This window comes from uncultured Roseovarius sp. (assembly GCF_947489715.1).
In the GTDB taxonomy this organism is placed as follows: Bacteria; Pseudomonadota; Alphaproteobacteria; order Rhodobacterales; family Rhodobacteraceae; genus Roseovarius.
The window spans coordinates 225,780-280,676 of sequence record NZ_CANLER010000004.1 but is presented as its reverse complement, the minus strand read 5'-3'; the positions used below and the strand labels follow the sequence as shown (position 1 = coordinate 280,676).

The 54,897-nt window shown below is 58.7% G+C and carries 60 protein-coding genes, 1 tRNA gene and 1 pseudogene (2 of these 62 running past the window's edge); 30 read left to right on the top strand and 32 right to left on the bottom strand.

The window, feature by feature from the left end:
* Both Q1B27_RS13125 and Q1B27_RS13120 read right to left on the bottom strand, forming a co-directional pair.
* Positions 1-626 carry the 5' portion of a crotonase/enoyl-CoA hydratase family protein gene (locus Q1B27_RS13125; RefSeq protein WP_299848233.1) on the bottom strand. 169 nt of this gene lie to the left of the window's left edge, so the window shows 626 of its 795 coding nt (coding positions 1-626); its start codon is at positions 624-626; the stop codon falls past the left edge of the window.
* A 131-nt stretch (positions 627-757) separates the two neighbouring features.
* Positions 758-922, bottom strand: a complete 165-nt coding sequence (locus Q1B27_RS13120) for a Tat pathway signal protein (RefSeq protein WP_299848232.1) — start codon at positions 920-922, stop codon at positions 758-760.
* 99 nt (positions 923-1,021) lie between these two features.
* Between Q1B27_RS13120 and Q1B27_RS13115 the strand changes: the two genes are divergently transcribed.
* Positions 1,022-2,128: a pyridoxal phosphate-dependent aminotransferase gene (locus Q1B27_RS13115; protein WP_299848231.1), complete on the top strand. Its 1,107-nt coding sequence runs from the start codon at positions 1,022-1,024 to the stop codon at positions 2,126-2,128.
* Positions 2,129-2,200: 72 nt separating this feature from the next.
* On the top strand, positions 2,201-2,365 hold the full coding sequence (locus Q1B27_RS13110; RefSeq protein ID WP_299848230.1) for a hypothetical protein: 165 nt from the start codon (positions 2,201-2,203) through the stop codon (positions 2,363-2,365).
* Positions 2,366-2,369: 4 nt separating this feature from the next.
* On the opposite strand, the gene Q1B27_RS13105 is transcribed toward Q1B27_RS13110, so the two are convergent.
* On the bottom strand, positions 2,370-3,566 hold the full coding sequence (locus Q1B27_RS13105; protein ID WP_299848229.1) for an aminotransferase class V-fold PLP-dependent enzyme: 1,197 nt from the start codon (positions 3,564-3,566) through the stop codon (positions 2,370-2,372).
* Between the two features lie 144 nt (positions 3,567-3,710).
* On the opposite strand from Q1B27_RS13105, the gene Q1B27_RS13100 reads away from it, so the two are divergent.
* The gene (locus tag Q1B27_RS13100) at positions 3,711-4,394 is read left to right on the top strand and encodes a tyrosine-protein phosphatase (protein ID WP_299848331.1); all 684 of its coding nucleotides are present in this window, start codon (positions 3,711-3,713) and stop codon (positions 4,392-4,394) included.
* A gap of 96 nt (positions 4,395-4,490) precedes the next feature.
* Here Q1B27_RS13100 and Q1B27_RS13095 read toward each other — a convergent pair whose 3' ends face one another.
* Complete coding sequence (locus Q1B27_RS13095; protein WP_299848228.1) at positions 4,491-5,162, bottom strand: TIGR04283 family arsenosugar biosynthesis glycosyltransferase; 672 nt, start codon at positions 5,160-5,162, stop codon at positions 4,491-4,493.
* A 66-nt stretch (positions 5,163-5,228) separates the two neighbouring features.
* Between Q1B27_RS13095 and Q1B27_RS13090 the strand changes: the two genes are divergently transcribed.
* Complete coding sequence (locus Q1B27_RS13090; RefSeq protein WP_299848227.1) at positions 5,229-5,957, top strand: folate-binding protein; 729 nt, start codon at positions 5,229-5,231, stop codon at positions 5,955-5,957.
* 235 nt (positions 5,958-6,192) lie between these two features.
* Here the strand turns inward: Q1B27_RS13090 and Q1B27_RS13085 are convergent, their stop codons facing one another.
* A complete protein-coding gene (locus tag Q1B27_RS13085; protein WP_299848226.1) occupies positions 6,193-6,789 on the bottom strand; it encodes a GNAT family protein in 597 nt (198 codons plus the stop codon).
* Positions 6,790-7,037: 248 nt separating this feature from the next.
* Here Q1B27_RS13085 and Q1B27_RS13080 point away from each other — a divergent pair, with 248 nt between their 5' ends.
* Positions 7,038-7,631 (top strand): hypothetical protein, encoded by a 594-nt coding sequence (locus tag Q1B27_RS13080; RefSeq protein WP_299848225.1) that lies wholly within the window; start codon positions 7,038-7,040, stop codon positions 7,629-7,631.
* Between the two features lie 94 nt (positions 7,632-7,725).
* Here Q1B27_RS13080 and Q1B27_RS13075 read toward each other — a convergent pair whose 3' ends face one another.
* From Q1B27_RS13075 to Q1B27_RS13030, 10 genes are all read right to left on the bottom strand, one after another.
* Positions 7,726-8,052, bottom strand: coding sequence for a DUF3775 domain-containing protein (locus Q1B27_RS13075; RefSeq protein ID WP_299848224.1), 327 nt, complete (start codon positions 8,050-8,052; stop codon positions 7,726-7,728).
* Between the two features lie 91 nt (positions 8,053-8,143).
* Positions 8,144-9,778, bottom strand: a complete 1,635-nt coding sequence (locus Q1B27_RS13070; protein WP_299848223.1) for a DUF4139 domain-containing protein — start codon at positions 9,776-9,778, stop codon at positions 8,144-8,146.
* Between the two features lie 158 nt (positions 9,779-9,936).
* Positions 9,937-10,959 (bottom strand): aspartate-semialdehyde dehydrogenase, encoded by a 1,023-nt coding sequence (locus Q1B27_RS13065; protein WP_299848222.1) that lies wholly within the window; start codon positions 10,957-10,959, stop codon positions 9,937-9,939.
* A gap of 73 nt (positions 10,960-11,032) precedes the next feature.
* On the bottom strand, positions 11,033-12,205 hold the full coding sequence (locus tag Q1B27_RS13060) for an MFS transporter (RefSeq protein WP_299848221.1): 1,173 nt from the start codon (positions 12,203-12,205) through the stop codon (positions 11,033-11,035).
* A 90-nt stretch (positions 12,206-12,295) separates the two neighbouring features.
* Entirely contained in the window at positions 12,296-12,721 is a 426-nt protein-coding gene (locus tag Q1B27_RS13055) for a DUF3291 domain-containing protein (protein WP_299848220.1), read from the bottom strand.
* Positions 12,722-12,754: 33 nt separating this feature from the next.
* The gene (locus tag Q1B27_RS13050) at positions 12,755-15,160 is read right to left on the bottom strand and encodes a DUF1989 domain-containing protein (protein ID WP_299848219.1); all 2,406 of its coding nucleotides are present in this window, start codon (positions 15,158-15,160) and stop codon (positions 12,755-12,757) included.
* A complete protein-coding gene (locus tag Q1B27_RS13045; protein ID WP_299848218.1) occupies positions 15,157-15,540 on the bottom strand; it encodes a cupin domain-containing protein in 384 nt (127 codons plus the stop codon). Before Q1B27_RS13045 ends, Q1B27_RS13050 begins: the two co-directional genes overlap by 4 nt.
* The gene (locus Q1B27_RS13040; protein WP_299848217.1) at positions 15,540-17,513 is read right to left on the bottom strand and encodes a proline/glycine betaine ABC transporter permease; all 1,974 of its coding nucleotides are present in this window, start codon (positions 17,511-17,513) and stop codon (positions 15,540-15,542) included. Before Q1B27_RS13040 ends, Q1B27_RS13045 begins: the two co-directional genes overlap by 1 nt.
* Position 17,514: 1 nt before the next feature.
* A complete protein-coding gene (locus Q1B27_RS13035; protein ID WP_299848215.1) occupies positions 17,515-18,543 on the bottom strand; it encodes a glycine betaine/L-proline ABC transporter ATP-binding protein in 1,029 nt (342 codons plus the stop codon).
* Positions 18,544-18,705: 162 nt separating this feature from the next.
* The gene (locus tag Q1B27_RS13030; protein ID WP_299848213.1) at positions 18,706-19,656 is read right to left on the bottom strand and encodes an ABC transporter substrate-binding protein; all 951 of its coding nucleotides are present in this window, start codon (positions 19,654-19,656) and stop codon (positions 18,706-18,708) included.
* Positions 19,657-19,857: 201 nt separating this feature from the next.
* On the opposite strand from Q1B27_RS13030, the gene Q1B27_RS13025 reads away from it, so the two are divergent.
* Positions 19,858-20,787, top strand: coding sequence for a LysR substrate-binding domain-containing protein (locus tag Q1B27_RS13025; protein ID WP_299848211.1), 930 nt, complete (start codon positions 19,858-19,860; stop codon positions 20,785-20,787).
* A gap of 48 nt (positions 20,788-20,835) precedes the next feature.
* Here Q1B27_RS13025 and Q1B27_RS13020 read toward each other — a convergent pair whose 3' ends face one another.
* A complete protein-coding gene (locus Q1B27_RS13020; protein ID WP_299848209.1) occupies positions 20,836-21,771 on the bottom strand; it encodes a histone deacetylase family protein in 936 nt (311 codons plus the stop codon).
* Between the two features lie 95 nt (positions 21,772-21,866).
* On the opposite strand from Q1B27_RS13020, the gene Q1B27_RS13015 reads away from it, so the two are divergent.
* Entirely contained in the window at positions 21,867-23,315 is a 1,449-nt protein-coding gene (locus Q1B27_RS13015; protein WP_299848207.1) for a mechanosensitive ion channel domain-containing protein, read from the top strand.
* On the opposite strand, the gene Q1B27_RS13010 is transcribed toward Q1B27_RS13015, so the two are convergent.
* Both Q1B27_RS13010 and Q1B27_RS13005 read right to left on the bottom strand, forming a co-directional pair.
* Positions 23,312-23,521 carry a helix-turn-helix transcriptional regulator gene (locus tag Q1B27_RS13010; protein ID WP_299848205.1) on the bottom strand — a complete coding sequence of 70 codons (210 nt, stop codon included), beginning with the start codon at positions 23,519-23,521 and terminating at the stop codon, positions 23,312-23,314. The genes Q1B27_RS13015 and Q1B27_RS13010 overlap by 4 nt on opposite strands.
* On the bottom strand, positions 23,521-24,060 hold the full coding sequence (locus Q1B27_RS13005) for a DUF2975 domain-containing protein (RefSeq protein ID WP_299848203.1): 540 nt from the start codon (positions 24,058-24,060) through the stop codon (positions 23,521-23,523). The genes Q1B27_RS13010 and Q1B27_RS13005 overlap by 1 nt, the downstream gene beginning before the upstream one ends.
* A 361-nt stretch (positions 24,061-24,421) precedes the next feature.
* On the opposite strand from Q1B27_RS13005, the gene rsfS reads away from it, so the two are divergent.
* Both rsfS and rlmH read left to right on the top strand, forming a co-directional pair.
* Positions 24,422-24,787: a ribosome silencing factor gene (gene rsfS, locus Q1B27_RS13000; RefSeq protein ID WP_299848201.1), complete on the top strand. Its 366-nt coding sequence runs from the start codon at positions 24,422-24,424 to the stop codon at positions 24,785-24,787.
* Positions 24,788-25,258 carry a 23S rRNA (pseudouridine(1915)-N(3))-methyltransferase RlmH gene (rlmH, locus tag Q1B27_RS12995; protein ID WP_299848199.1) on the top strand — a complete coding sequence of 157 codons (471 nt, stop codon included), beginning with the start codon at positions 24,788-24,790 and terminating at the stop codon, positions 25,256-25,258. It abuts the gene before it with no gap.
* A gap of 118 nt (positions 25,259-25,376) precedes the next feature.
* Here rlmH and Q1B27_RS12990 read toward each other — a convergent pair whose 3' ends face one another.
* Positions 25,377-26,300: a LysR family transcriptional regulator gene (locus Q1B27_RS12990; RefSeq protein ID WP_299848197.1), complete on the bottom strand. Its 924-nt coding sequence runs from the start codon at positions 26,298-26,300 to the stop codon at positions 25,377-25,379.
* 111 nt (positions 26,301-26,411) lie between these two features.
* Here Q1B27_RS12990 and Q1B27_RS12985 point away from each other — a divergent pair, with 111 nt between their 5' ends.
* From Q1B27_RS12985 to Q1B27_RS12970, 4 genes and pseudogenes are all read left to right on the top strand, one after another.
* A complete protein-coding gene (locus tag Q1B27_RS12985) occupies positions 26,412-27,353 on the top strand; it encodes a DMT family transporter (RefSeq protein ID WP_299848195.1) in 942 nt (313 codons plus the stop codon).
* 61 nt (positions 27,354-27,414) lie between these two features.
* A pseudogene (locus tag Q1B27_RS12980) lies at positions 27,415-27,897 on the top strand (SDR family oxidoreductase); the annotation flags it as partial.
* Between the two features lie 46 nt (positions 27,898-27,943).
* On the top strand, positions 27,944-28,498 hold the full coding sequence (locus Q1B27_RS12975; RefSeq protein ID WP_299848193.1) for a 2,4'-dihydroxyacetophenone dioxygenase family protein: 555 nt from the start codon (positions 27,944-27,946) through the stop codon (positions 28,496-28,498).
* The gene (locus tag Q1B27_RS12970) at positions 28,479-29,213 is read left to right on the top strand and encodes an SDR family NAD(P)-dependent oxidoreductase (protein WP_299848191.1); all 735 of its coding nucleotides are present in this window, start codon (positions 28,479-28,481) and stop codon (positions 29,211-29,213) included. The genes Q1B27_RS12975 and Q1B27_RS12970 overlap by 20 nt, the downstream gene beginning before the upstream one ends.
* Positions 29,214-29,377: 164 nt before the next feature.
* Here Q1B27_RS12970 and Q1B27_RS12965 read toward each other — a convergent pair whose 3' ends face one another.
* The 3 genes from Q1B27_RS12965 to Q1B27_RS12955 form a co-directional block, all read right to left on the bottom strand.
* Positions 29,378-29,716 (bottom strand): Lrp/AsnC ligand binding domain-containing protein, encoded by a 339-nt coding sequence (locus Q1B27_RS12965; RefSeq protein WP_299848189.1) that lies wholly within the window; start codon positions 29,714-29,716, stop codon positions 29,378-29,380.
* Positions 29,668-30,087: an Arm DNA-binding domain-containing protein gene (locus tag Q1B27_RS12960; RefSeq protein ID WP_299848187.1), complete on the bottom strand. Its 420-nt coding sequence runs from the start codon at positions 30,085-30,087 to the stop codon at positions 29,668-29,670. The genes Q1B27_RS12965 and Q1B27_RS12960 overlap by 49 nt, the downstream gene beginning before the upstream one ends.
* A gap of 148 nt (positions 30,088-30,235) precedes the next feature.
* Positions 30,236-30,325, bottom strand: a tRNA-Ser gene (locus Q1B27_RS12955).
* 44 nt (positions 30,326-30,369) lie between these two features.
* Between Q1B27_RS12955 and Q1B27_RS12950 the strand changes: the two genes are divergently transcribed.
* Positions 30,370-32,325, top strand: a complete 1,956-nt coding sequence (locus tag Q1B27_RS12950; RefSeq protein ID WP_299848185.1) for a tetratricopeptide repeat protein — start codon at positions 30,370-30,372, stop codon at positions 32,323-32,325.
* A 299-nt stretch (positions 32,326-32,624) separates the two neighbouring features.
* Here Q1B27_RS12950 and ychF read toward each other — a convergent pair whose 3' ends face one another.
* Entirely contained in the window at positions 32,625-33,722 is a 1,098-nt protein-coding gene (gene ychF, locus Q1B27_RS12945) for a redox-regulated ATPase YchF (protein ID WP_299848184.1), read from the bottom strand.
* A gap of 122 nt (positions 33,723-33,844) precedes the next feature.
* On the opposite strand from ychF, the gene trpA reads away from it, so the two are divergent.
* The 7 genes from trpA (at position 33,845) to Q1B27_RS12910 (ending at position 41,143) form a co-directional block, all read left to right on the top strand.
* Entirely contained in the window at positions 33,845-34,636 is a 792-nt protein-coding gene (gene trpA, locus Q1B27_RS12940; protein ID WP_299848183.1) for a tryptophan synthase subunit alpha, read from the top strand.
* A gap of 119 nt (positions 34,637-34,755) precedes the next feature.
* Positions 34,756-35,919, top strand: coding sequence for an alpha-hydroxy acid oxidase (locus tag Q1B27_RS12935; RefSeq protein WP_299848182.1), 1,164 nt, complete (start codon positions 34,756-34,758; stop codon positions 35,917-35,919).
* Between the two features lie 100 nt (positions 35,920-36,019).
* Positions 36,020-37,759, top strand: a complete 1,740-nt coding sequence (locus Q1B27_RS12930) for a di-heme-cytochrome C peroxidase (RefSeq protein ID WP_299848180.1) — start codon at positions 36,020-36,022, stop codon at positions 37,757-37,759.
* A 173-nt stretch (positions 37,760-37,932) separates the two neighbouring features.
* Positions 37,933-38,613, top strand: a complete 681-nt coding sequence (locus Q1B27_RS12925) for a 50S ribosomal protein L25/general stress protein Ctc (protein ID WP_299848178.1) — start codon at positions 37,933-37,935, stop codon at positions 38,611-38,613.
* A 149-nt stretch (positions 38,614-38,762) separates the two neighbouring features.
* Positions 38,763-39,449 carry an aminoacyl-tRNA hydrolase gene (gene pth, locus Q1B27_RS12920; RefSeq protein ID WP_299848175.1) on the top strand — a complete coding sequence of 229 codons (687 nt, stop codon included), beginning with the start codon at positions 38,763-38,765 and terminating at the stop codon, positions 39,447-39,449.
* A 122-nt stretch (positions 39,450-39,571) separates the two neighbouring features.
* Positions 39,572-40,735, top strand: a complete 1,164-nt coding sequence (locus tag Q1B27_RS12915) for a serine hydrolase (RefSeq protein ID WP_299848173.1) — start codon at positions 39,572-39,574, stop codon at positions 40,733-40,735.
* A 33-nt stretch (positions 40,736-40,768) separates the two neighbouring features.
* A complete protein-coding gene (locus tag Q1B27_RS12910; protein ID WP_299848171.1) occupies positions 40,769-41,143 on the top strand; it encodes a DUF2237 domain-containing protein in 375 nt (124 codons plus the stop codon).
* 38 nt (positions 41,144-41,181) lie between these two features.
* Here the strand turns inward: Q1B27_RS12910 and Q1B27_RS12905 are convergent, their stop codons facing one another.
* Both Q1B27_RS12905 and Q1B27_RS12900 read right to left on the bottom strand, forming a co-directional pair.
* The gene (locus Q1B27_RS12905; RefSeq protein ID WP_299848169.1) at positions 41,182-41,589 is read right to left on the bottom strand and encodes a hypothetical protein; all 408 of its coding nucleotides are present in this window, start codon (positions 41,587-41,589) and stop codon (positions 41,182-41,184) included.
* 201 nt (positions 41,590-41,790) lie between these two features.
* Positions 41,791-42,993, bottom strand: a complete 1,203-nt coding sequence (locus Q1B27_RS12900; protein ID WP_299848167.1) for a pyridoxal phosphate-dependent aminotransferase — start codon at positions 42,991-42,993, stop codon at positions 41,791-41,793.
* A gap of 87 nt (positions 42,994-43,080) precedes the next feature.
* On the opposite strand from Q1B27_RS12900, the gene Q1B27_RS12895 reads away from it, so the two are divergent.
* Both Q1B27_RS12895 and Q1B27_RS12890 read left to right on the top strand, forming a co-directional pair.
* On the top strand, positions 43,081-43,485 hold the full coding sequence (locus Q1B27_RS12895; RefSeq protein ID WP_299848165.1) for a helix-turn-helix transcriptional regulator: 405 nt from the start codon (positions 43,081-43,083) through the stop codon (positions 43,483-43,485).
* Entirely contained in the window at positions 43,478-43,741 is a 264-nt protein-coding gene (locus tag Q1B27_RS12890; protein WP_299848163.1) for a succinate dehydrogenase assembly factor 2, read from the top strand. Before Q1B27_RS12895 ends, Q1B27_RS12890 begins: the two co-directional genes overlap by 8 nt.
* A gap of 82 nt (positions 43,742-43,823) precedes the next feature.
* Here Q1B27_RS12890 and Q1B27_RS12885 read toward each other — a convergent pair whose 3' ends face one another.
* Entirely contained in the window at positions 43,824-44,732 is a 909-nt protein-coding gene (locus Q1B27_RS12885; RefSeq protein WP_299848162.1) for a DMT family transporter, read from the bottom strand.
* Between the two features lie 196 nt (positions 44,733-44,928).
* Positions 44,929-45,501 carry a DNA-3-methyladenine glycosylase I gene (locus Q1B27_RS12880; RefSeq protein ID WP_299848161.1) on the bottom strand — a complete coding sequence of 191 codons (573 nt, stop codon included), beginning with the start codon at positions 45,499-45,501 and terminating at the stop codon, positions 44,929-44,931.
* A 109-nt stretch (positions 45,502-45,610) separates the two neighbouring features.
* On the opposite strand from Q1B27_RS12880, the gene Q1B27_RS12875 reads away from it, so the two are divergent.
* The 6 genes from Q1B27_RS12875 (at position 45,611) to gcvA (ending at position 51,722) form a co-directional block, all read left to right on the top strand.
* Entirely contained in the window at positions 45,611-46,447 is an 837-nt protein-coding gene (locus Q1B27_RS12875; protein ID WP_299848159.1) for an EAL domain-containing protein, read from the top strand.
* 135 nt (positions 46,448-46,582) lie between these two features.
* Positions 46,583-47,758, top strand: a complete 1,176-nt coding sequence (locus tag Q1B27_RS12870; RefSeq protein WP_299848157.1) for an acetyl-CoA C-acetyltransferase — start codon at positions 46,583-46,585, stop codon at positions 47,756-47,758.
* A 187-nt stretch (positions 47,759-47,945) separates the two neighbouring features.
* Positions 47,946-48,668 (top strand): acetoacetyl-CoA reductase, encoded by a 723-nt coding sequence (gene phbB / locus Q1B27_RS12865; RefSeq protein WP_299848154.1) that lies wholly within the window; start codon positions 47,946-47,948, stop codon positions 48,666-48,668.
* Between the two features lie 157 nt (positions 48,669-48,825).
* Positions 48,826-50,232: a heme peroxidase family protein gene (locus Q1B27_RS12860; RefSeq protein ID WP_299848152.1), complete on the top strand. Its 1,407-nt coding sequence runs from the start codon at positions 48,826-48,828 to the stop codon at positions 50,230-50,232.
* Positions 50,233-50,310: 78 nt separating this feature from the next.
* A complete protein-coding gene (locus Q1B27_RS12855) occupies positions 50,311-50,478 on the top strand; it encodes a hypothetical protein (RefSeq protein WP_299848150.1) in 168 nt (55 codons plus the stop codon).
* 293 nt (positions 50,479-50,771) lie between these two features.
* Complete coding sequence (gene gcvA / locus Q1B27_RS12850) at positions 50,772-51,722, top strand: transcriptional regulator GcvA (protein ID WP_299848147.1); 951 nt, start codon at positions 50,772-50,774, stop codon at positions 51,720-51,722.
* On the opposite strand, the gene Q1B27_RS12845 is transcribed toward gcvA, so the two are convergent.
* From Q1B27_RS12845 to Q1B27_RS12835, 3 genes are all read right to left on the bottom strand, one after another.
* Positions 51,719-51,889 carry a DUF465 domain-containing protein gene (locus Q1B27_RS12845; RefSeq protein ID WP_299848145.1) on the bottom strand — a complete coding sequence of 57 codons (171 nt, stop codon included), beginning with the start codon at positions 51,887-51,889 and terminating at the stop codon, positions 51,719-51,721. The two genes, gcvA and Q1B27_RS12845, sit on opposite strands and share 4 nt — an antisense overlap.
* Before the next feature lie 120 nt (positions 51,890-52,009).
* Positions 52,010-52,774, bottom strand: coding sequence for a methyltransferase (locus tag Q1B27_RS12840; protein WP_299848142.1), 765 nt, complete (start codon positions 52,772-52,774; stop codon positions 52,010-52,012).
* Positions 52,767-52,982 carry a DUF2007 domain-containing protein gene (locus Q1B27_RS12835; RefSeq protein WP_299848140.1) on the bottom strand — a complete coding sequence of 72 codons (216 nt, stop codon included), beginning with the start codon at positions 52,980-52,982 and terminating at the stop codon, positions 52,767-52,769. Before Q1B27_RS12835 ends, Q1B27_RS12840 begins: the two co-directional genes overlap by 8 nt.
* 55 nt (positions 52,983-53,037) lie before the next feature.
* On the opposite strand from Q1B27_RS12835, the gene Q1B27_RS12830 reads away from it, so the two are divergent.
* Entirely contained in the window at positions 53,038-54,039 is a 1,002-nt protein-coding gene (locus Q1B27_RS12830; RefSeq protein ID WP_299848137.1) for a polyprenyl synthetase family protein, read from the top strand.
* Here the strand turns inward: Q1B27_RS12830 and Q1B27_RS12825 are convergent.
* Both Q1B27_RS12825 and Q1B27_RS12820 read right to left on the bottom strand, forming a co-directional pair.
* Entirely contained in the window at positions 54,032-54,874 is an 843-nt protein-coding gene (locus Q1B27_RS12825; protein WP_299848136.1) for a 4-(cytidine 5'-diphospho)-2-C-methyl-D-erythritol kinase, read from the bottom strand. The two genes, Q1B27_RS12830 and Q1B27_RS12825, sit on opposite strands and share 8 nt — an antisense overlap.
* Positions 54,861-54,897, bottom strand: the final stretch of a protein-coding gene (locus Q1B27_RS12820) for a tetratricopeptide repeat protein (RefSeq protein ID WP_299848135.1). It continues 1,679 nt past the right edge of the window; the window shows 37 of its 1,716 coding nt (coding positions 1,680-1,716); its start codon lies off the right edge, out of view — the gene reads right to left on this strand; it ends in the stop codon at positions 54,861-54,863. Before Q1B27_RS12820 ends, Q1B27_RS12825 begins: the two co-directional genes overlap by 14 nt.

Genomic DNA, 54,897 nt, shown 5'->3' with positions numbered 1-54,897 from the left:
ATGGCCGAGGGGCTTTTGCCCGCGATCTCCGTGGCCAGCGCCACGGCCACGGCCTGCGGATCATCCGCCAGTTCCGTCACCAACCCCCATTCCAGCGCCTGTGGCGCCTGCACCGGCTCGGCGCTGTAGGTCATCCGCCGGATCACATCGCTGCGGGTCAGCCGGGGCAGCAGCAACATGCCGCCCATATCGGGGATAAGGCCCCATTTCATCTCCATGATCGCCAGCTTGGCGTCCGGTGCAGCAATGCGGATATCCGCACCAAGGGCCAGCTGGAACCCGGCGCCATAGACCGCGCCGTGCAATGCCGCGATCACGGGCACGGGGATACGTTGCCACACCATCGCAACCTCTTGAAAAAGATTGGTATTTCCATGGGTTCGCGGCATCACCAGTGCTTCGGGATCGCCCGCAGCAAATTGTGCAAAGCTCATCACATCAAGCCCCGCGCAGAATGATTTACCCTCACCCGACACCACGACAGCGCGGATGTCGGACTGCATCAATTCCTCTCCGGCGGTCACGATCGCCTGGGCCATTTCCGGATCGACGGCATTCATCTTGTCAGGCCGGCTGAGGGTCACGTAGGCGATGTGATCTTCGATATGGGTGGTGACGCGGCTCATGGGATCCTCCTGGGTTGATCCCATGAAAGCCGAAAAAGCAGGTTGCTGCCAGTGCGACGTCAGGGCATTCTCAAACCATGCGTCTGGAACACGTCGTGCTTCACGCGCCTAGGGGAAATTTAGTGACGTGCCTACGGCACGATACGTTCGACGGCGCGCATCATGCCCAGGGATTTGTCATAGACCAGCGTCAGAATGCGCCGCCCGCCGGTGCGTGAGGCCAGGCCGGGAAGGGTACGCACCGTACCGGCGGCAAGGGTTGCGGCGATGAAGCCACGGCGTGTCAGTTTGGGCATTGCACGCCCTCCTTGGACAAAACGATGCCCCAGACATAACCACATCCGCCTTGTTTTCAAGGGCTTGCACCCCCGCGTGCGATGGCGTTATCTGCGTAAATGACTGGCCCGCGCTATACCGACCTGACCCAAAGCCTGCCCGCCAACGTGCCGTTCGTCGGCCCCGAGGAGCAGGAGCGCAACCGTGGTGCCCCGTTCGATGCGCGCCTTGGCGCCAATGAGAACGTCTTTGGTCCCTCGCCCGAAGCCATCGCCGCGATGCAGGAAGAGGCCGCCCGCATCTGGCAATATGGCGATCCGACCAGCCATGAATTGCGGCAGGCACTGGCCGCACATCTGAATGTAGCCGCGGAAAATATCGTTGTGGGCGAAGGGATTGACGGATTGCTGGGCTATCTGGTGCGTCTGCTGATTGCGCCGGAGGATGCGGTGGTGACGTCGGACGGGGCTTACCCGACCTTCAATTACCACGTCACAGGGTTCGGCGGCGTGTTGCATAAAGTGCCCTATCGTGACGATCACGAAGACCCTGCCGCACTGATGTCGAAGGCGGCAGAGGTTGGCGCGAAACTGATCTACCTGGCCAATCCGGATAATCCGATGGGAACATGGCATGAGGGCGCGCAGATCGACCGCGCCCTCGACCAAATACCCGACGGATGCCTGCTGTTGCTGGACGAAGCCTATGTTGAATTCGCCCCCGACGGCACCGCACCAATGATCGACGTGAACGATGCTCGTGTGATCAGAATGCGTACCTTTTCAAAAGCTTACGGGATGGCGGGCGCGCGTGTCGGCTATGCGCTGGGCGCTGCCAATCTGATCCGGAGCTTTGACAAGATCCGCAATCATTTCGGCATGAACCGGGCGGCACAGGCCGGTGCGCTAGCCGCCTTGCAGGATCACGAATGGCTGGCGGAGACGCAGGCCAACGTGGCCCTGGCACGCGATGAAATCAACCGCATCGCCGAAGAGAACGGGTTAATCACCCTGCCCTCGGCCACCAACTTCGTGGCGGTGGATTGTGGCGCGGATGGCGATTTTGCCCGCAAGGTGTTGGCAGCACTGGTGGCGCGCGGCCTTTTCGTACGCATGCCCTTTGTCGCCCCGCAGGATCGCTGCATCCGCATCAGCTGTGGCCGCGCCGACGATATGGCGCTGCTGGCCAGGGTCTTGCCCGAGGCATTGGCAGAGGCACGCCGCTGACGGATTAATCAGAAGATTTTAACCTGACAGTTGCATTTTCCGCGCTAAACTCAGGGCATGCAACGTGGAAACATGCCCTCTGCCCCGAATTACACCAACGCCGCCCTGGTGATGGGATTGGTGAATTTATTGTGGATTTTCATGGCCCTCTGGGCTGCATTCGGTTTTCACGTGGTCTTGCTTGTGGGTTTTTTGCTGGATCGGATGATCATCCGGTTGGGGCGTAGCGACGCCTGACCTGTCACGCCTCGGCCATCACTGCCGCAGCCGCATCCAGCGCCCCTGATCCATAGGGAATATCAAGCGCGCTCATCCCGGCCTGAACAGTCCCCAGAACCCCCATCACCATATGCGCGTTGACATGGCCCATATGCCCGATACGGAAAAACCCGTCGCTCTTGGGGTCCTCGGGTGTCTCCATGCCCAATCCGATGCCCAAGGTCACATCCGCCTTGCTCTCAAGCCAGGTGCGCAGGGCCGTGCCATGTGGTGCGCCGAGCGACAGTGCCGTCACCTCGTGGCCGCGATGCGCCGGATCAGCCACGTTCAGCCGCAGCGGGCCACCCTGCGCCCACGCCTCGCACGCGGCCCAAACGGCGCGGGCAAGCAATTCGTGACGCTGCCAGATCGCCTCAAGCCCCTCTTGCTTGATCATGTCCAGCGCGGCGCGCAGACCGTAAACGTGATGGGTGGGCGCAGTACCGCAGAAATATTCCGAAAGCCGTTGCGGCGCCACCCGCGGGGACCAGTCCCAGTAGCGGCTGACCCGTTCTTTCCCGGCGCGCACCTCGGCCGCCTTTTCGTTGAACCAGACAAAGGCCAGGCCCGGCGGCACCATCAGACCCTTCTGACTTGCCGCCAACGTGACATCGACCCCCCAGGCGTCCATCTCGTAGCGGTCACAGACCAGCGATGCGATGCAATCCGCCATCAGCAGCGCCGGGTGACCGGCCGCGTTCATCGCCGCCCGAATGGCAGAGATATCGTTTCGGACCGAGGTCGAGGTATCCACATGCGTGGCCAGTACAGCCTTGATTTCATGGGCCTTATCTGCGCGCAGCATGTCTTCGATCTGTTGCGGGTCAACCGGTTGCGACCGCCCGTAATCAATGATCTGCGGCACGATGCCCAACCCCACGGCCATATCCGCCCAGAACAGGCCGAACCGCCCTGTGGCAGGCACCAGCACCTTGTCCCCGGGGGACAGCGTGTTGACCAGTGCCGCCTCCCACGCGGCATGACCATTGCCGATATAGATCGCCGTTTTGCCCTTGGTCCGGGCGATATCGGCCAGATCAGGGATCAGGCTGGCGGTGATTTCGTCCAACTCACCCGCATAGATGTTGGGCGACGCCCGGTGCATCGCCCGCAATACCGCATCCGGCATCACCGACGGGCCGGGAATGGCCAGATAGGGGCGTCCATGCGCAAGGCTCATGTCGATATCTCCGATAGGTGGTCGCGGCGACATTAGCCCGGTTGCGGTCGGGGTCAATTGGCGATCTTGCGCTTGTCTTACCTGCCCCCCTTGCCTACATGGGTGCGATGGGCCGAATATCGCCCGATGGAGCGCGCCGACCGCATGAACCTTATTAAACGCATTACCGACTGGGAACGTCGGCTGCGTGCCTCATACAACACCGATCTGTCGACGCCGGAAAACCGACGCCGGGCGCATATCTATAACCTGTGGTTCGATCATGCGGTGCTGCGCAAAGTCTGGACCAATTTTTTCCCTGTTGCGCCAGGGGTTTACCGGTCAAACCAGCCTACGCACAAACGGTTCATCAAGCTCAAGGCGATGGGGATCAAGACCATCCTCAACCTGCGTGGTGCCGCCGGTGCAGCGCATTACCTGGTGGAAGAGGAAAGCTGCCGCAAACTGGGCCTGAACCTTGTGAACTGTACGCTGCACGCCCGCTATGCCGCCCCGCGTGAGGATATTCTGACCGTCATCCGCGCTTTCCGCGAGATCGAAAAACCTTTCGTGATGCACTGCAAATCAGGGGCGGACCGCGCCGGTTTTGCCAGCGCCCTCTACCTGCACGTCATCGAGGGCCAACCGCTGTCCGAGGCCCGCAAGATGCTCAGCTTCAAATACCTGCATCTGAAATGGTCGCGCACCGGCATCCTTGGCTTTATCTTTGACATGTACGAAGCGCGCAACGCACAGTCCCCTATCGGATTCGAGGATTGGGTCGCGACCGAATATGACAGCACCGAAGCGCAGGCACAGTACGAGGCCACGCATAACCCAAAATTCTAGTGGCGTTCCGGAAGCACGTTCTGAGATGCCAACGTGAACTTTTCGTTGCAGTCGTATGCTGATCCAAAAACCAAAGCCGCAATTTCGGGGTGCCCGCTAATACCGCCCTGCCAACCGCTCGGGGTCGGCCCCAGCAAGATACCGCAGCAACAGCGACAGGTTGCGCAGGCCGCGCCGCAGCCAGCCATCGCGCTGATACCGCAGGGCGCTGGTGCGGGCCCGCATCGGCAACATCGTCAGCCGCCGCCCCAAGGCCCGCGCAAGCGCCACGTCTTCCATCAATGGGATGTCGCGATACCCGCCAACCGATTGATATTCCCGCGAAGAAATCAACAGCCCCTGATCCCCATATGGCAACCCAAAGACCCGCGAGCGCAGGTTGGCCCATCCTGCGACCATCGTCGGCCAGATGCCACGCTTGTCGAATTCCAGCCGGAAATAGGCCGGTCGTCCCGTCGACATATGCTCGGCCACACAGCCCGACCATCCTTCGGGCAGGCATGTATCCGCATGCAAAAACAACAGCCATTCGCCCGCGGCAGGCTCGGCACCCCGGCGCAACTGTCCACCGCGCGAAGCCGCCCCCGTGACCAGCACGGCGCCCACCTCTTCGGCGATGCTCAAGGTCGCATCCGTCGACCCGCCATCGGTGATCACCAACTCCCGGATCAACCCGGCCTCGACCCCTTCCATCAGCGCCGCAAGACAGCCGGGCAACGCCTGCGCCGCGTTCAGCGTCGGGATCACCACTGATAATTTCGCCCGCATCCGATGCCCCTGTTGCGATTGCTGATCTGACCTATATTACAGAGACATCAAACGTGGGAGGGGGCAATGAACCGTGCCGTCTATGAAATCACCGGCAGCGACGCGGAAAGCTTCCTTCAGGGTCTGATCACCAATGACATTGCGCGTCTGGATCAGGGATTGGTCTATGCGGCCATCCTGACACCGCAGGGCAAGTATCTGGCGGATTTCTTTCTGCTTCGGCACGGCGAGGCCATTTTACTGGACGTCGATGCCACCCTCGCGCCTGGGCTGGCCCAGCGGTTGACCATGTACAAGCTGCGCGCGGATGTAACGATTGCCCTCTCGGACCTCAAGGTCAGCCGGGGCACCGGCCCGGCACCCAAGGGTGCCTTGCCTGATCCGCGCCATCCCGATCTGGGTTGGCGGCACTATGGCGAGGCCGAGGGTGATGACGGCACTGATTTTGATGCCATACGCGTGGCCCATTGCATCCCCGAAACCGGGATCGAGCTGACCCCGGACACCTTCATCCTCGAAGCCGGTTTCGAACATCTCAGCGGCGTCGAATTTCGCAAAGGGTGCTATGTCGGTCAGGAGGTCACCGCGCGGATGAAACACAAGACGGAATTGCGCAAAGGGTTGCGAACGATCCATATCGACGGGACCGCCCCGGTGGGCACCGCGATCACGGCAAATGGCAAACCCGCCGGCACGCTTTTCACCCAATCCGGCAATCGCGCCATCGCCTATCTCAGGTTTGACCGGGCCACCGGGCAGATGCAGGCAGGTGACGCCACCGTAACGACCGACTAAAATGTCGCCCGTGCACTCACAGTGCCTGCGCGCCTAAGCCATTGAACATACAGACACATTTGCCCTGTAAAATGCTGCCGTAGCGTGCAGGCACCCCGCCCGGCCTCACCCTATCGGCACCGGGCGCGGGTTCCATGTCACCAAAGCGCTCAGACCTCGTGCGCTTACTCTCACACTCATAGGATATTGGTGTTTCGGGTACTGTCCTGAAATTTGGGCCGGACGATCCTGATGGTCACTTACTGGCGTTTTGAGCGTCCCAATCGCGGCGGGTCATCTCGAACCACTCCACATCGTCATAGCCATAGGCGCGTTTTTGACCGATCGGGCGCATACCGCATTTCTTCAGCACATGCTGGGACTTCAGGTTATCCGGGTCCGTTGTCGCAACCACTTCCGGCAACTCTGTCCTCTCAAAAGCGAAACGCAGCAACCGCGCGCAGACCTCTGTCGCAAATCCCTGTCTCCATGCATCCGGCACCAGAAGATACCCCACTTCGATCTGATCCCTTGGATAGGCATCGGGCACGACCTGGCTCCAGTCAGTGTCACTTTCGTCAATCGGAACAGGTGTCAGAACACCATACCCGATCTTCTGACCGGTATCTTCGCGTGTGATGCACCAGATCCCGATCCGCCCGCCCGCACCTCTTTTGACCACATCGAACATATTTTCGAAAACCGCCTCTGGCGTCATCGCATCAGCAACGAAAAGCATGACCTTGGGGTCGCACATCACATCCTGCGCGATATCAACATCGTCAGGACAAAAGGGCGTCAGCCGCAACCGTTCTGTTTCCAGAACCAAAGTATTCTCGGAAAGCAATTCCATCATCTTTCTCTCAATCCCGGCGCTGCAATTAATCCGCGCTTTCTCGTGAAACAAACTGGATCAAGCTGTCAGACTACAACGCCCGGCACCGACAGCAAAGACATGGCCCGTGTTTCATCCAAACGCTTTCAGCCTGTGTCAGCCCGCCCGCTCTCGCGATTGTGACAAACCGCCAGTCGGGTTTGACCAGACAGCACGGCAATACCCCCTATGATCTGCCGAAACATCAATCACCCGACGGCGCCACCATGACATTTTTTCTGAAATCGAAATTCACCACGCTGGCCGCCTGTTTCACGGTCGGCCTTCTGGTCGTGATGGTGGCATGGTGGGCCGGTTGGCTTTTCCCCCGCCAGACCCTTCCCGGCAGGCTGTCCGAATATCACAAGGTCTATGATGGATTTTGGGACGTCGCATGCGACACGGCGATGGATGGCAGCGACCGCCGCTGCTACATCCAGTATGTCGATGTCTATCGCGACCGACCCGATTTTGCCGCCGCGATGGTCGAGGTCGTCTATCACCCCGGCGACGACGGCCAGCCCGACCCCCATGTGCGGTTCGATATTGAACCGGGCTATTCCTTTCGCGAAACCAGGATGAGCGTTGTGACCGCAGATGGTAAAGTGCCGTTCGATACCTCTGATTGCAGGTCCAACACCTGCCGCAGGTCCGGTGATGCCGGGCGCGACATGTTGAAAGTCTGGCGCGCCGGATCCGCGCTGGAGCTTGTGATCGAGGAAGGCCGCTCAGAACCCGCGATCTCGACCTGGCCACTGGATAATATCAACGCCATTCTGGATGATTTCGAAGCTCAACGTCAGGCCCGCAACCTGCCCTGACATACCCGGCCGAGCCGGCTCGTTGCCGAAACGTCAAAAGTGACACAATCCGCGTACACAATTGCAACTGTGTACACATTGCCATGCCGCAGGTTCAGCCGCCGCGCACCAGATCATCCTCATCGTCAACCACGGAAATGCCCAAGGCATCCAGCCCGTTTTCCAGGTGATCCGACAGGTGCGGCGTTCCCAGCAGATAATCCGCCGTGGGTGTCGTCGCCTCCTCCCGCGCGGTGGCAATCGCTTCGGCTAGGTCTTCGGCGACAAAACTTTCGCGCCCGATCCACATCACCGCGACCAGCGACACCTGCTCATCTTCACCCAACCGGTCGATAAAGGCCCGAAGCTCCCCCTCGGCACGATCAAGTTCGCGCGCCATCAGGATCACCTGAGCAATTTTATATGTACTGATATCAAGCATTTGACCTCTCCTGTCAGCGCAAACTCACCCCGTTGTGCCAGCCAGGCGGCACCACGTCCTTGATCTTGCTCAATAGGATGGCTGGCGCCGCCTAGCGCAGCACCTTGCCTTCGGGCCATTCCAACTGGTGATCCAGCCTGATCATCTGGCTGTCGCCTGCGCCCAGCTCGAATTCCCAGGCCATGATACCACGTTTACCGTCGATATTCTGCTCTGCTGGCTTGGGCCGCGCGGACCATGTGATCTCCAGGTCTTCCTGTTCGGAATAAGGCACCCGGTCCAGCAGACGAATGGGCCAGACCTCTCCAGTCAGGTTTTCGACTTTGATTTCAACGGCTTCACTTAGGTCATTGGACTTTGTAATGATCCCGCTATCGCCTTCATTCCGGTCCAGAATCGTACGGGTCAGGCGCAGCCCGTCAATCGGCCCAAAGGCCAGATCAGCCTCGGCACCGGCGGGGATCAGCTCAAGATGCTGCTGACCGATGAAACGGCCATCCAGATAATACATCGCCGTTCCGGGCAAGATCAGCTCTCCCATGTCATTGGTGATGCTGGCCATCAGAAAGGCATTGCTGTCGGTCAGGGGAACCGCCTGTGCCACCGTTTCGGCGGCTGTGCTGATTTCACCCAATGAAATCCGGATGTTATCTGCTCTGGATGCGATGGAAACAGGGCTGGGGTAGCTATAGGTCACGGCCAGACCGTCAAACACCGCATCGGCTTCTTCGACGACCATTGGTTCGGCCATCGCTTCATCCGCCATGCCCGAAAGCGCGCCGACGACGGCACCGCCAAGTGACCTTTCCAACTGTTTCGACCGAACCTTGGCCGGATCTTCGATCCAGCGCTGCCACGGCCAGATCTGCCCCGGCGCCGTCTGTTCCGATGGGCGCACGGTTGACAATGTCAGCGCCACATCACGCCAGTTTTCACCGGTGCTTTGCGCCACCAAAGCACCACGTTCGACCGTCAGCGCGCCTGCTTTGCGATCCAGTTTAACATCGTAAACAGGCCGCCACTCGGCATCCCAGATGTTGTAGGTGACGGTCAGCGTGCCTTGCATCTGCTCCTGCCCCGAGATTGACACCGCCAACATGGCGCGCTCCTCAACCTCGGGCACCAATGCGTTCAGCGCCTGGCGGGCTCTTTCCAGCTCTTCCTGCAGGTCTTTGAGATCGCGTTTTGCCGCATCTGCGCGCAACCGGGCATCCAGTGCAACCTGTTGTGCCGAAAGGGTTTCTTCGCCAATCATACCCACCAGATCGCGCAGGGAGGTGACGTCCATCTCTGCCACGCCCTCGCCCTCACCCAATTGGCTCAGAAAGGCGACACGCGCCTCGGCGGCCCGTTCTTCCAGATGGATGCGTTCAACCCCGGCCAGCCCGTCGCGCAGGGCCTGTTCCAGCCGTTCAACCTCGGCTTCCGCCACCTTGAAGGTGGCATCGTCATCAGCATTGCGCGGCGGCACGAAATCATTGCGCACCGTCAAGCTGCCCAGCACGGCCCCGTCCACCGCCACACGCACCGAGTCCAGCGGTGTGGTTTGCGGCAGGTCGGTCAGGATCAGGTCATGTTGCCCGGCGGCGGCCTCGAACGGGATTTCACGGGTGACCGTTGCCCCTTGCGGATAAAGCGTGACGGATTTGACGTCGCTGGTCAGGGGGATGTCATCGGCAAGAACAAATGTCGGGAAAAAAGCCAGAACAATCGGCAGGGCACGCATGAGGGAACTCCTTGGGGTCACTGAGATGTCCCTAAAGTGGGGCGTGTCGACGTCGAAATACAAGGTCTCAAAGCGGAAAATTCGCGACCATGCGCGATTTTCGGCCACAAAAAAGGGCGGCCCAAAGCCGCCCCTTCATAGATCATGTGATTGAAAAATCAGCCTTTCTTCAGCACCCGTGCGCCCAGCGTTTCCGCGATCTGCACGGCATTCAATGCAGCACCTTTGCGCAGGTTGTCACTGACGCACCACAGGTTCAGGCCGTTTTCGATCGTGCTGTCCTGACGGATGCGGCTGATGAAGGTAGCATAATCGCCGACGCATTCGATCGGTGTCACGTAGCCGCCGTTTTCGCGCTTGTCGATCACCATGATACCCGGTGCTTCGCGCAGAATATCGCGGGCCTCGTCCTCATCCAGGAACTCTTCGAATTCGATGTTCACCGCCTCGGAATGGCCAACAAAAACAGGCACCCGCACGCAGGTGGCCGTGACCTTGATCGACGGGTCGACGATCTTTTTCGTCTCGGCGACCATCTTCCATTCTTCCTTGGTCGAACCATCTTCGAGGAAGACGTCGATATGCGGAATCACGTTGAAAGCGATCTGCTTGGGGTACACCTTGGGCTCGACCTCCTGACCAGGCACGTAAACGCCCTTGGTCTGGTTCCACAGCTCATCAATCGCATCCTTGCCGCTGCCCGAAACCGACTGGTAGGTGCTGACCACGACGCGTTTGATTTTTGCGCGGTCATGCAAGGGTTTCAGCGCGACAACCATCTGCGCGGTCGAACAGTTGGGGTTGGCAATGATGTTCTTTTTTGCATACCCCTCGACCGCCTCGGGGTTTACCTCGGGCACCACCAGCGGCACGTCCGGGTCGTAGCGGTAGAGTGATGAATTGTCGATCACCACGCAACCTGCAGCGGCGGCCTTGGGTGCGTAGACCTTGGTCGCGTCCGAGCCCACGGCGAAAAGCGCAATGTCCCAGCCGGCAAAATCGAAAACGTCCAGATCCTTGGTCTTGAGTGTCGTGTCGCCAAAGCTGACCTCGGTGCCGAGGCTCTTGCGGCTGGCAAGTGCTGCAATCTCGTCCACAGGAAACTGGCGCTCGGCCAGGATGTTCAGCATTTCGCGGCCCACGTTACCGGTGGCGCCCACGACGACGACCTTGTACCCCATTTGATTTTCTCCAGAGTTAGAGGGTTGGCTGCGGCCTCTTACCCCCTAAGCGCACAAGTGGAAAGGGGGTGCGTCAGTTGGTGCTGTCGCGGCTGAACAGATAGATCAGCGCACCAACCAGCAGCGACAGCCCGATAAACGCAAAGACTGCCGAATAGCCGGCCTCGACGCCACCGGCAGAGGCCGCATTGTGCAAAGGTCCGGAAATGAACTGCATCACACCCACGCCACCGATACTGCACAGGTTCAGCAGCGTCACGCCCCGTCCGGCAAGATGCGGTGGAAAGAACCCGCGCCCATGCGCCATGATCACGGGGTAAGAGCCGCCAAAAAACCCAAGCGCCGCACATAGCGCAATGGACAGCCAGGCATTCACCCCAACCGCCAGCGCGAGGGTCAGCGTTGCCGCGACACACAGCATGTTGCCGATGAAAACCACCCATTTCTGGGTCCTGAACAGCCGGTCAAGTGGCCCATAGCTAAGCGTACCACAGATCATTGCCACGCCCATGATCAGCGTCGCCTGCCCCACCTGCGATGTGCTGAGGCCAAAGACATCTTGCAAATACGGTCCGATCCACAGGCCCCTTACCGCGCCTGCCGGGGTGTAGCTGACCAGCGCCAGTGGCAATATCGCCCAGAGCACCGGCATTTTCAGCAAATCCAGAAGCGATCCTCGTGTCTCACTCTGCACCGGTTCGGGATCGCGCACCGTGAATGCGATCCCAAGCGCCACAAGCCCCGACACAGCCGCCAGCGCCCAGAGCGATGCGCGCCATCCCAATGTCTCGGCGGCCCAGGCCATCGGGTAGGCGGCCACCAGATTGCCAACTGATCCGACCCCCACCATCAGGGCGGCCAGCGTGGCAAACTGCGCCGCCGGGAATTGCCGCGCGAAGATATAATAGGACGCCATCAAGACCGGAGAGCACCCGACCCCGATCAGCAGCATCGCGATATTGACATGCAGCGCCGTGCTGGCCAGGGCGAACATCGCGGCCCCTCCCGCGCCACCAAAGAGCAGCAGCACCCAGGCAGTGCGCCGTGGGCCGATCTGGTCCAGCGCCCAGCCGACCGGTATCTGCATCGCCGCGAAGGACAGGAACCAAAGGCCCGAGGCAAACGCCAGATCATCCGGCGTGGCACCGATATCCTGTTCCAGAACACCACTGAGCACCGCCAGGAATGCGCGAAAGAACTGGCTGAGCACATAGGCCAGGCAAAGCACGGTCAGACCGGCACGCATCCTGCGGCCTCCTACAAAATCATTCTTGTGCCTGCGTCGCATGACCGTGGGGCAAGCACAATGGCTCATCCTTTCAGGATCAAAGGAAAATCAGACGTCGGGCCATCCATAGGCACGGTCACTGTCACCCCGCTGCCTAAGGTGGTCAAGCCGTTCAAATGCTTCTGAAAATCCCGGCTTGGCGTTGGCGGTAACGTTCCAGATCACCAATTGCGGTCCCGCGACGGGTTCGAACCACTCTGGGCTTCGTTTCAGGAATTCGCCATGCTCGGAATTGAACGTGTAATCCCGCAAATCCTCGATACTTTGCCAGACCGACACGGTCGCCGATACCCTGTCATCATACCCAAGCGCTGTCAGCTCCCGCGCCGCGTTTTCGTCGTGAATGCGCCAAATGAAACCGGGATGCGCCTCGGCTGCGGCATAGATGTGGTCAAGTGCGTTCGTGAATTCGGACAAGCGGGGATCGACGGGGGCGAACCTCATTCGCCCCCAGTTCATCTGGGCGATGGCCATTGGCGGCCTCCTGTCGTGCGGGTTGGCTGCAGCTTACTCGGCTGGTACCAAGGGCTGGTCGTAATTGCCTTTGACGCGCTCTTTGGTGGGGTCGAAATGCGGATAGCGCACGACGCGTGCCTTCAGCCGCTTTTGCAAGCCATCCAACTGACCGATCTCCAGCTCGGTGTCCAATTCCGCGTGGCTGACCGACACCCGCGCCAGGGCGATATTCTTGCCCAGAATGGGGGATTTCATCGCGCTGGTGATCTCGCCCACCTGCGCCTTGCCGATCCGGACACAATCGCCGGGGGATGCCACGATGCCACCCTCAAGCTCCAGGCCCACCAGCTTGCGATGCGGATGCTCCTTGCGTTCTTCCAGCGCCGCACGGCCAATGAAATCATCCTCTTTCGATTTCAGCGGCACGGTAAAGCCGATACCGGCCTCCCACGGGTCGGTCTGATCGTCGAATTCCGACCCGGCAAAGATCAACCCGGCCTCGATTCGGACCATGTCCAGCGCCGCCATGCCAAACGGGGTCAGGCCCATCGGCTCACCCACTTTCCAGATCGCATCGAAAACCTCGACCGCGTCGCGCGGATGGCAGAACACCTCATAGCCCAACTCGCCGGAATAACCCGCGCGGCCCAGCACCACGGCCTTGCCCTGCACATCGCCCAGACGGGCCACGGCAAAACGGAACATGCCCAGTTCTTCGATGGTCGGCACAGTGGGGGCAGTATAGAAAACCTCTTTCAGGATGTCGCGGCTCAGAGGGCCTTGAATGGCGATGTTGTGCAACTGATCGGTGGACGACCGCACCCAGGCATTCAGACCCAGCTTGCCCGCCTGTTCCTTCAGCCAGAGGCCGGAATTATCATTGCCCCCGATCCAGCGGAAATTCGTCTCGCCCAGGCGAAAGACGGTGCCATCGTCAATCATCCCGCCATGCTCGTAACACATGGCCGTATAGACCAGTTGCCCGACCGCCAGTTTCTTCATGTTACGCGTGACGCAATGCTGCATCAGCTTTTCGGCATCTGGGCCCGTCACCTCGTATTTGCGCAGAGGCGACAGATCCATGATCGCCGCTTTCTCGCGGCAGGCCCAATATTCGGCAATCGCACCGTGATTGGACATCTGATTGGGCAGCCAATAGCCCGCATATTCCACGAAATCCCGCGTATGACGTGCAAAGCACTCGTGAAATCCTGTTTGCTTGGTCTCTTCCAAGTCCGCCTCCGCTGATTTTCTATAGCCGATTGACCGGCCAAACTCGTGCTCCGCGCCATAGGTGCGGACCTGAATATCGGTGGGATTCCACCCGTTCGCCGGATCCACATCACATGGACAGGCAGATGAAATGCAAACCAGATCGGTCTGCGCCTGCAACAACACATAATCGCCGGGGCGCGACCACGGATCATCCATGCCGATGGCGTTGGTGTCGTCCAGCATGGTGTTGAAGAAAAAGTTGATCGCTGGCCAGCCGCCGCGCGGGCGAATGCCGTATTGCGCCAGATCCTTATTCATATTGTCGGAACAATTCACATGCCCGGGATATCCAAGATCCTCATAGTAGCGCCTTGTGCAAGCCAGACCGAACGTGTCGTGCCGCCCGCAGGTGTCGCGCACGATCTCGACCAGCGGCTCCTGATCGCTGCTCCAGTATTTCGAAAAGATGCCGGGCAGCGGATAGAGATTGCCCATCAGGGCACGGGTCGTGGTAGGATCAATCTCGCGCTCAAGCCCCTTGTCGAGCGCGCGCATGGAAAACGCCTGAAAATCCGAACATTCGCGGCCCTGTACATCCAGAATCTGAATGTACTCACCCTTTTTTACCTCATAGCTTTGGGCCTGTCCCGGCAGAATATTGATATCGGTCAATGGATCGGCCAGCGGATCGGGCGGTGCCAGTTGGCCCTTGGGCAGGCCGGGATCGGCACGACGGATATAGAGGATCAGATCGCTGGGCGGGTTCTGCTCGCCCGGATGCATCGGCCCGCCGGGGGCGGCCACGATCAGCAACCCGTCACACCCGGCAAAATAAGTAACCCTGTCACCGGGATGCGACCCTTCGGTGAAAAACCGGATCGCCTCGGCTCGGCCCAGATCAAACCCTGCGTCTTCCAGCGCCTTGGCCACTCTGGCCCCCGAGTCCGAACCATTGGCCAGTACTGAGATCAATCCCTCGGGCCGGCCCATCGCCGACCCGCCCAACATGCCTGCGTCGGATTTACCGTCAGGCGTGAAAAACACCAGTTCTCCGGGCTGCAATCCGTCGCGGTCTACAACCGAAATCTCATCGCCCTTGTAGACCGGCACGGCCCGCGACCCGCCGCCGGGGATGGGATGCCGTTCTGTCCCATGCGGCAGGATCGGCAAACCGGGGGTCAGAACCCCGGCACGCTCATAAGGGGTTTCAATCACGGGGCTGATCTTGGTGCTGACATTCATGTCAGGCCCTCCAGTTCAGATTTGGCGATATTGTCGACCACCCCGCGATGGGTGACGACGATCTTGCAGCCCGAAGGCGAATGGCTTTCATGCGCCGAACCACCTTCGAGCGAGATGAAATCGCCCGCGTGGTAAGTCGTTCCATCGCAATCCACCAGATCACCTTCGACCATATAGAATTCTTCCGGACCGTTATGCCGGTGCGGGTTGGATTTGGCGCCGGGGGCCATGATCATCAGATAGCTGCCCTCGCCGGTGGTCTCGTCGAACGAGATATTGTGCCACCAGGACCCTTCCAGCGGTTCGCCATCCAGCATCATCGGCTCGAACACGTCCCTGTTGAACGCGGCAATCGTACGATGTTCCGCCAACCCCGCCATCAGCCCAGCCCCAACGCCTCTTTACGTCTTTGTGCCCAGCTCATGATCGTCAGATCAAAGGTCAACGCCATCAGCGCCACGTTCATGCCCAGCACAAAGTTCTTGCCCAGATCGGTGCCCGCCAGCGTGCGCTGCAACTCCTGCCCTAGATCCTGCGTGCCGATAAAGGCTGCAATGATCACCATGAAGAAGGCAAACATGATCGCCTGGTTGAAACCAACCGCCATCGTCGGCAACGCCAGTGGCAATTGCACGCTCAACAGCTTCTGCCGCTTGGTAGCCCCTGACATATCCGCGGCCTCGGTCATTTCCGGCGGTACCGTGCGCAGCCCCTCAATGGTGTAGCGGGTCAACGGCACCGTGGTGAAGATCACGATCGACAGCACCACCGTCACATCCGAGACGCCAAACAGCATGATCGCCGGCAGCAGGTAGATAAAGCTGGGGAAGGTCTGCGCCGTATCACAGAGCAGCAGAATACGGGTCGACCACTTCTCGCTGCGCGACGCGGCAATACCCAGCGGGATACCGATGAACATCGACAGGACGACCGCCGAGATCACCGAATAAAGCGTGATCACCGACCGGTCCCACCAGCCGCTAAGCGCCACAATCGAAAAGAAGATCGCGGCAAAGATCGCAGGACGCTTGCCGCCCAGCCAGTAGGCGAATGCAACGACAAGCATGATAAAGGCCGGTGTCGGAATATAAAGCAGCGCGTTGCGGAACGGGATCAGCACCCAGACATTGAGGACATAGCGTATCCAGCCGGTTATCCACTGCACAAAGTCGATCGCCAGAAAACCCTTGATCAGGCCGTCCATCTCTTTGCCCATCGACAGCGACTGCCTGCGGCCAACCTCGTAAAGGATCTCAATAAACTGCGAGATCAGAAGGAAGCCCAGGAAACCAACAATTGCAGCCACCAGGTATTTGTGCTGCACGAACCACGATGTGCCGCGCTCGAAATGCTCGGGCAGTTTCACCACCCAGGCCTTGGAAAACCGGTCCAGCATGACCGCAACCAGCACGATGGTGACGCCAATCTCGAACGACCGGCCTAGTTTGAAACTGTTCATCATCGCCAGCAATTTGCCACCCAGGCCGGGCATGCCGATGAACGCGGTCAGAACCACCATCGCCAGACACAGCATGATCACCTGGTTCACGCCCACCAGAATTTCGGTGCGCGCAGAGGGCAGGTAAACCTTTGTCAGCATCTGCCAGCGGGTCGAGCCTGACATCTTGCCCGCCTCGACAATCTCGGGCGAGACTTTCTTGAGGCCAAGCGCCGTCATCAGAACCATCGGCGGGATCGCATAGATCGTGGTGGCAATCGCGCCCGCGGTCGGGCCAACCTTGAAGAAGATGACCGCCGGCAGCAGGTAGGTGAAGAACGGAATTGTCTGTAATATGGCCAAGAAAGGTTTGACCGCCCGATCGAACCAGTCCCATTTCCACGCGGCAATGCCCATCAGCAGACCAATCGTGAACGCCAGCGGCGCTGCTACGGCCAGCACCGAAAGCGTCTGCATCGCGATGGTCCACTGGCCCACCAGCGCGGTCCAGACAAACGTACCACCGCCCAGCAGACCCAGACGCCAGCCGCCCAGATAATAGCCGATCACGGCCGCCACGGCGGCGACACAGGACCAGGGCAATGGGCCGATAAAGGGCCAGCGATGCTTGCCTTCCAGCAGATTTGCGGTTAGCCCCAGCATGAAATCCAGCGGCCCCTCGGCAAACCAGCGGGTCAGAACGGTCAGTTTCAGATCATCAATCAGGAAGCCAAAGATCGCATCCAGCCAGTCTGCCAGCGGCGGGATCCACGCTTCGGGCAGCCGAACAAGGAAATCGGGCAGAACCGGGCGCGCAAGGATCAACAACACAGCCACGCCGATCAGGATTTGGACGATGCGGGTCTTGCTTAACCCGCCAGTTTCTTGTTCCAGCTTTGCAGCGATATCGGCCATGTCACCCTTTCCCCAGCAGCACGTCCAGCGCTTCTTGCCGGTTCATCACGCCGATCAGCTCGCCATGCCGGTTGGCAACCGGCAGTTCCTCGCGCGGGTCGTTGACCAATTGCCGGGCCAACTGCAGGATCGTGTGGCCTGCGCGCACCGGTTCGCCCTCGGGTGTGGATCCATTGACCGGTCCAGCCAGAACGCGCGCATGCACGACGCGGGATTTCTCGATCTCTTCGGTGAATTTCTCGACATAAGGCGTTTGCGGGTTCAGCACGATCTGATCCGGTGTATCGCACTGCTCAACCGCCCCGTCCTTCATGATGGCAATCCGATCGGCCAGGCGGAGTGCCTCGTCGAAATCATGGGTGATAAAGACAATGGTCTTGCCCAGCATTTCCTGCAAACGCAGGAACTCATCCTGCATCTCACGACGGATAAGCGGGTCCAGCGCCGAAAACGGCTCATCCAGGAACCAGATATCAGGCTCGATCGCCAGGCTGCGGGCGATGCCCACACGCTGTTGCTGACCACCGGACAATTCGCGCGGAAAGTATTCTTCGCGGCCCTCAAGACCGACCAACTTGATCACCTCCAGCGCGCGTTCGCGCCGGTCATGCTTGTCCTGACCGCGCATTTCCAGCGGAAAGGCCACGTTGTCCAGCACTGTCCGGTGCGGCAGCAGACCAAAGGATTGGAACACCATGCCCATCTTGCTGCGTCGCATTTCGATCAGCGCGTTCTCGTCCATGTCCATGATGCTCTCACCATCGACCTCGATGGTACCGCCGGTGATATCGTGCAGGCGCGAAAAGCATCGCACCAATGTCGACTTGCCAGACCCGGACAGGCCCATGATCACCAGCATTTCGCCTCGGCCCACCTCCAGCGAGACATCCTTGACACCGGCGATGTAACCGTCAGCGCGAATCTCGTCGAAACTGCGATCAGCAGGCATGTTTGCGAGATATTGTTTGGGGTTCGGTCCGAATAATTTCCAGACATTACGGCATGAAATGACGGGTGTATCGTCTGACATCTAATTAATTCCTGGCTGAGCGAGCCCATCTTACAAAGAAGCTCGCAACTCGGTGAAGAAAGCCCGCCCGATCAACAAGGCGCGGACGGGCAATCTTGGCTTGGATGGCGGGCCGGCCCGATACTAATGTAAAGGGCGGCTCACCACCTTTTAGCAACAGCTTTAGCTGCCCGAGCTGATCCAGCCCTTCCAGACGTCCTCGTTCTCGTCCAGCCAGATTTCCGCAGCCTCATCCGGTTCCAGTTCGTCAACATCGACCTTCTTGGCCATTTCCGCAATCTGCGGGTTGGTGAACGAAACTTTTTCCAGAACCGCATATGCGCTTGGCCACTTTTCAGCCATGCCGTCCCACGCGGCTTTCTTCAGATAGCCGGTCGCCGGGTTGCCGCAATCATATAGCGCATCCGGGTTCGGACCCACGGCAGGGTCCTTGTCGCAGCCATCTTCCCACGCGGGGAATTCGACAAACTCGCCGGGCCAGACGGCTTCGGCAAAGTTCGGCGTCCAGTTGAACACGACAACCGGTTTCTTGTCGGCTTCAGCCGCACCGATTTCCGCCCACAGCGCCGCGGCGGAGCCAGCGTTGATCACGACGAAATCCATGTCCAGCGCTTCGACGCGCTCTTTACCGTGCTTGAGCCAGTCCACGGGCCCGTCCAGATAACGGCCCTTGTCACCGGTTTCAGCCGTGGCAAACACGCTGGCGCAGTCATTCAACGCTTTCCAGTCGGGCAGGCCAGGGCAGGCTTCCTTGGTCCACATCGGGTACCACCAGTCTTCGCGGGTCACCGCATCATGGTCGCCCACATCGACAATGCCGCCTTTTTCCAGGGCCGCGCGGAACGACGCGCCAAAGGCGCCTTCCCAGACTTCCAGCTCCATCGTCACATCGCCCAGACGGATCGACTCGTAGACTGCCTGACTGTCGGTGGTGACATATTCCACGTTGTTGCCATTGGCCTCAAGGATTTGGCCCACGACATTGCTCATCACAATCTGGCTGGACCAGTTATGGATCGGAATGACGATCGGATCGGAACTGTCGGCCGCATAGGATGCGGTTGCTGTGGCCAGCGCCAGTGCAGATGCCGTCATAAGGATTTTGGTTTTCATACTAACTCCCCATTAGCGTTCAAGAGGCGTCCGTGCAAAGCGGACGCTCGGTTTTAGAAGCTCCAGTATGACCTAAATTCTGCACAGGTGTGATTCTAAAAAGGTTTTGCCTTGCCCAACAAAAAGTTTGGCAAACCCGTCAAACCGCCTTAATTGTTAACCGTTCTATCAAAACGCCAAGCTGCCCAGGGGCCTTTGCACATGCTGAAAAATCGCGCCGCGCTACCACGGCTTGATTATCTGGTGACTTTTCAGATCGCGGCCGAGCTTGAAAGCTTTGCCGCCACGGCCAAAGAACTGCATGTCAGCGAGACCGCGATCAGCCGCAAGATGAAGCTGCTAGAGCAGCATTTCGACTGCGCGCTCTTTGTGCGCGGGCATCGGTCAGTCCAGCTGACCGAACAGGGGCGGAAACTGCTCAATGGCGTGACCCCGGCACTGGCCGGTATCGCCCAGATCTCAGAAGAGATGATGACCGATCACGCCCCCACGACGGTGCGGATGTCGGCCACAAATTCGGTTTCCTCGCTCTGGCTCATGCCCCGGTTGCGCAAGTTCCGGCAGGCCAATCGCAATATCACCATCTCGCTGATGTCAAGCGATCTGGACACCGAATGCCTGACCGAGGACTATGACCTCGCGATCCTGCGCGGCGATGGCAACTGGCCCGGTTTTGACGCGCGGCTGCTGTTTGGCGAAACGGTGTTTCCGGTCTGCGCGCCCGGCTATCTGGAAAACCATGTGACCATACCGGACACGCAGGATTTGCTGGATCACGCCCTGATCGAGGTCAATAACAACCATACCGAATGGCTGAACTGGAAAACCTGGCTGTCCCGCAAGGGCCATGACCCGGAACTGGTACGGCATTCGACCTTTGTAAACACCTACCCGCTGGCGATTCAGGCCGCGATCGACGGTCTTGGCATCTCGCTGGGGTGGGGGCATCTGGTGGATCATCACCTGCAATCCGGCAACCTGATCCGCCCGCTGGGGTCGGAATTTGTCCGAACCAATTCAGGCTATTACCTGCTGACCCGTCAGGGCAGCAAACCCCCGGCTGAAAGCGAGATCGTGGCCAAATGGCTGATACAGGAAAGCGCCGCGCGCAAACGCTACGCGGCCGAGTAAACCCCAAACCGGGATGCGCGATACCTCTCCAAAAGGGCGCGCCTGACATCAACCCTCATCCGCCCCCCGCCGGATCAGCACATCGACATGCGCCGCGACACTCGATGCCAGTGCATCAAGGTCATACCCGCCCTCAAGGCTGGCCACCACACGGCCCTGACAATGCGCATCGGCCAGATCGCAAATCCGCTCCGTCACCCAGATGAAATCATCCTCGGTCAGGCGCATCCCGGCCAGCGGATCAGCCTGATGCGCATCAAACCCGGCAGAGACAAGAACCAACTCCGGCTTGAAGCGATCCACAGCAGGCAGCACCGATCCGTCCATCACCTTGCGAAACCTCGCACTGCTAGTGCCATCGGGCAGCGGCACATTCAGCACGTTATTGTACGCGCCGGTTTCATGCGCGTGACCGGTGCCGGGAAAAAGCGGCGACTGATGGGTCGAGCAGAACAGGATACGCCGATCCCCCTCGACCAGATCCTGCGTGCCATTGCCATGATGCACGTCGAAATCGACGATCGCGACACGGCTCAGCTCATGATGTGCAAGGGCATGTTTCGCAGCGATCGCCACATTGCCGAACAGGCAAAACCCCATCGCGGTCGAAGTCTCGGCGTGATGCCCCGGTGGCCGACAGGCGACAAAGGCATTGCCCGCCTCGCCGGTCAGCACCATATCCACGGCCCGCACGGCACCGCCCGCCGCCCGGTGCGCCGCCTCCAACGAACCGGGCGACATGAACGTGTCCCCATCCAGCTGCGCCCAGCCCTGCGCGGGTGCGGCATTGCGGATCATCTCGATATATTCTGCCGGATGCGCCAGGGCCAGATCATCCTCGGCCACCAGCGGCGCCTTGATGCGCGCCAGCGCCTTACCCTCCAGCGCGGCCAGAATATGCTCCAGCCGCGCGACCTGTTCGGGGTGGCCCGGCGGGTTTACATGTTCCAGGCAATCGGGATGGGTCACCAGCGCTGTCGACATTCGAATCCTCCGCATCTTCACCCCAAGAAAGGCCAAGTTGCCGCCACTGTCCAGCCGGGCTTGTTGCGCCCGTCGGGCCATGCCAATGTGACTGCATGGAACAGGAAACGGTCAAGGCCGCGCAAGACACTGTTGAGATCGCGCAGGACGCACAGGAAATAGCCCAGGACGCGCAGGAAATCGCCCAGGACGCGCAGGAAATCGCCCTGTCGCTCTGGGATCAGGCATATGTTTTCCTGGATGGACTGATGCGGCCCTGGAACGCTTATCAGATCGGCATCGCCGTCGGAACGTTCCTGCTCGCCCACCTGATCGCCCGCTTCGTCGGCCCCAAGCTGCACCATTGGCTGCGCACCCGCGAGGGCTGGCCGAAATGGCGCATGCGCCTTGGTGTTCTGCTACATCGCCGGATCCGCCTGATCATCTTTGTGCTGGCGATCTGGCCGATCGTGTGGACGATGCGGGAATTCACCTGGCCCAGTCGAACCTACCTGCTGGGGGTCGTGGCCAGCCTTGCCACCGCTTGGCTGGTGATCGCACTTCTGACCCGGCTTATCTCAAATGGCTTCATGCGTACGATCGTGCGTTATGGCGGCTGGGCATGGGCCACATTGGTGATCCTCAACCTGACCGATGAGGCGCAGGTTATTCTCGACAGCGCCGCCTTGCATATCGGCGAAACCCGCTTTTCCATCTGGCTGATCCTGCAGGGTATCGTGATCATTACCTCGCTATTCGTGCTGGCGCGGTTCCTGTCTCGCACCACCACCGCAAGGATCAGAAGCAACAAGGACATCTCGCCCTCGATGCAGGTGCTGGCGGTCAAGTTCCTGCAGGTGCTGCTCTATGGCGCGGCCTTCTTCATCGGTCTGCGCGCCGTGGGCTTCGACCTGACCGGCCTTGCGGTTCTCTCGGGTGCCATCGGTGTGGGCCTTGGTTTCGGCCTGCAAAAAGTGGTCTCGAACCTTGTCTCAGGCGTGATCATCCTGATGGACAAGTCGATCAAACCGGGCGACGTGATATCGCTGGGCGAGACCTTTGGCTGGATCAATTCACTGGGCGCGCGCTATGTCTCGGTTGTCACCCGCGACGGGCGCGAATACCTGATCCCGAACGAAGACCTGATCACCGGACAAGTGGTGAACTGGTCCCATTCCAACGATTTCGTCCGGCTCGACATCTATTTCGGCACCTCCTACGGCTGCGATCCGCACGATGTGCGCAAACTTGCAATTGCAGCGGCCAAAAGCGTCGACCGGGTACTCAGCTTCAAGGCACCCGTGTGCCATATCGTGGGGTTCGGCGACAGCAGCGTCGATTACATCCTGCGTTTCTGGATTTCCGATCCCACCGGCGGGCTGACCAATATCCGCGGCAATGTCTATCTGGCGCTTTGGGATATCTTCAAGGAAAACAACATCTCGATCCCCTTCCCGCAGCGCGAGGTTCGACTGCTGGGCGACAACGACGACGCGCCCATGCCCGAACCGGATCAGGAGCCCGACGAAGAGGATCAGCCGAAACCCGCCAGCGGCACATCCTAGGTGTCGTCCACGACATCCAGCAAATCACCGGGCTGACAATCCAACACCTTACAGATGCGCGCCAGGGTCTCGAACCTGATGCCCTTGACCTTCCCGGATTTCAGCAGGCTGATATTCTGCTCGCTGATACCCACATGCTCGGCCAGTTCGCGCGATTTCATCTTCCGCAGCGCCAGCATCACGTCCAGCCGGACAACAACCCGCATCAAACGAAGCCCCGGTTATCCTCGGCCACGTCAACTGCCTGCAACATGACAAGCCCGATCAACAGCATCAACCCGCCCGCCAGCGCGAACCAGATGTCGGTCGACCCGAATGAGATCACCAGCATGCCCTGCCCTGATGGCGCATCAATACTCAGGATCAGGCCGGTGGCCGTATCATCCAACACGCCGATAACTGCCTTGGTCAGCAACCCCAGCCCGATCCAGCGAATGGCATCCGCAGATGCCGATGACAGCGCATCGCCAGTCCCGTAACACCCTGTCAGCCGCGCGACTTGCCAAAGCACAAACAGCACGATGCCCAGGTTGACCGCGGCCACTAGATACAAAAGCAGGGTGGCGGCATTCCCGACATCCCAAACCTCTGTGCCCGGCATCATTGCTCGCGCGGCCTCTGCCACAAAGCGATCAGGGGCGATTGAAACATATACCGCCACGGCCAGCACCCCCGCCATGGCCGCAAAGCAGCACAGTCGCAGAAAACGGGCCAGCTTTTGTGTGCGACAGGGTAGGTTCGACATGATAGTGCTCCGCTATTCATGATTTGGAATTATTTTTTATCGTAAAACAATAAACTTTAATCGTCAAACTAGATCAAGCCATCACCTTGCCGACCGGTCGATCAGGCAAATTTACAGGGGCCCGATCAGCCCGGCCTCCATAGCGCCCGTTGCGTCACGAAATATTGCAACATGATGTTTTTGGCGCACAATTGCGCGATGAAAAGCCCGCGCATGCGCGCATTCATTGAAACTTCATAAATGGATTGTTAACTTATCATTATGCCCGGCACCGGGGTTTTGACGGTGCGCTAGAGAGGAGGACAATGTCCTGTCTTTTACTGCTGATGCGGCACCAGCCGCTGATAAGAGGGCGCCTGTAATGGCCCCTGCGAAACACGCGAATAGCGAAACTCAGCTTGCGCGTATCCTTTCCTCACTGACCGACGACAAGGCCGAAGACGTGATCGAGATTGATCTGCGCGGCAAATCGGCCATTGGCGATTACATGGTGATCTGTTCGGGCCGTTCGACCCGTCAGGTGGCAGCGATTGCCGAGAAACTGGTGGATCGCCTGAAACATGATCTGGGCGTCGCGTCCAAGGTCGAAGGCAAGGATGCGGGTGATTGGGTGCTGATCGACACAGGCGACGTGATCGTCCATGTCTTCCGCCCCGAAGTGCGTGAGTTCTATCAGCTTGAGAAGATGTGGCTGCCCGCCGGGGAAGCTGCGGCCACTCAGGCCTGAATGCGCGTTCATATCTGTGCTGTGGGACGGCTTCGCGCCGGGCCCGAGCGCGACTTACTCGATGATTACCTGACCCGGTTCGACCGGACCGGCCGTGCCCTCGGGCTTGGCCCCGCGTCGGTGCACGAAGTCGAAGACCGCAAGGGGGGTGGCATGATGGCCGAGGCCCCGCTTCTGGAACGCGCAATTCCCAAGGGCGCCATCATCGTGGCAATGGATGAACGCGGCCAGACGCTGAACTCTCCCAAATTCGCCAACCGACTGGCAGGCTGGCGCGACGAGGGACGCGGCGACGTAGCCTTTGTCATCGGCGGTGCCGACGGTATCACGCCTGTCCTGCGCGACCGGGCCGACCTGAAACTCTCTTTTGGGCCAATGGTCTGGCCCCACATGCTGGCCCGCGTCATGCTGTCCGAACAGCTCTACCGGGCCGCCACCATTCTCGCCGGCAGCCCCTATCACCGGGTGTGATGCGATGCACCACCGGGGCAAAATCAAACCATAGCTCAGGAACGCTTTGAAATCGCGGCCCGGATCGACGACCGGCCCAGCGAAAAATCACAGCTTCATTTAACGCGGCTACGCTCGCTCAGGACTTCGGACCGTCCCGGCGCTGCCGGTCACGATGCGTTACCAGACAGTCAATCAGCAGGCGCAGGCATTCGACCCGTTTGTTCTGCTCGGGATAATACAGGTAGAACGGCGGCAACGCGCGGGCATAGGGGTCCAGCACCGCCTCCAACTCACCTGACGCCAGGTGTTCCTCGGCTGTGGCGCGCATGGACCAGCCGATGCCATGCCCCTCGCGCGCCGCCTGTATGACCCCCAGCACGTGATCGAAAACCAGCCGCGCGGGTGGGTCGATCACCTTGTCCTGCCCATCCTCGCAAAACACCCAGTCCGCGATCCGGTTCGCCGTCGGCAGCTTGTAGCGAATGCAGTTATGCTCCAGCAGGTCACGCGGATGCTCGGGCCGACCTGCTCGGTCCAGATATCCCGGGGACGCGCTGAACACCGTTGCCAGCGGCCCGGTCAGGCGCACCGCCACCATATCCGGGCTCAGCACATCGCCCAGGCGGATGCCCGCATGAAACCCCTCGCGGTTGATATCCACCAGCTCCTCGTTCCATGAAAGTTCAAGATTGATGCCCGGATTATCGGCCTGAAACCGTTCCAGCACCGGTGCCAGCGCCGCCACATAAGCCCCGCGCGACAGGCTCAGCCGCAGCGTCCCGTTCAGCGATGCACCCACTTCGCGCGTCTTCTTGACCGCATAAATCATGTCCCGATAGGCCGGACCGGCCGCCTCGAACAGCACACGGCCCGCTTCAGTCAACTCGATGCTGCGCGTACTGCGGATGATCAGACCAACGCCCAACCTCTCCTCCAGCGCCTTGAGCTGCAGGCTGACCGCCGGTGCCCCCACGCCCAGAACATTGGCCGCCGCGCGCAGCGATCCCTCCTGAACAATCGTCAGGAACACTTCGATCCCGTGAACCGGTGCTCGCTCCATTATTTAGTATTACTAAATAGTATGTTTGATTTGCAACGCATTCCCAAACATTCCCACCCGAAATATCATCCCTGAACCGCGTATCCCACCTTCAACGCCGAGGCATACTGGATGATCATCACACGCCCCCAGCACATCCTGCGCGGCATAACCCTGATCATTGCGGCTGCGTTCACGATATCGGTGCAGGATGTGGTCTTCAAACTGTTCAGCAATACGCTGTCGCTGTGGCAGATATTCGCCGTAAGGGCAGTGCTGGCCTTCCCGCTCTTCGCGGCCCTTCCATGGTGGCGCGGCACCGGGCCGGGCACGCTCGGGAACGCGCTTCACAAATGGCCGATGGTGCGGGGGCTTTGCCTGACGCTGACCTTCATGGCCTTTTACGCGGCGATCCCGTTTCTCAGCCTCTCCACCGTGGGGGCTGCGAATTACACCGCGCCCATCTTCGTCACATTGCTGTCGGCCTTTGCCATCCGTGAGACTGTGGGTCCGCGTGGCTGGGTTGCGGTTTGCGTGGGCTTCGCGGGCGTTCTGATCCTGCTGCAACCGGGCACAGATGCATTCTCACCCTGGGCGGTGCTGCCCGTCATCGGCGCGTTTTTCTATGCCCTTGGCCATATCGTGACCCGTGTAAAATGCCAGGACATCCCGCTGGCCACGATGGCGCTGTCGCTGAACCTCATGATGCTGGCGGCGGGCCTGGGGGCAAGTGCGGTGCTGCTGATCTGGCCGCCCGACGCGGATCTGGCCCGCGCCTTTCCCAACGTCCTTGGCCCGTGGCAACCCATCGGCCAGACCGAGTGGCTGGTGCTGACGGTGCTGGCCGCGCTGACCGTCGCAATCGGCATGCTGCTGGCCGGGGCCTATCAGGCAGCACCTCCCGCGACCGTGGCCACCTTCGAATACAGCTATCTTCTGTTTGTGGCGTTCTGGGATCTCACTTTCTTCGCCGCCATGCCGGGCGGCACCACGCTGCTGGGCATGGCCCTGATCATCGGCGCAGGCCTGCTGGTGCTGCGCCGCCGGACGCCGACAGCACCGACAATAGACTAGGGTATGGTCTGCGCCGCGTAGCGGGACAAACCAGACGTTTGAGTTTGTCGCATCAAAGGGCAGCAGCCGACAGCGGGTGGACGCACTTGTCACGGCACAGCTGCAACTGTCTGTGGTGGTCAACGCCGCAGGTGTGATCCGTAGGGACGAGGAGTTGGACATCAACCTGACCGGCACCATGCGCGTCTGTACATCTGCACGGCCCGCGCTGGCAGCCAATAGCGGGTGCATCATCAACATCGCGTCGATGCACAGCTATTTCGGTGGCAGGCTGGTGCCGGGTTATGCCGCCTCAAAAGGTGGGATTGCGCAGCTGACCAAGCCGCTGGCCATCGCTTATGCACCCGATGGCATTCGTGTGAACGCGCTGGCACCGGGCTGGATTGCCACACCTCTCACGGAAAACCTGCAAGAAGATCCAGCGCGCAGCGCCGACATTCTGGCGCGCACCCCGATGAACCGATGGGGCCAGCCCGAAGATCTGGTGGGCCCCGCGCTGTTTCTAGCTTCGGAGGCGGCCAGTTTCATCACCGGAAAATTCTGAACGTCGATGGCGGATATGCCGCTGCATAGACACGAAAGGAAGCTCAATGCCACTGGTCAGTGAAGACGAAAACCCGCGTGTGTCCTACAAGCACCCGATGCCACCCGACGCTCTGCCGGACATCGTTGTGCAGGACGCTCTGTCTGAAGGCGATCCACGCATGTGGGTGCAGCAAACCGAGACTGTGTTTTTCCGCCCGCTCTGCCTGAATGTCTCTCAGGGCTATTGGATGAATCTGTTGAAGGTCACCAAAGCCGGTGTTCTATCTCGTCATCGTCACCCCAATCCGGTGCATGGCTTTGTGCTGAAAGGGCGCTGGCATTATTTTGAGCATGACTGGGAAGCCCGCGAAGGCAGCTATGTCTATGAGCCGCCGGGCGAAACACACACGCTGGTCGTCCCCGATGATGTGGACGAGATGATCACCTACTTTCAGGTAAACGGCGTAATGTTTACGTCGACCCGGACGGCAATCACCTTGGTTAAGAGGACGTATTCACCAAGATCGACATGTGCCGCGCGCATTTCGAAAAGGTCGGCCTGGGCGCTGATTACTTCAAAACCTTCATCCGGTAGATGTCATGAGCAACGTAAATTATGACTTCTCGAACCGCGTCGCTGTCATCACCGGCGGTGCGGCCGGAATCGGGGCCGAGATTGCTCGCCAGTATGCCAGTGCAGGGGCGAAGGTTGCGATCTGGGATCTCTCGGAACCGGAAGCCGCGCCCAATGGGGCGCTACATTGCAAGGTCGATATCAGCGATCCAACGCAGATTACAGCAGCCGTATCAGATACATGCGCGGCCTTCGGCGGTATCGATTTTCTATCGCATAATGCGGGCTTCGCCGGCCCGACTCTACCAGTGGTCGATAACGACCCAGCGACCTGGGCGAAGGTCGTCGAGGTCAACCTGACCGGCACCTTCTATCTAGCCCATGCGGTAGTCCCGGTGATGCAGGAAAAGGGCTTTGGCCGGATCGTCAACATGGCCTCGCTTGCAGGCAAGGAAGGTACACCCAATGCATCGGCCTATTCAGCGGCCAAGGCGGGTGTGATTGGCTTCACCAAGTCGCTGGCGAAAGAGCTGGCCCTGACCGACATCCGCGTCAATTGCATCGCGCCTGCCGCGGTCAAGACAGCAATTCTCGACCAGATGACACCGGAGTTCGTGCAGATCATGATCGACAAGTCTCCGATGAAACGACTGGGCACAGTCGAGGAAACCGCGCGGCTTGTCATGTGGCTGTCGTCTGATGATTGTACCTTCAACACCGGTGCGGTGTTCGACCTGTCAGGCGGACGGGCGACCTACTGATGGCACGCATTCGAAACTTCACGCTGTGGCCCGGACGAGGTCTCAGAAAAGGTTCCGGCGGAGCAATACGGATCGCTAGGCCTGCATGTAGGCCTCGAATTTTCGGAGGCTTACCTGCATGCGACCCGGAACCCGGAACCTGTGTTAGGCATCAATGAACGCTATCAGAATGCCAACGGAGCGTTTTCTTTGATTTCCTTCAGCACAAAGAACGTCCGAATTTGGCGGACGCCGGGCAAAGCGATCAGCATCTTGTTGTGCATGGTATTAAAGTCATTCATGTCGCTGACGCGGATTTTTAGAAGGTAGTCGAAGTCTCCTGCAACCAAGTGGCAGTCCAACAGTTCCTTCATGCCCGACACCGCTTCTTCAAAGGCAGCGAAGCTTTCGGGTGTTGAACGGTCCAAGACCATTCCCACCATCACCAAAGTTCCCAAATCAACCGACGACGGTTCTACTTGTGCAACAACACGCGAGACATGCCCTTCATCGAACAGATCCATTGCTGGCCATGCTTGGGATTGCGCCATGTCGGCAGGCGCTCGATATGCACTTGCTGGGCAAACTCTTCGAAGGTCGGGATGTCCTGCCGGGCATTGTAACGCGGGTTCAGCCCTTGCTTGGCCATGCGGCGGTATTCCAGCGCCCGCTCGCGGGCCATGTTGAGCGTGACGACATCTGCCCCGCCCAATCCGAAGTCCGTGCGCAGAGGCCCACCCTTGCGGTTCTTCTGACCTTTGACCGTCACCCGCACAATCCAACGCCGCGCGCCCGAGGGATCGACGACCAGATGCAACCCGCCGCCATCCCCATGCCGACCCGGCCCAAGGTTTTCAACCAGTCGTTTCGTCAGTTTGCCGCTAAGTGCCGCCATGTTCTATACCACAATTCATACCACCGAACGAAATGATGCAGGCGATATCGAAAGAAATCCAATAGAAGTCTATTTTCAAAAATTCGTATATAAATAAGGGCTATGCAGTATTCTGAATATTTCAAAGAAAATCTGATTTAGGGTAAAGTGGCGGAGCCGATGGGATTCGAACCCACGAGACCCTTCCGGGCCTACTCCCTTAGCAGGGGAGCGCCTTCGACCACTCGGCCACAGCTCCGCTGACCCGTCTAAACATCTGCGCCAAAGAGGGCAAGAGCAGAATTGGCCCAAAATACCCGCATTGCGCAGCTTGGATTTCCCGGCCGGGTTTATCCGGCGCGCGACCCCTTTATGCTGCTCGCAGGGAAGGTGAGTATGATTGAAAAACCTTTGCACGCCGGCAACATCGCGGTTGCCATAGCCAGCGCCGCCACCGCGGCGGATCTCAGCATGACCGGCGGTGCCGGGGCGGCGATCACGACCATGCTGTCAAGCGTGGAACTGTTCAAGAAATCCACCAAAGACCAGAAATACCTTGCCAAATCCATGGCAGCTGAAATGCAGGGCCACCTCGATCACGCGCACCTTACGCCCGACCGCAGAAAAATCATCGTGCAGATGCTGGAGAGCTTCCCACCCGGCAAAACCGATCTGGCCGCCGGGAACATGGACGCCCCGACCATCGCCGCCAACATGTGCGCGCAAATCAGGGCCACATCCGTGGACGACGCCCACCGCACCGCCATAGCACTTGAGGATTATGCCAGCATCCTCACCGCTACCCTGACCCCGTATCTTGAACCGCGGACCGAAGAACAGGCGATGTTGCAGGAGCTTCTGGCGCGGACCCGGGACACCGGTCAGCAAGACCGCCTGCACGACGAAGGCATTACCGAAAAGGCCATCATCCGGCTGGCGCAACGCATTGCCGGAGACACGGATGATCTGGGACAAGCGTGGCTGGAGCTGCAAAATGCCATCGATATCGCCGTACGCGTCCAGCAGGAGGGGCGCGTCACCTCGAACCACGGCGATTTCGTCGATGAAATGCTGAAACGCGTGGCGGACCTCGCGGCGGACGGTGACTATGCCAGCGCCAGCGCCGAGATCACCGAAGCCCTCGCCGCCGAGGACGCCACCCATCAGGCCCGCAAGACCCGTTTGCTGGAAAGCGGTATCGAGGTTGCGATGCTCCAAGGCGACGCCGCCCGTTCTGCTGAACTATTAGTGCAAAAGGCTGATCTTGAGGCGGGGGGACATGCTGAATTCGAAAACCTGCGCACACTTCAAGATAATTATTTCACTCAGGGACGCGACAAAGGGGTATCTGAATTCCTCAAAGTTTCCATCAATATTGCAAAGCTTGTTTTGGCACGCACCACCGCAGGGACGGAACGCGGCACAATACTAAATAACGTGGGCAATGCACTTGCGGTCCTAGGGCAATCGGAGATCAACACCAAATATCTGCTTGAAGCTGTCGAAAATTATAAATTCGCACTTGTGGAATTCCCACGTCACAGCCTTCCACTCAATTGGGCCGCGACACAGATGAACTTAGGAAACGCACTCACAAGATTGGGAGAACGCGAAAAAGACTCGCAGCAGCTGATCGAGGCCGTCACCGCCTATGAAAACGCCTTGCAGGAGTGGGCACGCGACCGCATGCCGCTTGATTGGGCAACGGCCCAAATGAACCTCGGTAATGTGCTTCAAGTAATCGGCGAGCGTGAAAATGATAGTGAGCGATTAACGCAAGCTGTCCAAGCTTACGAGAGCGCTCTAGAGGAACGTACGCGTGATCGTGCACCGCACGACTGGGCTTCAACACAGATGAATTACGGCCTTGCGCTCCGAATTTTTGGAGAGCGTGAAAGAAATACTGAACGCCTAAATCAGGCCGTACAGGCCTTTAAGAAGGCACTGCAGGTGTGGACACGAGACAACACGCCGCTCCAATGGGCAGCAACACTGATGAATCTCGGCACTGCGCTCCAGGCAATTGGAGCACTCGACGGGGACAAATATCGATTTGCAGAAGCGCGTGTTGCCTACGAAAGCGCGCTTAAGGAATATACTAGCAACCGCATGCCGCTCGATTGGGCAATGACCCAGTATAATCTTGCTAATTTGGAGTTGGCATTTTTTGACAATACCGATGACCCAACCCAACTGAATCAGGCAATGATCCATGCTGAAGCCGCGCAGGAGGTTTTTTCAACAGCAAAAGCCAGCTAATATCTGAGCATGGTCGACAATATCATCGCCAAAATCGCTGCACGGCGGGACGAGACTGGGGATGCCTGAGAGTGTTGACACGCAGTTAAGAAGTCTGCCGGACGCACTGTTAATCCGACAATTTACCGATCCCCGCACCGACGGAATACCGACAAAATACCGACGTTATACCGACACACCAAATCGGCCCCAAAGCCCTTGTTAACAAAGCGATTCGGGTATGGAGCGCGCTCACCCCGGAACGCGGCCTTAAGACCCTGGTAGGCCGGGGTTCAGCCCGGCACACCCCGGCCCCCTGATCAGGTGTTGAAAAGGAAGTGCAGCACGTCGCCATCCTTGACGATATAGGCCTTGCCCTCGGCGCGCATCTTGCCCGCTTCCTTCGCGGCCTGCTCCCCGCCAAGGCCGACGAAATCATCATAGGCGATGGTTTCGGCCCGGATGAAGCCCTTCTCGAAATCGCCGTGGATCACGCCCGCCGCCTTGGGGGCGGATGTGCCCGTCCGGATGGTCCAGGCGCGGGCTTCCTTGGGGCCCACGGTAAAGTAGGTCTCAAGATGCAAGAGCTCGTATCCCGCGACGATCAGACGGTCCAGCCCGGCCTCGGTCAGTCCCATTTCCTCCAGGAACATCTCGGCCTCGTCCGGCTCCAACTGGCTGATCTCTTCCTCGATCTGGGCCGAGATGACAACGCTCGCAGCCCCTTGTTCCTGCGCCATTTTTTCCACTTTGACCGAGAATTCATTGCCCGCTGCCGCACTGGCTTCATCGACATTACAGACATAGAGAATGGGCTTGGTGGTCAGAAGTTGCAGCCCCTTCCACGTCTTCGCATCCTCGGTATCCACATCGACGGTACGGGCAGGCTGACCGGCCTCCAGCGCCGCCATCGCGGCCCGCAAGAGGCGCTCCTGCTGCACCGCCTCCTTGTCGCCGCCGCGCACCTTGCGGACGATGTTTTGCAGGCGCTTTTCGATCGACTCCATATCCGCCAGCATCAGCTCGGTCTCGATGGTTTCGGCATCCGCCACCGGGTCAATCCGGCCTTCGACATGGGTCACGTCGCCATCTTCAAAGCAGCGCAGCACATGGGCGATGGCGTCGACCTCGCGAATATTGGCCAGAAACTGGTTGCCCAGCCCTTCGCCCTTGCTGGCACCCTTGACCAGCCCGGCAATGTCCACGAACGTCATCCGCGTCGGGATGATCTGCTTTGATTTGGCAATTTCCGCAAGCTTATCAAGGCGTTCGTCCGGCACGGCCACATCGCCGACATTGGGCTCGATGGTACAGAACGGAAAGTTTGCCGCCTGCGCCGCCGCAGTTTTGGTCAGCGCGTTGAACAGCGTCGACTTGCCGACATTGGGCAAACCCACGATTCCCATTTTGAAGCCCATCACCGGCCCTCCTATCCAGAATTGCGCGCATCTACGGTGCTGGGCCTTGCAAGGTCAAGCAGGGCATTGATTTCCGCCCACGTTTCGGCCAAACCCGGGGCGTTCAAGCCAAGGATACCCACATGACCCGCATCGACGCCAAATTCGCTGAATTGAAAGCCGCTGGCAAAAAGGCCTTCGTTTCCTATGTCATGGCGGGTGATCCGGATTACGATACCGCGCTTGAGATCGTCAAAGGCCTGCCCGCCGCGGGCGTCGACGTGATCGAACTGGGCCTGCCCTTTACCGATCCGATGGCCGATGGCCCGACGATCCAACTGGCCGGCCAGCGCGCGCTTGCGACCGGTATGACGCTGCAACGTACGCTGGAAATGGCAACCGAATTCCGCAAGGAGGACGACACGACACCGATCGTGCTGATGGGCTATTACAACCCGATCTACAATCGCGGGGTCGACACCTTCCTGGCGGATGCCAAGGCCGCGGGCATTGACGGGCTGATCGTGGTCGACCTGCCCCCCGAAGAGGATGAGGAACTGTGTATTCCCGCGCAGGCGGCTGGCCTCAACTTCATCCGCCTGGCGACCCCCACCACTGACGACAAGCGCCTGCCCAAGGTGCTGCAAAACACCAGCGGCTTCGTCTACTACGTCTCGATCACCGGCATCACCGGCGCAGCCGAGGCCGAGGCCACCGATGTCGGCCCCGAAGTCGCGCGGATCAAAGCCGCCACAGATCTGCCCGTGATCGTCGGTTTCGGTATCAACACACCGGAAAAATCCCGTGCCATCGCCAGCGTCGCCGACGGCGCCGTGGTGGGCAGCGCCATCGTCAGCCAGATTGCCCAGGGCAAGCCCGCCAGCGAGGTTCTGAGCTTTGTCAAATCCCTTGCGGACGGTGCCCACAGCGTTTGATAACCTGGGCCTGCGACGATATGTAACCCGCCCGATCCGGCGGGGTTTTTCGTTTGCAGTGGACAGCCCTTTCACAAATTGGTAAAAGATTCTAACCAATTTAAGCAAAGAGCCCCACCATGCCCGTGATCACCTGTGTTGACGATCTCAAGCGCATCTACGCGCGCCGCACGCCACGCATGTTCTATGACTATTGCGAAAGCGGCAGCTGGACCGAGCAAACATTCCGCGAAAACACCAGCGATTTCAGCGAGATACTTTTGCGCCAGCGCATCGCGGTCGATATGTCGAACCGCAGCACCGCGACCCAGGTGATCGGACAGGACGTGTCGATGCCGGTCGCGTTGGCCCCCGTGGGCCTGACGGGCATGCAATGCGCCGATGGCGAGATCAAGGCGGCCAGGGCAGCGGAAAATTTCGGCGTGCCCTTCACGCTGTCGACCATGTCGATCTGCTCGATCGAAGACGTGGCCGAGAATACGTCCAAACCCTTCTGGATGCAGGTCTACACGCTTAAGGACGATGATTTCATGCAGCGGCTTTTTGACCGCGCGAAGGCCGCGAATTGTTCCGCCGCCGTGATCACGGTGGATCTGCAAGTCCTTGGTCAACGCCATAAAGACTTGAAAAACGGCCTTTCCGCCCCGCCCAAACTGACCGTGAAGTCCATCGCCAACATGATGACGAAGGTGCATTGGGGCCTTGGCATGTTGGGCACCAAGCGGCGTTTCTTCGGTAATATCGTGGGCCACGCCAAGGGCGTCAGCGATCCCTCCTCGCTCAGCACGTGGACCGCCGAGGCGTTTGACGAAGCGCTCGACTGGGACCGTATTCGCCAGTTCCGTAAGATGTGGGATGGCCCGCTGATCATCAAGGGCATCATCGACCCGCGCGACGCGCTTGAGGCTTTGAACGTGGGTGCCGACGCTATCATCGTCTCCAACCACGGCGGGCGGCAACTGGACGGGGCGCTGTCGGCCATCCGCGCCCTGCCCCAGATCATGGATGTGGTGGGCGACAAGATCGAAGTGCATCTCGACAGCGGCATCCGCTCGGGTCAGGATGTGCTCAAGGCGGTCGCGATGGGGGCCAAGGGCACGTATATCGGCCGCGCCTTCGTCTACGGCCTGGGGGCGATGGGCGAGGCTGGCGTGACCAAGACGCTTGAGGTGATCCACAAGGAACTCGACGTGTCCATGGCCTTCTGCGGTCATCGCAATATCAGCACGGTGGATCAGGATATCCTCATGATCCCCAAGGATTTTTCCGACCGCTGGCAATAGGCCAGGCGATCAAATACACCCCAGATTGTGATTTGCCCTAGGTAATGCAGCCAGAGGCTGCAATAATGGAACTCCGATTGTTTTTTCATTGGAGTTTCACATGGGATTTCCCCGATTGATCGGAGCGTTATTTTTCGCGCTCGCCACCGCGCCGGTTCAGGCCCAGACCGTTTATGTCGATCAAGGCAGTTCATGGACGCAAAATCTGCGCGTGCAATATTACATCCAGGATCAGGGTTCGCGGATCATGCCGATCGCCTGGATGCGCGCGCTCAACCAGACCGATGGCACGCCGTTTCTGGACGGGTCGCTGGAACGGTACGGCTACCTGCCGCTACCCGGCAGTGGTGAATCTGATCTGCCCGTCGGCTTTACAACCAATGGCACCGGTGCGGACATGGCGGTGGGCATGACCTGTTCGGCCTGCCACACGCGCCAGATCGACGTGAACGGCACCAACTACCGCATTGATGGCGGCCCGGCCATCGTTGATTTTCAAAGCTTCCTGAAGGATCTGGATGATGCTGTTCTGGCGCTTCTGGCGGATGAGGAAGTCTTCAACGATTTTGCCGAAAAGGTGCTTGGCGGTGGGGCGGACGCCTCAAGCGTCACAGCGCTCAAGGCACAGGTCATCATCTGGAGCAACCGCTATCATACCCTGATCGACCGGTCCCTGCCCGATCCCGCCTGGGGTCCGGCGCGGCTTGATGCTGTCTCGATGATTTTCAACCGCCTGACGGGCCTCGATATCGGACCGGAAAGTGATGATTACCTGATCCCTGAAAACATCGCTGTGGCCGACGCCCCGACACGCTATCCCTTCTTATGGAACGCGGCGAAACAGGACTTCACCCAATGGCCGGGATTTGCCGAGAATGGCAATGATCTCTTTGGCTTGTCCCGCAATCTGGGTGAGGTTTACGGCGTCTTTGGCGAATTCCACCCGCAACCCAGATCAAGCCTTCTGTTCAACCGCGATTATGTCTCGGTCAACTCGGCCAACTGGGAAGGTCTCAAACTGCTCGAAGACTGGCTTTGGGACATCGGCGCGCCCCGCTGGCCCTGGGAACTTGACGAGGCGCTGGCCTTTCAGGGGGCGGCCATTTTCAACCTGCCCGCGGCCAATGGCGGATGTGTCGAATGCCACGGCAAACGCAAAGGCAAATGGCGGCAACCGTTCAAAGCCACCTATGCGACGCCGATCCTTGATGTCGGCACCGACCAGCGCGAATGTCAGATCCTGACCCGCATTGTGAAAACCGGATCGCTGGAGGGCGCCAAGATACCGATTGTCGGCAAACGCCTTGCGGCCCAGGCGCCGGCGTTCGAGGTGCTGGCGACATCCGTTCTGGGCGCGATCATCCAGCATTCGGCCTCTTTCCTCAGCGACGAAAGGCTGGCCGAGGCCCGTGGTAACTCCGAAAGCCCTGATCAAATGACCGACGATCAGCTTCTGAAGGAGTTCGACGAACTGCGCCGCGCCTTTCCGATCGACACCGACTTGACCGAAAGCGCACCGGGGTCTGCGGGATGCAAATACGAGGCGCGCGTGCTGGATGGCATCTGGGCCGCGGCCCCTTACCTGCATAACGGCTCGGTGCCCTCCCTGGCTGAATTGCTGAAAAAGCCCGAGGATCGCGTGACCGCGTACACACCCGGCCCGAACTATGACATCGAAGCCGTCGGCATGGCCACACAGCAAACGGTATTCGACCATGAGATCAAGCTGACCGGTTGCGACGATAACGCCTCGGGTAACAGCAATTGCGGGCATCCCTATGGCACGACACTGTCCGAGGAAAACAAGCGCGCCCTGCTTGAATATCTCAAGTCGATCTGATTGACAGACGCCCGCCCCGGTCTACTCAATCGGGGCGGGCAGGCCCGCATGGAAAAAGGGGCGAAACAGCCTGTTTTTTAGCCTTTCCAAGCTTATCAATCTCGTCTATACGCGCGGCTTCACGTGGGGCTACAGCCTTGGAGGAGCCCCACCCTAACCTATGGAGAATTAACATGGCTGGAGAAGTACCTGATCTTCACGCCCAGGAACGCACGGGGACGGGCAAGGGCGCCGCTCGTGCTGCACGCCGCGAAGGCATGGTTCCGGGTATCGTATTTGGGGGCGATGTCGATCCGCTGCCGATCAATATTCCGTTCAACAAGCTGCTTACGTCATTGAAAGCAGGGCGTTTCAAGTCAACGCTCTTCAACCTCAAGGTTGATGGCCACGACGATGTACGTGTGATCTGCCGTGACGTTCAGCGCGATGTCGTCAAAGACCTGCCAACGCATCTGGACCTGATGCGCCTGCGCCGGACCACCAAGATCAACCTCTTTATCAATGTCGAATTCATCAACGAAGAGGAATGCCCGGCACTCCGCAAAGGTGGCGTTCTGACAGTGATCCGGAACGAGGTTGAGCTGATCGTGACAGCCGGTGACATCCCCGAGCAGCTGACCGTCGACCTGACGAAACTGGAAGAAATCGGCGATACCATCACCATCTCGGATATCGAAATCCCTGCCGGTGCCAAGCTGACCATCACGGACCGCGACTTCGTGATCTGTAACGCGGTAGCGCCGTCGGCTCTGAAATCTGCGGATGACGAAGAAGAAGATACAGATGCAGCCGAAGTGCCCGTCGTTGGTGACGACGAAGAGGGCGATGCAGAGGCCGAGGGCGGCGAAGAGTAACTCTCTGACCTCACTGCATAATCATTCAGAACGCGGCCCCGATCAGGGCCGCGTTTTTCGTGGCAACGGGTTGCTCAGACCAAACCGGGCGATTGATTCCAACGCGCGCCCCGCGTAGACCACCGGCAGTAAGAAATAGGGCAACGTCAATGCAACTGATCGTAGGTCTGGGGAATCCTGGCCCCAAATACCTGAAAAATCGCCACAATATCGGCTTCATGGCGGTTGACCAGATTGCCGATGATCATGGCTTTGGCCCGTGGAAGACCAAATTTCAGGGGCAGATTTCCGAGGGCCGCCTTGGCCGGGAAAAGGTGCTGCTGCTCAAGCCCGAAACCTTCATGAACCTCAGCGGTCAGTCGGTGGGCGAAGCCATGCGCTTTTACAAGCTGACGTCTGAGGATGTCACCGTCATTCATGACGAAATCGACCTCGCCCCCGGTAAGCTGCGCGTCAAGCAGGGCGGCGGCCATGCCGGGCATAACGGCCTGCGCTCGGTCCACCAGCATATCGGCGACACCTATCAGCGGGTCCGGCTGGGCGTTGGCCATCCCGGTCGCAAGGAACTGGTGCCGCATTACGTTTTGCAGGACTTTGCCAAGGCCGATGCCGATTGGCTGGACGACCTGCTGCGCGGCATTGGCGACGGTGCCGTGCATCTGGCCGAGGGGGCGAATGACCGGTTTCAGAACGCGGTGGCACAGCGCGTCGCCCCGGCCCGCTCCTCGACCTCAAAACCCCAACCGAAGCCCGATGCAAAACCCGCGCCCCAGCCCGAGGTGGAACCCGAAGACACGCGCAACCCGATGCAGCGCTTGCTCGACAAGTTTCGCTGACACCAATTGGAAAAACCTGCGTGGGAAACCGCCGCGTCACCCTGTTAAGTTTTCATGCGGCGGGGTAGTCTTGCCTGATGTCGAAATAGGTGTTTTCCGACCGGCAAGGACAAGGGGCAGAATTGCGACGACTTCTGAAATGGCTGGGCCGCGCCGCGCTGGCACTGGTGCTTGCGGCACTGGTGATCGGCCTCTGGAAACGGGAAGAGATCACACGGCTCATGGCCGTGAACTCGCTCTTCTCCGAAGGCAAGATCGTCAGCAATTTCTCACATATGGACCGGGCGTTTCTGACGCTTGGCGTTGCACGCGGCGACGGGCCGGTTAGCCCCCTGCCCCGTGGGGCTGAAATGACCTTGCCCGAGAGCACTGCGGATTGGGTGCGCGACCGTTCCGTGACGTCGCTACTGGTGCTGAAAAACGGCAAGATTGTACATGAAAGCTACTATCTTGACACCGCGCCCGAGGATCGGCGGATCGGATGGTCGATGGCAAAAAGCTTCTTGTCTGCCCTCTTTGGGATTGTTCAAGCCGAGGGGGTCATCGCATCATTGGACGACCCGGTCACCCGTTATGCTCCAGCGCTGAAAGGTAGCGCCTATGACGGGGCAAGTATCCGCAATGTGTTGCAGATGACCAGCGGTGTCACGTTTGACGAGGACTATCTGGATTATCATTCCGACATCAACAAGATGGGTCGGGTTCTGGCCCTTGGCGGGTCGATGGACGGGTTTGCCGCCGAACTAAAAGCACGCAATGCCGAACCTGGCACGGAATGGAAATATGTCTCGATCGACACGCATGTATTGAGCATGGTGATCCGCGGCGCAACCGGGCGAAATATCCCCGAACTGATGTCCGAAAAGGTGATCGCGCCCCTGGGGTTGGAGGCAGAGCCGTATTATCTGGCCGACGGGCGCGGGGTGGCCTTTGCCCTGGGCGGGCTGAACCTAACAACGCGGGATTACGCCCGGTTCGGACAGATGGTGGCGCAGGGAGGGCACTGGCAGGGGCAACAGATCGTGCCGGCGGACTGGATTGCGGCCTCGACCATCGCCAGCGCCCCGACCAAGCCCGACAAGATCGGCTATGGCTATCAGTGGTGGATTCCCAAAGGGGCCTCCGATGGCGTGTTCATGGCCCGCGGGATTTATGGGCAATATATCTATATCGACCAGATCCGCGATGTGGTGATCGTCACCACCGCCGCCGACCGGCTGTTTCGTGAAAGCGGTGTGAGTGACAGCAACGTCGCGATGTTTCGCACGATTGCCGAAGCGTTATGAGGACGCTAGGCTGATCCCCAAAGGAGTTGCCTGATGACCCAGAAAGAACCGGCGATAAACGTGCTTGGCGGAACGCTGGAAAGCTGTTCAGACGATCCGATCACAGGATTTTTCCGCGACGGGCATTGCAATACCTGCACCGAGGATCGCGGAAGCCATACGGTCTGCGCGCTGATGACGGCCGAATTTCTGGCCTTCTCGAAATACGTTGGCAATGATCTCAGCACGCCCCATGCCCAATTCGGATTTCCCGGCCTCAAACCCGGCGATCAATGGTGCCTGTGCGCCGCGCGGTTCCTTCAGGCCCATGACGAAGGGTGCGCCCCGCAGGTTCGGCTGGAGGCCACCCATGAACGCGCGCTCGACATCGTCCCGCTGAATATCCTGCAACAACACGCCCCGGCATGACGACCGCAAGGCAAACGCACCGCTAGCGGATCATCCGGTCAACTTTCGTCCGATAACAGCCGGTCTGCTTTCTTGCGGACCAGAACCGTTCGCAGATCGTGCATCGCCAGCAAAAGCGCGTCGGTCACCTCTTCCAACTGTTCGTCCGTTGCTTTCGATTGCACCCAATGCGTCGTGGTGTTCAGGTAATCAACCGCCCGGTGAATATCGTCAATATCGCGATATTCCACCAATTCCAGCCGCTCGGCCATCCACTCCTCGATCACCTCCAGATCGCGCGAGCTCAGCTCACGTTCGCCATGAGGTTTGATTTCGCCCTTGCGGATATTGACCACCGCGATCTGGTCCATGTCGATCCGGCGCTGCCGGTTCTCGGTATCCACCCGAAAGACAAAGGCACCGTTTTCGCGCACCCTGAAATAGTATTCCGGCAGATCCCCGGCCATAGGGCGCCCTCCTTGTCCAGCTTGCGCAGTCCTTCTTGTGCTGCGTTGCGGGTAACGTAGCCGAGCGACCGGGAGGGGGAAAGCCCTGCCAACACAGAAAAGCCATTCGCCAAAGAAGGCACGCTCATGCCGGGTACTCACCATGCAAAAAGAGGGCCCCGAAGAACCCTCTTTCATAGCATTAAGTAGAACAAATCTGGCCTATGTCAGGCTGGCGCAGAATTTCTGGATCCGCGTGCAGGCTTCTTTCAAAGCCTCATCCGAGGTCGCATAGCTGACCCGGAAATTCGGCGAAAGCCCGAAGGCCGCGCCAAAGACGACCGCCACACCGGTTTCCTCCAGAAGCGCCGTCGCAAACGCCTCGTCATTTTCAATGACCGTGCCGCGCGGGCTGGTCTTGCCGATCAAATCCGCGATGGACGGATAGACATAGAACGCCCCCTCGGGCGTGGGGCAAACGATCCCTTCGGCCTCGTTCAGCATCTTCACCACCAGATCGCGGCGGCGTACGAAAACCTCGTTATTCGACGCCAGGAAATCCTGCGTACCGTTCAGCGCCTCAACCGCTGCCCATTGGCTGATGGACGACGGGTTCGACGTGCTTTGCGACTGGATCTTGCGCATCGCCGCGATCAGCTTCTCCGGGCCCGCCGCATAGCCGATCCGCCAGCCGGTCATGGCATAGGCCTTGCTGACGCCATTGCAGGTCAGCGTGCGATCATAAAGCTGCGGTTCGACCTGTGCCGGTGTGCAGAATTCGAAATCGCCATAGGCCAGATGCTCGTACATGTCATCGGTCATGATCATGACATGGGGATGACGCAACAATACGTCGGTCAGCGCCTTCAGCTCATCCCAGCTATAGCCCGCACCGGTCGGATTCGACGGAGAGTTGAAGATGAACCACTTGGTTTTGGGTGTAATCGCCGCTTCAAGCTGATCAGGGGTCAGTTTGTAACCCGTCTGCATCGACGCTTCGGCAATAACCGGCTCACCCCCGGCCAGCAGCACCATATCGGGGTAACTTACCCAATAAGGCGCCGGGATCACCACTTCATCGCCCGGATTCAGCGTCGCCATCAGGGCGTTGTAAAGGATTTGTTTACCACCTGTACCCACACTGACCTGCGCTGGCACATAGTCCAGCCCGTTTTCACGTTTGAACTTGGTGCAAATCGCTTGTTTCAACTCAGGAATGCCATCCGGGGCCGTGTATTTGGTTTTGCCCTCTTCGATGGCGCGGATACCGGCGGCCTTGATATTGTCCGGCGTGTCGAAATCCGGCTCGCCCGCACCCAGGCCGATGACGTCCTCGCCGGCGGCTTTCATTTCGTTGGCCTTGGTCGATACGGCAATGGTCGGCGACGGTTTGACGCGTGATAGTGTCGCGGAAAGCAGGTTCATCGGGGCCTCCGGTTTGTAAAGAGTATACGCACCTCTTAGGTTGCGCGCGAAGACGGATCAAGCAGGATCGCAGGAAAGGAAGATTTTATGAACGCCGAAAGCACCGAACATTGGTTTGACCCCCAAGCCACAACCTTTGGTGACCGCGTGGCAGGGGCCCGTGAGCAGGCTGGGATGACTCAGGCAGAGTTGTCAAAGCGTATGGGTATCAAGGTCAAAACCCTCAAAGCGTGGGAAGACGACCTATCGGAACCGCGCGCCAACAAACTGTCGATGATGGCAGGGCTTTTGAATGTGTCTTTGCCTTGGCTTTTGACCGGCGAAGGCGATGGCCCTCTTGCCCCGGGCGAAAGAGGCTGGCTATCGCAGGATGCGGTCAGTGTCCTGGCGGAAATCCACGATGTCCGCGCCCAACTGGCAACTTCGTCCGGGCGTCTGGCCCGTCTCGAAGACAGCGTACGTGACATGCTCAGGGCAGAACCGGTTGACTGAAGACCGGCAGACGCGCCTGAAACGTCTGCACATGCGGTCGATGCGGCGCGGCATCAAAGAGATGGATATCATCCTCAGTCGCTATGCCGAAGCCCGGCTGGCGCATCTGGATGCCGCGCAGCTTGACGATTACGATGCGCTATTGTCGGAAAACGATCAGGATCTCTATCAATGGGTGACGGGACAGGTTCCCGCCCCCCATCGCTTTACCGCGCTGTTAGCGGATATTTCCGACACCGCGCTGGCCCCCAAGTAACCAAAGCTCTATGGCACCGGATCGGGCGGGCACCCGCACCAACCCGGCCAGTTGACTGATGCTGCGTCACAATCGGTGCTGTCTATGGCTTTGGCCCATGCGACGTGGGCATGCGCCGCAATTTCCGGCCAAGCTGCGCTTCGCGATAAAGCATGAAAAGCCCGCTGCCCACGACAATCGCCGCACCGGTCAGCGTGACCGCATCCGGCCATTCGCCAAAGACCAGCCAGCCCAGCACCAGCGCCCAGATCAGACCGGTATAGCGGAAGGGTGCCACAAAGCTGATTTCACCCACACGCATCACCATGACCGAAAACAGATAGCCGCCAATGATCATCAACGATGCGCCCAGCGTCAGCGCCCCTGCCCTCAGGTCCATCGCCACCCAGTCCCGGTTTAGACTGGCGAGTCCGAACACCACCATGATCGCGATAGAGGTGACCCACGTGACCAGCATCGACGGCGTTTGCGCCGACAGTTTTCGCGTGGTCAGATCGCGCAGCGTGACAAAGGCCACCGCCGCCAACCCGTATAGCGAATAGCTGTTGAATCCTTCGGCTCCGGGTCGCACGATCAGCAATACTCCGACAAATCCGACCAGGATCGCCGACAAACGGCGCCAGCCAATCGCCTCTTTGAAGACAAGAGCAGCCATCAGCGAGATGGTCAGCGGCAGCGCCTGCAAGATCGCGGTCACATTGGCTAGCGGCATGTTGAACAGCGCGGTCAGAAAGAAATAGGCCGCCCCGATCTCGGCCACGGTGCGCAGGCCGATGAAAAACAGATCACGGGCGGGCAGCCGCAAGGTCAATGCCTGCATCTTCCAGGCCATGCCCCCCACAGTAATCGTCGTGATCACACCGCGTAGGAACAGCAGCTGAAACAGCGGTATCTCACCAGCCAGCATTTTCATCATCGTATCATTGAGGGTAAAGGCCGCCATCGAGGCCATCATCAGCAGCGCACCGGTCAGATTGTCGGATCGTGCCATGCAGGCCCCCAAAGTTTGGCCGTCACGCGTCGGCTCCCAACGTTCTGTCCTATTCTGGTGAGCGGGGCAATCCGTTCAATCCGATGGCTTCGGCAGCACAGTGCGGGCTGATCAAAGGTCGCGCATCGGTCGCAGCACGTGAACCGTACGAAACCCACGTACAAAACGTACGTAGTTTACGAAACTCCGATATCGCCTAGCGCGCCATCCGTGCCACTTTTTCGCGGCAGGGACACGTTATCAGGTGGTCATTGACCAGCCCACAGGCTTGCATGAAGGCATAGACAATTGTCGGTCCGCAAAATTTGAACCCTCTTTTCTTCAAATCCTTCGAAATTTTTTCTGATAATTCGGTCTTTGCAGGCACGTCCGCAAGCGTCGCAAAGCTGTTTTGAAGCGGGTGACCACCGACATAATCCCAGAGGTATTTGTCAAACCCTGTTTCGGCTTCGATCTTCTGCCATGCGATAGCATTTGCGATTGTCGCCTCGATCTTTCCACGGTGCCTGATGATGCCTGGATTCTCCAGCAGTCGCGCCACCTCATCCTCACCCCAATCGGCGATAACATTCGGGTCAAAGCCCTGAAAAGCCTCGCGAAAATTATCTCTCTTTTTCAAGATCGTGATCCAGCTCAGCCCGGCCTGAAACCCGTCGAGAATCAGTTTTTCCCACAACGCACGGCTATCATATTCCGGCACGCCCCATTCCGTATCGTGGTAGGCGATATAGATTTCCTCGCTGCCCACCCAACCGCATCTCTCTGTCATCATGTCTCCTGGAAATTTGAGTTCGCGCCAAAATGTTTCAAATCAGCCGTTTAACGCATCATTAGCGCGAATGTCGCAGCCTGTGAACCAAGTGATTCCGGAGACCTCTATGGAACATACATCCACTTGGGCCGATATCCCGGCCGGGCATGACAACCCGCTTTCCTACGCGGTGACTGCACGCGACCGCACCGTGATCGACATGGTGAATCAGGCGGTCAAGCACAAGCAGGTTATGCTGGCTTTTCAATCAGTTGTGCCCGCAACACGCCAAAGCAAACCTGCTTTCTACGAGGGGTTGATCCGCATCCTTGACGAAACCGGTCGCATCATTCCTGCATGCGATTTCATTGGCGCGATCGAGACAACTGAAACCGGACGCGTGATTGACTGTCTTGCGTTGGAAAAAGGCATCAACACCCTGTCAGAGCACCCTGATCTGCGTCTGTCGATCAATATGTCCGCACGGTCGATTGGGTATAGCCGCTGGGGGCGTATCCTCAAACGTGGTCTGGCAAAAGACTCAACCCTGGCTGAACGTCTGATCCTGGAAATCACCGAAAGTTCCGCCATGCTTGTGCCGGAACTGGTGGTCGGTTTCATGAGCGAACTGCAACAAAAGGGCATCAGCTTTGCCCTTGACGATTTTGGCGCAGGCTACACAAGCTTCAGATATCTAAAAGACTTCTTCTTTGACATCCTGAAGATTGATGGCCAGTTCATTCGTGGGATAGCGCGCGATGCAGACAACCAGATTCTGACAGCGGCGCTGGCATCCATTGCAGAACAATTTGACATGCTGACCGTGGCTGAAAGCGTTGAACAGCCCGAAGACGCCGATTTTCTGACCCATATGGGGATCGACTGTCTTCAAGGTTACTATTTCGGTGCCCCAACAGTAAATCCTCCCTGGCTTGATAAAGGTCTGGCGCAAGCCTCCGCCTGACTGTCGCAAACCTGCGGTTGCTGCCCTCCGACACCTGCGGTATGACAACCAGGAGATGCGGGGGTTTTCAGCGGCCACAGACAAGTGCCGCGTTTACTCCCGTGCGCTTTGCAACCGCCTGGTGGAGGAAAATCATTGACCAACGTAGTAATTGCATCCGCGGCCCGTACCGCGGTCGGATCCTTTGGCGGCTCGTTCGCCAACACGCCCGCCCACGATCTGGGCGCAGCCGTCCTTGAGGCCGTCGTCGAACGCGCCGGTATCGACAAATCGGAAGTATCCGAGACCATTCTGGGTCAGGTCCTGACCGCAGGCCAGGGCCAGAACCCTGCCCGTCAGGCCCATATCAATGCCGGTCTGCCCCAGGAAAGTGCCGCCTGGAGCATCAATCAGGTCTGCGGGTCAGGCCTTCGCTCGGTCGCACTTGGCGCCCAGCATATCCAATTGGGTGACGCCAACATCGTGGCCGCCGGTGGTCAGGAAAACATGACACTCAGCCCCCATGTCGCCCACCTACGCGCGGGCCACAAAATGGGCGATGTGAAATACATCGACTCGATGATCCGCGATGGCCTGTGGGATGCCTTCAACGGCTACCATATGGGCCAGACCGCTGAAAACGTCGCCGAAAAATGGCAGATCAGCCGCGAGGCTCAGGACGAATTCGCCGTCGCGTCGCAGAACAAGGCCGAGGCCGCGCAGAAGGCCGGTAAGTTCCAGGATGAGATTGCAGCCTTCACCGTCAAGACCCGCAAGGGCGATATCGTTGTCGATGCTGATGAATATATCCGCCACGGCGCCAATATCGAAACCATGCAAAAGATGCGCCCTGCTTTCACCAAGGATGGCAGCGTCACAGCCGCCAACGCCTCGGGATTGAACGACGGTGCTGCCGCCACACTGCTGATGAGCGCGGATGAAGCCGAAAAGCGCGGGATTGAGCCACTCGCCCGCATCGCCTCCTACGCTACTGCCGGTCTTGATCCGGCGGTCATGGGCGTGGGCCCGATCTATGCCAGCCGCAAGGCATTGGACAAGGCGGGATGGTCAGTCGATGATCTGGACCTGGTTGAAGCCAACGAAGCCTTTGCCGCGCAAGCCTGTGCCGTGAACAAGGACATGGGCTGGAATCCCGACATCGTGAACGTGAACGGTGGTGCGATTGCCATCGGCCACCCAATCGGCGCTTCGGGTTGCCGGGTTCTGAACACACTGCTTTTCGAAATGAAGCGCCGCGACGCCAAAAAAGGTCTGGCGACGTTGTGCATCGGCGGCGGCATGGGTGTCGCCCTCTGCGTCGAACGCCCCTGATTTCTGAACGATTCGTACGAAAACCGGGGGTGCCATCAAGGTGCCCCCAAGCTTTCTAAACAGAGATACGCCGCATGGTGGCAATTTTAAGCTGCGCTGCGGCAAATTGTTCGCGCAATAATATTGCGCATCCCGATCCTGAATAGTAACAGAGTTACCAACACATTTTGCCAAACTGGAGGACACCATGGCACGAACAGCACTCGTCACCGGCGGATCGCGCGGCATCGGCGCGGCCATTTCCAAAGCACTCAAGGCCGAAGGCTACAACGTTGCTGCCACTTATGCCGGCAATGACGAAGCCGCTGCTGCCTTCACCGGCGAAACCGGCATCAAGACCTACAAATGGAACGTGGCGGACTATGACGAAAGCGCCGCGGGTATTGCCAAAGTCGAAGAAGAAGTCGGCCCGATTGATGTGGTTGTGGCCAACGCAGGTATCACCCGCGACGCGCCTTTCCACAAAATGACGCCCGAACAGTGGCATCAAGTAATCGATACTAACCTAACCGGTGTTTTCAACACTGTGCACCCGGTCTGGCCCGGCATGCGCGAACGCAAATTCGGCCGCATTATCGTGATCAGCTCGATCAACGGCCAGAAAGGCCAATTCGCGCAAGTCAACTATGCCGCCACCAAGGCTGGTGATCTGGGTATCGTCAAATCGCTGGCCCAGGAAGGCGCCCGCGCAGGCATCACCGCCAATGCGGTCTGCCCTGGGTATATCGCCACCGAAATGGTTATGGCAGTGCCTGAAAAAGTCCGTGAATCGATCATCGGTCAGATTCCGGCGGGTCGTCTGGGCGAACCCGAAGAGATCGCGCGCTGCGTGGCCTTCCTGGCCTCCGATGATGCGGGCTTTGTAAACGGATCGACCATCTCGGCCAACGGCGCCCAGTTCTTCGTCTGACCAAAAAGAGCTTTCTATGCATTAGGCCGTCCTCCGGGGCGGCCTTTTTCGTGCGCGGTTAAATCCTCTCCTTGGTAAGGAATACCGCACTAGAAGAGCGCCGTTCATTCAAACTACTATCGCGGGCATTCAATCTATTTTTTGAAAGGACTTTCCAATGCCAGCACCTCACGGTCAAAGCGAATTCATCGGCCTGGACGCTTATTGCAATCGCAGCCATCATCATCACCGCGGTGATCGTTTCGGACGATTGTTCGAAGACCTTCCACCACTCTTTACGGATCCCAGAACACTCGACCGACTAGGCGCACCAAACGGGCCAATGGATGGTGGCGCAACGGGCACCACAGCGCAGACAGTTCCCGTCGGTTTCGTTTTCTTCGGTCAGTTCGTCGATCACGATATCACCCTGGATGTCACAACCAGCCTTGATACAGTCAACTCGGCACATGAGACGCGCAATGCGCGCACGCCAACGCTGGACCTTGATTGCATCTATGGCATGGGCCCCGAGGCACAGCCTTATTTGTATCATGCCTCAGGCAGCTTCAAGGGAGTCAAACTGATCACCGGCGCTGATATCGGAGGCGGCCCGCATGCCGCAGATGATCTGGCCCGGGTCGGCGATGTGGCTTTGATCGGCGATTTCCGCAACGACGAGAATCGGATCGTCAGCCAGATTCAACTGGCGATGATCCGGTTCCACAATAAACTGTGCGACGAACTTTCCGGCGATCACGCAGGCAAGGCGTTGTATGAGGAGGCACGCCGGTTGACCATGTGGCACTATCAATGGTGCGTGGTGCACGATTTCCTGAAGCATATCTGCGGCGAAGGCGTCGTTAGTCGTATTTTGTCCGAGGGACGTCAGCACTATAAATCCGATCAAGCTTATATCCCGGTGGAATTCTCTGTTGCGGGGTATCGTTTTGGCCACGCCATGGTGCCGATGAAAGTGCAAACCCAGCAAGGCGGGTCCAGGTTCGAACTGTTCGGGACCGTCCTGGGCAAAGGGTTCAGCCCGGTCAATGACGCCCGCGCGGTGGCAGATATCCATGAGCTTTTCGAAACCTTCGAAGGGCGTGATGTGCAGCGCGCAGGACGGATGGACGCCAGCATGGCAAGCGACCTGCTGGCCTTGCCCGCGCGGATCGACCCAAATGGACAATCGCTGGCGACCCGCAACATGATCCGCGGTCAAAGCTTTTTGTTACCGTCGGGAGAATCTGTGGCGCGCAGACTGGAACGCCCGGAAAGCGAGATTGAACAGGTTAGTGATGCGGCACGCGCAGCAGAGCCGGCCCTCAACGGTGGAACGCCGCTTTGGTATTACATTCTGAAAGAGGCTGAATTGATCGGGCGCGAAAACCTTGATGGCACCCGCTTACCCGGCGAGGGTCTGGGGCCCGTGGGGGCAACGATGGTAGCCGAAACCATCATCGGGCTGATTGAACTGGATAGTCGCTCCTGGTTAGGCAGCAACCGCAACTGGCGGCCCGGCACGCGCGCGGACAACGCGAATGTCGAACTTTCAACTGTCGGCCATATCCTAACCTACACCTGATCGATTGCCGGACTTACTCGGCATTAACCCTCGCGCGCTATGCTTGGGCCCTCTTTGCCTGAACCCAGGAAGGGGCCCATGCACGGCCACACCGCACCACGCCCGTCGATTTCGAATCCGATCGCTGCCCGTATCGCCGATCTGTCCGATGAATATCTAACTGCATCAGAAGGCAGACGTGAGGAGATCGGGGAGGAGATTTCAGGGCTGATTGCCGGGCGTATTATTCCGATTAGGCAAAGCTGAAACATGAAAAGGGCCAGTCAGATCGACCGGCCCTTTCCGATTTCCAAGTACGCTTGCAACGATCACTCGGAAAAATGGGGTTTTCTGAACCAACGCCAGATTTCTTTTAAAGCATCACTGCGTGCCTGATGGGCTGCGCGGATTGCATCGCGGGTACGGGCGGTTGTCGGTGCTTCGATCATGGTGGAGCCTCCAGAATATCAGTATTACTTGACTGAAATCCATAATAAGCCTGCATTTAAGGACTACAAACGAGACTTTCTTCGCACTCAGTTAAATGATACTAATCTGAAATGAATGATCGACTGCCCCCACTTACTGCGCTGCGCGCCTTTGACGCCGCTGCAAGGCACATGTCTTTTCAGCAAGCCGCGGCTGAGCTTAATGTCACTCCTGCGGCGCTTAGTTTCCAAATTAAATCACTTGAGGAACATTTTGGCGGACTATTGTTCATTCGTCATAACCGCGCTGTTGAACTGACCGAAGCAGGCCGGGCCTTGGCGCCGGGGGCCCGCGACGGGTTTGAAACACTGGTGACCGCGTGGTGCACGGCGCGTCGGGTCACCGATCATGCGTCGCTAACCATCACAACTGGCCCATCCTTCACCGCCATTTGGCTGGCACCAAGGCTTTATAGTTTCGCGCGCGCGCATCCTGACATCGAACTGCGGTTCAGCGCCAGCCTGTCTTTGGTAGACCTGACCCATTCCGAGGTCGATATCGCCATCCGTTTCGGCTACGGCCCTGACAATGCCGACCTTCACGCCGAAAAGTTTCTGGACGATTGGGTAACGCCGATGATGTCACCTGAGCTAGCCGAAAAGTTTCCAAAAGCCAGCGATATGGCCGGGGCACAATTGATTCATCAGGACGATATCAGGTTCCTTGATCCACCCTGCGATTGGCCCGCATGGTTTCGGGCCGCTGGCCTATCGCCGCGCGATTGGACCGGCCAACGATATTCACAGGCTGATCATGCAATTGATGCGGCGATGTCAGGTGCAGGTGTCATCCTCGGGCGCGGTGCGTTGGCCGCACGCGCGCTGAAAGAAGGCCGACTCGTCGCACCATATAAAGTGGCGCTCAAAACCATCGCGGATTACAGAATTATCTGTGAAAAAGGAGCCGAAAATCGGCCCCAGATTGTCGCCTTTCGCGACTGGCTGATCGAACAAACCACATATGTCGCGGAACTGGCCCACGATCACGATCTGATTGACCTGCGTGATGTCTCGTCAGCTTAAGCGTTGACGGACAGTCTTGTAATTTCCTCTTTCAGCCGTAGTTTCTGCTTCTTGAGTTCAGCGATTTCCAGATCACTGGAGCCTGGTGCGCGTTGCGCTTCTTCAACTTGGTTCGAGAGAGTTAGGTGTTTCTTCTTCAGTTCCTCAACATGCGAACTCAAGCTCATGGGCGTTCTCCTCTCTGAAATATTGCCTAGCCAAAGCAGTCCACCACAAATTCGTTCAGGTGTCACGCTGCACGCGCAGCATATTTGGCAAAAATCTACTTAAAGTTGAATTTTACAACCTCAGAATTCCAAGGCGGCCCCGTCCCGCAACACGCAAGCTGTTGCATTTGTGTAGTTTTCGCGATCACCTGGATGGGCAGATCCTTCGTGTAAAATCCACCCCTGATGCAACTTGAAATCAGCACGTCCACCCTTGCGCCCACGCAAAAGGATCAGACGCGCGGCGCGGCCCTGCCGGGGAATCAACGGCAGCACCGTCAGGCTTCCCAAATGCGCGCCGCTGGCGGCCAACAAATCGGGCAACCGCTCTGCTCGATGAATGAAGCTCATGTATCCCTTGGGTGCAATACGTTTGACAGCCACTGCAACCCAGCTGGCAAGCGACAGGTCTTCGCCCAAGGCGACCTCCCGCCCGGCATTCTGGGCAGGCGTGCTGACGCGTCGATCGAAATAAGGTGGGTTAGCGATAACATGTGTGTATTGACGTTGCGTGATGCTCGCAGGTAATTCAGCCAAGTCGGCGGTGATGATCTCGGCCTTCAAATCGTTATCTGACGCGTTCCGCCGCGCCAGTTCCGCATAGGCGGGCTGAAGCTCGACACCCGTCAGTTCGAGATCCGGCACCCGACGCCCTAGACACAGCATTGCTGTACCTGCACCACACCCAAGTTCCAGCACCGTGTCGCCCCGACGCGCGGGGACACTGGCAGCTAATAAAACAGGATCAATTCCTGCGCGATACCCATGTTTTGGCTGGCAAATCCGCAAGCGACCGCCCAGAAAGTCATCTGCGCTAAGCTCATGTTCCTGCCAAGTTTCAGCCATCCACGCCGATTCCGTTATCCGTAAGCGTCCGTGCGGCACGATCATAATCGACCTCACGTACCATCAGACGGCGCGGAAAAATGCCGATCGAACCTTCGAGAACACTCATATTTACGTCCATTTCAAAGCAGTCTATACCCTCGCCCTGAAGCAGGGCCTGAGCAAAGGCAATCGAGGTGGGGTCGGTTGTGCGCAAAAGCTGTTTCATGGGGATGACATAAGGGCACCGTGATCTGTTTGTCGAGCGGTGTGACAGGAGTGTGATGAGTTTGGACCACGCCGCGACAAAGCCGCATGAAAAACTGGCAGCGCACCTGACAGGCAAACTGGATCGGGTCAACACACTGATCCGCGCGCGAATGGAATCGCGCCATGCCCCACGCATCCCCGAAGTGACAGCACATCTGGTTGAGGCAGGCGGTAAACGCCTACGACCTATGCTGACATTGGCGGCGGCCGATATGTGTGGTTATGGCGGTGAATTCGACATCCATCTTGCTGCCACCGTCGAATTTATCCACACGGCAACCTTGCTGCACGACGACGTGGTAGATGAAAGCGGGCAACGGCGTGGCCGCCCCACCGCAAACCTGCTTTGGGATAACAAATCAAGCGTATTGGTAGGTGATTACCTGTTTTCGCGCGCATTCCAATTGATGGTTGAAACCGGGTCATTACGGGTATTGGACATCCTAGCCAACGCGTCCGCCACCATTGCCGAGGGCGAAGTGCTGCAGCTCACTGCTGCGCGTGATCTGGCCACGACCGAAGATATCTATCTGCAAATCGTACGCGGCAAGACCGCGGCGCTATTTTCCGCAGCAACAGAGGTGGGTGGTGTTATTTCTGGTGCGGCCGAGGATCAGATCAAGGCATTGTTCGACTATGGCGATGCGCTTGGGATTGCCTTTCAGATCGTCGACGATCTGCTGGATTATCAAGGGGAAAGCGCCACAACCGGTAAAAACGTGGGTGACGATTTCCGTGAACGCAAGCTGACCTTACCTGTGATCAAAGCAGTTGCCCGCGCTGATGACGAAGAACGCGCCTTTTGGACACGGACCATTGAAAAGGGCGATCAGCGCGACGGTGATTTGGATCAGGCGTTCGCACTGTTAGATCGGCACAACGCGCTTGATCGGACTCGCGAAGATGCGCTTGGCTGGGCGAACAAGGCGAAGACATCGCTCAGGCAATTACCCGATCATTCAGTGCGTCAGATGTTGCTTGATCTGGCGGATTACGTGGTGGCGAGAGTCAGTTAGTCCGAGCAGCGTTCAGTTTGGTCGCAGCGACCCACCATCCCGGATAATCCTGATTCAGCCGACCCGCAGCTGAGGCAGCGGTCTCCGCGTCACCATAGAGCCCAAAACATGTCCCGCCCGAGCCTGACATTCTGGTCAGCAGACATCCCGGCGTCACTGCCAAGGTGTTGAAAACATGCGCGATAATGGGTTCAGCCTCGATCGCGGCATCCTGCAGGTCATTGCGCATTTCGCTGAGCCAGTTGATCAGCTCGCGCGCCGAGGCCCCTACGGGCAAATCGTCCGGCATTGCGGCATTGTCGTGTTTGCGCAGGCACTTGAATACTTCGGCAGTCAGAACCGGCAGTTTCGGATTGACCAGAACAGCATGAAGCGCCGGAAGATCGGGCAGGGAATGAATGTCATTGCCGATACCCTGCATGCGCGCGGCCTGACCATGCATACATACTGGCACATCTGCGCCAAACGCTAAAAGATCATCAGGGATCGGTTTACCGCTGATTTCCGACAATGCGCGAAACGTGGCCGCCGCATCGCTGGACCCGCCGCCGATACCGGCAGCATGTGGCAGGTTTTTTTCCAGTTGGATATGCGCGGACACGCCCATCGCATCCGCTGCGCGCGCTACCATATTGGTACGGTCACGCGGCAGCCCATCAGCCATCGGCCCCTTGATGATCATGATCGGCGTATCCGAGGGCCTGACAGTGATCCGGTCGCCCACATCGGCAAACATCACCAGCGAATCCAACAGATGATAACCATCTTCGCGCTGCCCGGTAACGTGCAACGTCAGGTTGACCTTTGCCGGTGCAAATTCCTTAGCCACCGTCATCGACCACCTTCAGAGGATCGCCG

Excerpts from the sequence above, each read along its gene's own strand:
- rlmH (WP_299848199.1), top strand. The coding sequence starts at position 24,788 with ATGCGCGTTCATATCTGTGCTGTGGGACGGCTTCGCGCCGGGCCCGAG.
- rsfS (WP_299848201.1), top strand. The coding sequence starts at position 24,422 with ATGGCCCCTGCGAAACACGCGAATAGCGAAACTCAGCTTGCGCGTATC.
- Q1B27_RS13015 (WP_299848207.1), top strand. The coding sequence starts at position 21,867 with ATGGAACAGGAAACGGTCAAGGCCGCGCAAGACACTGTTGAGATCGCG.
- Q1B27_RS13010 (WP_299848205.1), bottom strand. The coding sequence starts at position 23,521 with ATGCGGGTTGTTGTCCGGCTGGACGTGATGCTGGCGCTGCGGAAGATG.
- Q1B27_RS13075 (WP_299848224.1), bottom strand. The coding sequence starts at position 8,052 with ATGCTTGATATCAGTACATATAAAATTGCTCAGGTGATCCTGATGGCG.
- Q1B27_RS13045 (WP_299848218.1), bottom strand. The coding sequence starts at position 15,540 with ATGGCGGGGTTGGCGGAACATCGTACGATTGCCGCGTTCAACAGGGAC.
- Q1B27_RS13025 (WP_299848211.1), top strand. The coding sequence starts at position 19,858 with ATGCTGAAAAATCGCGCCGCGCTACCACGGCTTGATTATCTGGTGACT.
- Q1B27_RS12990 (WP_299848197.1), bottom strand. The coding sequence starts at position 26,300 with ATGGAGCGAGCACCGGTTCACGGGATCGAAGTGTTCCTGACGATTGTT.
- Q1B27_RS12910 (WP_299848171.1), top strand. The coding sequence starts at position 40,769 with ATGACCCAGAAAGAACCGGCGATAAACGTGCTTGGCGGAACGCTGGAA.
- ychF (WP_299848184.1), bottom strand. The coding sequence starts at position 33,722 with ATGGGCTTCAAAATGGGAATCGTGGGTTTGCCCAATGTCGGCAAGTCG.
- Q1B27_RS12935 (WP_299848182.1), top strand. The coding sequence starts at position 34,756 with ATGCCCGTGATCACCTGTGTTGACGATCTCAAGCGCATCTACGCGCGC.
- Q1B27_RS12885 (WP_299848162.1), bottom strand. The coding sequence starts at position 44,732 with ATGGCACGATCCGACAATCTGACCGGTGCGCTGCTGATGATGGCCTCG.
- Q1B27_RS13120 (WP_299848232.1), bottom strand. The coding sequence starts at position 922 with ATGCCCAAACTGACACGCCGTGGCTTCATCGCCGCAACCCTTGCCGCC.
- Q1B27_RS13100 (WP_299848331.1), top strand. The coding sequence starts at position 3,711 with ATGAACCTTATTAAACGCATTACCGACTGGGAACGTCGGCTGCGTGCC.
- Q1B27_RS12830 (WP_299848137.1), top strand. The coding sequence starts at position 53,038 with ATGAGTTTGGACCACGCCGCGACAAAGCCGCATGAAAAACTGGCAGCG.
- Q1B27_RS12855 (WP_299848150.1), top strand. The coding sequence starts at position 50,311 with ATGCACGGCCACACCGCACCACGCCCGTCGATTTCGAATCCGATCGCT.
- Q1B27_RS12970 (WP_299848191.1), top strand. The coding sequence starts at position 28,479 with ATGAGCAACGTAAATTATGACTTCTCGAACCGCGTCGCTGTCATCACC.
- Q1B27_RS13055 (WP_299848220.1), bottom strand. The coding sequence starts at position 12,721 with ATGGCCATCGCCCAGATGAACTGGGGGCGAATGAGGTTCGCCCCCGTC.
- trpA (WP_299848183.1), top strand. The coding sequence starts at position 33,845 with ATGACCCGCATCGACGCCAAATTCGCTGAATTGAAAGCCGCTGGCAAA.
- Q1B27_RS13005 (WP_299848203.1), bottom strand. The coding sequence starts at position 24,060 with ATGTCGAACCTACCCTGTCGCACACAAAAGCTGGCCCGTTTTCTGCGA.
- Q1B27_RS12975 (WP_299848193.1), top strand. The coding sequence starts at position 27,944 with ATGCCACTGGTCAGTGAAGACGAAAACCCGCGTGTGTCCTACAAGCAC.
- Q1B27_RS13070 (WP_299848223.1), bottom strand. The coding sequence starts at position 9,778 with ATGCGTGCCCTGCCGATTGTTCTGGCTTTTTTCCCGACATTTGTTCTT.
- Q1B27_RS13065 (WP_299848222.1), bottom strand. The coding sequence starts at position 10,959 with ATGGGGTACAAGGTCGTCGTCGTGGGCGCCACCGGTAACGTGGGCCGC.
- Q1B27_RS12835 (WP_299848140.1), bottom strand. The coding sequence starts at position 52,982 with ATGAAACAGCTTTTGCGCACAACCGACCCCACCTCGATTGCCTTTGCT.
- Q1B27_RS13060 (WP_299848221.1), bottom strand. The coding sequence starts at position 12,205 with ATGCGTGCCGGTCTGACCGTGCTTTGCCTGGCCTATGTGCTCAGCCAG.
- Q1B27_RS13080 (WP_299848225.1), top strand. The coding sequence starts at position 7,038 with ATGACATTTTTTCTGAAATCGAAATTCACCACGCTGGCCGCCTGTTTC.
- Q1B27_RS13020 (WP_299848209.1), bottom strand. The coding sequence starts at position 21,771 with ATGTCGACAGCGCTGGTGACCCATCCCGATTGCCTGGAACATGTAAAC.
- Q1B27_RS12985 (WP_299848195.1), top strand. The coding sequence starts at position 26,412 with ATGATCATCACACGCCCCCAGCACATCCTGCGCGGCATAACCCTGATC.
- Q1B27_RS12845 (WP_299848145.1), bottom strand. The coding sequence starts at position 51,889 with ATGAGCTTGAGTTCGCATGTTGAGGAACTGAAGAAGAAACACCTAACT.
- Q1B27_RS13030 (WP_299848213.1), bottom strand. The coding sequence starts at position 19,656 with ATGAAAACCAAAATCCTTATGACGGCATCTGCACTGGCGCTGGCCACA.
- Q1B27_RS12860 (WP_299848152.1), top strand. The coding sequence starts at position 48,826 with ATGCCAGCACCTCACGGTCAAAGCGAATTCATCGGCCTGGACGCTTAT.
- Q1B27_RS12900 (WP_299848167.1), bottom strand. The coding sequence starts at position 42,993 with ATGAACCTGCTTTCCGCGACACTATCACGCGTCAAACCGTCGCCGACC.
- Q1B27_RS12905 (WP_299848169.1), bottom strand. The coding sequence starts at position 41,589 with ATGGCCGGGGATCTGCCGGAATACTATTTCAGGGTGCGCGAAAACGGT.
- pth (WP_299848175.1), top strand. The coding sequence starts at position 38,763 with ATGCAACTGATCGTAGGTCTGGGGAATCCTGGCCCCAAATACCTGAAA.
- Q1B27_RS13035 (WP_299848215.1), bottom strand. The coding sequence starts at position 18,543 with ATGTCAGACGATACACCCGTCATTTCATGCCGTAATGTCTGGAAATTA.
- Q1B27_RS12880 (WP_299848161.1), bottom strand. The coding sequence starts at position 45,501 with ATGACAGAGAGATGCGGTTGGGTGGGCAGCGAGGAAATCTATATCGCC.
- Q1B27_RS12840 (WP_299848142.1), bottom strand. The coding sequence starts at position 52,774 with ATGGCTGAAACTTGGCAGGAACATGAGCTTAGCGCAGATGACTTTCTG.
- Q1B27_RS12925 (WP_299848178.1), top strand. The coding sequence starts at position 37,933 with ATGGCTGGAGAAGTACCTGATCTTCACGCCCAGGAACGCACGGGGACG.
- Q1B27_RS12825 (WP_299848136.1), bottom strand. The coding sequence starts at position 54,874 with ATGACGGTGGCTAAGGAATTTGCACCGGCAAAGGTCAACCTGACGTTG.
- Q1B27_RS13115 (WP_299848231.1), top strand. The coding sequence starts at position 1,022 with ATGACTGGCCCGCGCTATACCGACCTGACCCAAAGCCTGCCCGCCAAC.
- Q1B27_RS12960 (WP_299848187.1), bottom strand. The coding sequence starts at position 30,087 with ATGGCGGCACTTAGCGGCAAACTGACGAAACGACTGGTTGAAAACCTT.
- Q1B27_RS13090 (WP_299848227.1), top strand. The coding sequence starts at position 5,229 with ATGAACCGTGCCGTCTATGAAATCACCGGCAGCGACGCGGAAAGCTTC.
- Q1B27_RS12875 (WP_299848159.1), top strand. The coding sequence starts at position 45,611 with ATGGAACATACATCCACTTGGGCCGATATCCCGGCCGGGCATGACAAC.
- Q1B27_RS12930 (WP_299848180.1), top strand. The coding sequence starts at position 36,020 with ATGGGATTTCCCCGATTGATCGGAGCGTTATTTTTCGCGCTCGCCACC.
- Q1B27_RS13085 (WP_299848226.1), bottom strand. The coding sequence starts at position 6,789 with ATGGAATTGCTTTCCGAGAATACTTTGGTTCTGGAAACAGAACGGTTG.
- Q1B27_RS13050 (WP_299848219.1), bottom strand. The coding sequence starts at position 15,160 with ATGAATGTCAGCACCAAGATCAGCCCCGTGATTGAAACCCCTTATGAG.
- Q1B27_RS12965 (WP_299848189.1), bottom strand. The coding sequence starts at position 29,716 with ATGGATCTGTTCGATGAAGGGCATGTCTCGCGTGTTGTTGCACAAGTA.
- gcvA (WP_299848147.1), top strand. The coding sequence starts at position 50,772 with ATGAATGATCGACTGCCCCCACTTACTGCGCTGCGCGCCTTTGACGCC.
- Q1B27_RS12895 (WP_299848165.1), top strand. The coding sequence starts at position 43,081 with ATGAACGCCGAAAGCACCGAACATTGGTTTGACCCCCAAGCCACAACC.
- Q1B27_RS13110 (WP_299848230.1), top strand. The coding sequence starts at position 2,201 with ATGCCCTCTGCCCCGAATTACACCAACGCCGCCCTGGTGATGGGATTG.
- Q1B27_RS13095 (WP_299848228.1), bottom strand. The coding sequence starts at position 5,162 with ATGCGGGCGAAATTATCAGTGGTGATCCCGACGCTGAACGCGGCGCAG.
- phbB (WP_299848154.1), top strand. The coding sequence starts at position 47,946 with ATGGCACGAACAGCACTCGTCACCGGCGGATCGCGCGGCATCGGCGCG.
- Q1B27_RS13105 (WP_299848229.1), bottom strand. The coding sequence starts at position 3,566 with ATGAGCCTTGCGCATGGACGCCCCTATCTGGCCATTCCCGGCCCGTCG.
- Q1B27_RS13040 (WP_299848217.1), bottom strand. The coding sequence starts at position 17,513 with ATGGCCGATATCGCTGCAAAGCTGGAACAAGAAACTGGCGGGTTAAGC.